This is a genomic window from Haloferax marinum (genome assembly GCF_009674625.1).
Classification (GTDB): Archaea; Halobacteriota; Halobacteria; order Halobacteriales; family Haloferacaceae; genus Haloferax; species Haloferax marinum.
Genome location: NZ_WKJQ01000003.1, coordinates 115344 through 173014 on the forward strand (window position 1 = coordinate 115344; position 57671 = coordinate 173014).

43 protein-coding genes and 1 pseudogene (2 of these 44 cut by a window edge) are annotated in these 57671 nt (G+C 56.6%); 18 read left to right on the forward strand and 26 right to left on the reverse strand.

Features of this window, described 5'->3' with window-relative positions:
* From GJR99_RS16980 to GJR99_RS17005, 6 genes are all read right to left on the reverse strand, one after another.
* Window positions 1-57, reverse strand: partial view of an adenosylcobalamin-dependent ribonucleoside-diphosphate reductase gene (locus tag GJR99_RS16980; protein WP_151114250.1) — the 5' portion only. 1674 nt of this gene lie to the left of the window's left edge; the window shows 57 of its 1731 coding nt (coding positions 1-57); the start codon lies at window positions 55-57; the stop codon falls past the left edge of the window.
* Window positions 58-64: 7 nt separating this feature from the next.
* A complete protein-coding gene (locus tag GJR99_RS16985; protein ID WP_151114251.1) occupies window positions 65-1153 on the reverse strand; it encodes a succinylglutamate desuccinylase/aspartoacylase family protein in 1089 nt (362 codons plus the stop codon).
* Complete coding sequence (locus GJR99_RS16990; RefSeq protein ID WP_151114252.1) at window positions 1150-1338, reverse strand: hypothetical protein; 189 nt, start codon at window positions 1336-1338, stop codon at window positions 1150-1152. The genes GJR99_RS16985 and GJR99_RS16990 overlap by 4 nt, the downstream gene beginning before the upstream one ends.
* Window positions 1335-3284, reverse strand: a complete 1950-nt coding sequence (locus GJR99_RS16995; RefSeq protein ID WP_151114253.1) for a heavy metal translocating P-type ATPase — start codon at window positions 3282-3284, stop codon at window positions 1335-1337. The genes GJR99_RS16990 and GJR99_RS16995 overlap by 4 nt, the downstream gene beginning before the upstream one ends.
* A gap of 500 nt (window positions 3285-3784) precedes the next feature.
* Window positions 3785-4642: an FxLYD domain-containing protein gene (locus GJR99_RS17000; protein ID WP_151114254.1), complete on the reverse strand. Its 858-nt coding sequence runs from the start codon at window positions 4640-4642 to the stop codon at window positions 3785-3787.
* A 436-nt stretch (window positions 4643-5078) separates the two neighbouring features.
* On the reverse strand, window positions 5079-6002 hold the full coding sequence (locus GJR99_RS17005; protein WP_151114255.1) for a DUF4145 domain-containing protein: 924 nt from the start codon (window positions 6000-6002) through the stop codon (window positions 5079-5081).
* 324 nt (window positions 6003-6326) lie between these two features.
* Here GJR99_RS17005 and GJR99_RS17010 point away from each other — a divergent pair, with 324 nt between their 5' ends.
* Window positions 6327-7223 carry a hypothetical protein gene (locus tag GJR99_RS17010; protein ID WP_151114256.1) on the forward strand — a complete coding sequence of 299 codons (897 nt, stop codon included), beginning with the start codon at window positions 6327-6329 and terminating at the stop codon, window positions 7221-7223.
* Window positions 7224-7803: 580 nt separating this feature from the next.
* Here the strand turns inward: GJR99_RS17010 and GJR99_RS17015 are convergent.
* Window positions 7804-8214, reverse strand: a complete 411-nt coding sequence (locus tag GJR99_RS17015) for a GlcG/HbpS family heme-binding protein (RefSeq protein ID WP_151114257.1) — start codon at window positions 8212-8214, stop codon at window positions 7804-7806.
* A gap of 410 nt (window positions 8215-8624) precedes the next feature.
* Between GJR99_RS17015 and GJR99_RS17890 the strand changes: the two are divergent.
* Together GJR99_RS17890 and GJR99_RS17030 are read left to right on the forward strand one after the other, a co-directional pair.
* Window positions 8625-9830, forward strand: a pseudogene (locus tag GJR99_RS17890) (tyrosine-type recombinase/integrase).
* 199 nt (window positions 9831-10029) lie between these two features.
* Window positions 10030-11997, forward strand: coding sequence for a pentapeptide repeat-containing protein (locus tag GJR99_RS17030; protein ID WP_191967178.1), 1968 nt, complete (start codon window positions 10030-10032; stop codon window positions 11995-11997).
* Between the two features lie 25 nt (window positions 11998-12022).
* Here the strand turns inward: GJR99_RS17030 and GJR99_RS17035 are convergent, their stop codons facing one another.
* Window positions 12023-12922: a poly-gamma-glutamate hydrolase family protein gene (locus tag GJR99_RS17035; protein WP_151114260.1), complete on the reverse strand. Its 900-nt coding sequence runs from the start codon at window positions 12920-12922 to the stop codon at window positions 12023-12025.
* A 380-nt stretch (window positions 12923-13302) separates the two neighbouring features.
* Complete coding sequence (locus tag GJR99_RS17040) at window positions 13303-13728, reverse strand: plastocyanin/azurin family copper-binding protein (RefSeq protein WP_191967179.1); 426 nt, start codon at window positions 13726-13728, stop codon at window positions 13303-13305.
* A gap of 467 nt (window positions 13729-14195) precedes the next feature.
* Here GJR99_RS17040 and GJR99_RS17045 point away from each other — a divergent pair, with 467 nt between their 5' ends.
* From GJR99_RS17045 to GJR99_RS17090, 10 genes are all read left to right on the forward strand, one after another.
* Window positions 14196-14702 (forward strand): peptidylprolyl isomerase, encoded by a 507-nt coding sequence (locus GJR99_RS17045; protein ID WP_151114314.1) that lies wholly within the window; start codon window positions 14196-14198, stop codon window positions 14700-14702.
* Window positions 14703-14863: 161 nt separating this feature from the next.
* Entirely contained in the window at window positions 14864-15190 is a 327-nt protein-coding gene (locus GJR99_RS17050) for a hypothetical protein (protein ID WP_151114262.1), read from the forward strand.
* 8 nt (window positions 15191-15198) lie between these two features.
* Window positions 15199-15594 (forward strand): hypothetical protein, encoded by a 396-nt coding sequence (locus tag GJR99_RS17055; protein WP_151114315.1) that lies wholly within the window; start codon window positions 15199-15201, stop codon window positions 15592-15594.
* A gap of 496 nt (window positions 15595-16090) precedes the next feature.
* Window positions 16091-16555: a nucleoside deaminase gene (locus GJR99_RS17060; protein WP_225317683.1), complete on the forward strand. Its 465-nt coding sequence runs from the start codon at window positions 16091-16093 to the stop codon at window positions 16553-16555.
* 262 nt (window positions 16556-16817) lie between these two features.
* Entirely contained in the window at window positions 16818-17963 is a 1146-nt protein-coding gene (locus GJR99_RS17065) for a DUF7118 family protein (protein ID WP_151114264.1), read from the forward strand.
* A gap of 69 nt (window positions 17964-18032) precedes the next feature.
* Window positions 18033-18767 (forward strand): MBL fold metallo-hydrolase, encoded by a 735-nt coding sequence (locus GJR99_RS17070; protein WP_151114265.1) that lies wholly within the window; start codon window positions 18033-18035, stop codon window positions 18765-18767.
* 223 nt (window positions 18768-18990) lie between these two features.
* A complete protein-coding gene (locus GJR99_RS17075) occupies window positions 18991-19647 on the forward strand; it encodes a lactate utilization protein (protein ID WP_151114266.1) in 657 nt (218 codons plus the stop codon).
* Between the two features lie 172 nt (window positions 19648-19819).
* Window positions 19820-20149, forward strand: a complete 330-nt coding sequence (locus tag GJR99_RS17080; protein ID WP_151114267.1) for an ASCH domain-containing protein — start codon at window positions 19820-19822, stop codon at window positions 20147-20149.
* A gap of 45 nt (window positions 20150-20194) precedes the next feature.
* On the forward strand, window positions 20195-20845 hold the full coding sequence (locus GJR99_RS17085; protein WP_151114268.1) for a ribonuclease HI family protein: 651 nt from the start codon (window positions 20195-20197) through the stop codon (window positions 20843-20845).
* A gap of 92 nt (window positions 20846-20937) precedes the next feature.
* Complete coding sequence (locus GJR99_RS17090) at window positions 20938-21813, forward strand: NAD-dependent epimerase/dehydratase family protein (RefSeq protein WP_151114269.1); 876 nt, start codon at window positions 20938-20940, stop codon at window positions 21811-21813.
* Window positions 21814-21854: 41 nt separating this feature from the next.
* Here GJR99_RS17090 and GJR99_RS17095 read toward each other — a convergent pair whose 3' ends face one another.
* The 5 genes from GJR99_RS17095 to GJR99_RS17115 form a co-directional block, all read right to left on the reverse strand.
* Entirely contained in the window at window positions 21855-22895 is a 1041-nt protein-coding gene (locus GJR99_RS17095; RefSeq protein ID WP_151114270.1) for a hypothetical protein, read from the reverse strand.
* Window positions 22892-23374, reverse strand: coding sequence for a CRISPR-associated ring nuclease (locus tag GJR99_RS17100; RefSeq protein ID WP_151114271.1), 483 nt, complete (start codon window positions 23372-23374; stop codon window positions 22892-22894). Before GJR99_RS17100 ends, GJR99_RS17095 begins: the two co-directional genes overlap by 4 nt.
* A 237-nt stretch (window positions 23375-23611) precedes the next feature.
* Window positions 23612-26338 carry a DEAD/DEAH box helicase gene (locus GJR99_RS17105; RefSeq protein WP_151114272.1) on the reverse strand — a complete coding sequence of 909 codons (2727 nt, stop codon included), beginning with the start codon at window positions 26336-26338 and terminating at the stop codon, window positions 23612-23614.
* 2 nt (window positions 26339-26340) lie between these two features.
* Window positions 26341-27864, reverse strand: a complete 1524-nt coding sequence (locus tag GJR99_RS17110; protein WP_151114273.1) for a ribonuclease H-like domain-containing protein — start codon at window positions 27862-27864, stop codon at window positions 26341-26343.
* Window positions 27865-28155: 291 nt separating this feature from the next.
* On the reverse strand, window positions 28156-29202 hold the full coding sequence (locus GJR99_RS17115) for a pyridoxal-phosphate-dependent aminotransferase family protein (RefSeq protein WP_151114274.1): 1047 nt from the start codon (window positions 29200-29202) through the stop codon (window positions 28156-28158).
* Window positions 29203-29299: 97 nt separating this feature from the next.
* Between GJR99_RS17115 and GJR99_RS17120 the strand changes: the two genes are divergently transcribed.
* Window positions 29300-30277 (forward strand): AIR synthase family protein, encoded by a 978-nt coding sequence (locus GJR99_RS17120; protein ID WP_151114275.1) that lies wholly within the window; start codon window positions 29300-29302, stop codon window positions 30275-30277.
* A 661-nt stretch (window positions 30278-30938) separates the two neighbouring features.
* The gene (locus GJR99_RS17125; RefSeq protein ID WP_154326138.1) at window positions 30939-31097 is read left to right on the forward strand and encodes a hypothetical protein; all 159 of its coding nucleotides are present in this window, start codon (window positions 30939-30941) and stop codon (window positions 31095-31097) included.
* Window positions 31098-31115: 18 nt separating this feature from the next.
* Here the strand turns inward: GJR99_RS17125 and GJR99_RS17130 are convergent, their stop codons facing one another.
* From GJR99_RS17130 to GJR99_RS17160, 7 genes are all read right to left on the reverse strand, one after another.
* The gene (locus tag GJR99_RS17130; RefSeq protein ID WP_151114276.1) at window positions 31116-32321 is read right to left on the reverse strand and encodes a hypothetical protein; all 1206 of its coding nucleotides are present in this window, start codon (window positions 32319-32321) and stop codon (window positions 31116-31118) included.
* 28 nt (window positions 32322-32349) lie between these two features.
* Window positions 32350-34638 carry an MBL fold metallo-hydrolase gene (locus GJR99_RS17135; protein WP_151114277.1) on the reverse strand — a complete coding sequence of 763 codons (2289 nt, stop codon included), beginning with the start codon at window positions 34636-34638 and terminating at the stop codon, window positions 32350-32352.
* Window positions 34635-36770 (reverse strand): vWA domain-containing protein, encoded by a 2136-nt coding sequence (locus GJR99_RS17140; protein ID WP_151114278.1) that lies wholly within the window; start codon window positions 36768-36770, stop codon window positions 34635-34637. The genes GJR99_RS17135 and GJR99_RS17140 overlap by 4 nt, the downstream gene beginning before the upstream one ends.
* 176 nt (window positions 36771-36946) lie before the next feature.
* Window positions 36947-38638, reverse strand: coding sequence for a DUF4143 domain-containing protein (locus tag GJR99_RS17145; protein WP_151114279.1), 1692 nt, complete (start codon window positions 38636-38638; stop codon window positions 36947-36949).
* Window positions 38639-38783: 145 nt separating this feature from the next.
* Window positions 38784-42512, reverse strand: a complete 3729-nt coding sequence (locus GJR99_RS17150; RefSeq protein WP_151114280.1) for a UvrD-helicase domain-containing protein — start codon at window positions 42510-42512, stop codon at window positions 38784-38786.
* A gap of 2 nt (window positions 42513-42514) precedes the next feature.
* The gene (locus GJR99_RS17155) at window positions 42515-45826 is read right to left on the reverse strand and encodes a PD-(D/E)XK nuclease family protein (protein WP_151114281.1); all 3312 of its coding nucleotides are present in this window, start codon (window positions 45824-45826) and stop codon (window positions 42515-42517) included.
* Window positions 45826-49053: a DEAD/DEAH box helicase gene (locus GJR99_RS17160; protein ID WP_151114282.1), complete on the reverse strand. Its 3228-nt coding sequence runs from the start codon at window positions 49051-49053 to the stop codon at window positions 45826-45828. Before GJR99_RS17160 ends, GJR99_RS17155 begins: the two co-directional genes overlap by 1 nt.
* A 461-nt stretch (window positions 49054-49514) precedes the next feature.
* On the opposite strand from GJR99_RS17160, the gene GJR99_RS17165 reads away from it, so the two are divergent.
* Together GJR99_RS17165 and GJR99_RS17170 are read left to right on the forward strand one after the other, a co-directional pair.
* Window positions 49515-50600 carry a transcription initiation factor IIB family protein gene (locus GJR99_RS17165; protein ID WP_151114283.1) on the forward strand — a complete coding sequence of 362 codons (1086 nt, stop codon included), beginning with the start codon at window positions 49515-49517 and terminating at the stop codon, window positions 50598-50600.
* A gap of 126 nt (window positions 50601-50726) precedes the next feature.
* Complete coding sequence (locus GJR99_RS17170; RefSeq protein ID WP_151114284.1) at window positions 50727-51890, forward strand: pyridoxal phosphate-dependent aminotransferase; 1164 nt, start codon at window positions 50727-50729, stop codon at window positions 51888-51890.
* Between the two features lie 158 nt (window positions 51891-52048).
* Here the strand turns inward: GJR99_RS17170 and GJR99_RS17175 are convergent, their stop codons facing one another.
* The 4 genes from GJR99_RS17175 to GJR99_RS17190 all read right to left on the reverse strand — a co-directional run bounded on the left by GJR99_RS17175 (window position 52049) and on the right by GJR99_RS17190 (window position 55379).
* Window positions 52049-52972 carry a metallophosphoesterase family protein gene (locus GJR99_RS17175; protein WP_191967181.1) on the reverse strand — a complete coding sequence of 308 codons (924 nt, stop codon included), beginning with the start codon at window positions 52970-52972 and terminating at the stop codon, window positions 52049-52051.
* A gap of 142 nt (window positions 52973-53114) precedes the next feature.
* Window positions 53115-53540 carry a dual specificity protein phosphatase family protein gene (locus tag GJR99_RS17180; protein WP_151114286.1) on the reverse strand — a complete coding sequence of 142 codons (426 nt, stop codon included), beginning with the start codon at window positions 53538-53540 and terminating at the stop codon, window positions 53115-53117.
* A 26-nt stretch (window positions 53541-53566) separates the two neighbouring features.
* Window positions 53567-54640 carry a hypothetical protein gene (locus GJR99_RS17185; RefSeq protein WP_151114287.1) on the reverse strand — a complete coding sequence of 358 codons (1074 nt, stop codon included), beginning with the start codon at window positions 54638-54640 and terminating at the stop codon, window positions 53567-53569.
* A gap of 100 nt (window positions 54641-54740) precedes the next feature.
* On the reverse strand, window positions 54741-55379 hold the full coding sequence (locus GJR99_RS17190; protein WP_151114288.1) for an SIMPL domain-containing protein: 639 nt from the start codon (window positions 55377-55379) through the stop codon (window positions 54741-54743).
* 98 nt (window positions 55380-55477) lie between these two features.
* Here GJR99_RS17190 and GJR99_RS17195 point away from each other — a divergent pair, with 98 nt between their 5' ends.
* Window positions 55478-56143 (forward strand): metallophosphoesterase family protein, encoded by a 666-nt coding sequence (locus GJR99_RS17195; protein WP_151114289.1) that lies wholly within the window; start codon window positions 55478-55480, stop codon window positions 56141-56143.
* An 88-nt stretch (window positions 56144-56231) separates the two neighbouring features.
* On the opposite strand, the gene GJR99_RS17200 is transcribed toward GJR99_RS17195, so the two are convergent.
* On the reverse strand, window positions 56232-57671 hold the 3' portion of the coding sequence (locus GJR99_RS17200) for a phosphoenolpyruvate carboxykinase (ATP) (RefSeq protein ID WP_151114290.1). Its footprint extends 75 nt past the window's final position; only the last 1440 of its 1515 coding nucleotides appear in the window; the start codon falls outside the window, past its right edge; its stop codon occupies window positions 56232-56234.

Below are 57671 nucleotides of genomic sequence, written 5' to 3' on the forward strand. Positions count from 1 at the left end.
CCGTTTGAGATAGCGCCGATGGAGAACCGTCGTGGCGATGGGGCCGAGTGGACGCATACTATCTCTATGGCCCCGTTCTACTATGCTGTTTTGTGTACCAGCGTGGTTCGGGCCATTGAAACCCACCCTGCCGGTAGATGTCGAAGACTCCTTGTTCGATATCGTCTCGAATGATATCGACGGTCTCCTCGTCGAGAGTCACGAAGTGACAAAGTGGGTGGCCCTGGTACGCGACAGCGTTCTCTAAGACGCCGATGACGAGACCGGTCGATGGTGCACGAACCACTTCGACGTGGTCCTTAAAGTGGTCAGAGATGGTGAACAGTGGGTCTCCCTCTTCGACGAGCGGATGCGGACCCCACTCCATCTCGACGAGCCCAGCGGTTTCGGCACGGAGCCACGTCTTTTCTCTGTCGCGGGCGACCACACGCGTCCACCCCGGCCACGAGACGGGTCGGTCGGATAGCACCTCGTGTTCGGCAAGGACGCTCGCGACACAGTGTAGAGCCCGGTCTAGATGTGCTGTCTGGAAGCGATGGGCCCGCCCCATCTCTACCGTGACAGTCGGGATACCGTCCCTGCATGCGCTCCGCCTGAGTGTCCCAACCGAACCCTCCCCATCGAGTATGACGCTCGTACCGAACGCTCGGGCGACTCGTTCGACGGCCGGGTCACGCATGTCGGCGCGGACGTGGTACATTGTCGCTCGATTTCGCGTCGACGTGTGGAAGTCGAGGCCGAGGTCACACTTCGAGATGAACTCCTCGAATATCGTGTTCGCGAGTCGCTTCGCCATCGTACCGCGTGAATTTCCGGGAAAGGACCGGTTGAGGTCCTCGTCGTAGATGGGGACGTACCGCTGTTGGGCGAGGAACCCTGGGACGTTCAAGACGTGGAGACAGACGAGCGTCCCGTTGATCGCATCGGGGGCGTACTGACTCGCCACTTCCTGAACGATTTTGACACCGTTGAGTTCGTCACCGTGGACTGCGGCGGTGAGAAAGACCCGCGGTCCGTCTGACTCACCGTTAATGACCGTAACTGGAATCTCGATGGGGTCACCGTGATACGTCTCACTGCACTTGAAGCGGAACGTTCGCTTCTCGCCCGCTTCGACGGTCCGTCCACCGATGGAAATCGAATCTGCGGTCATCGCAACGCCTCCGTAGTGAGGGAGGTGAGCACGAACGTCGCGACGCTCGTTGCGTCCACACACGCGGCCCAACTCTGTTCACGTCTGCCGATGGCTGTCGTCGAGGTCAGTCGGCCCAAGTCCTGCGCCCCATCAACTTCGGCTGTCCCGGTGAATCCGCACCCACCGACTAGCAGGGTGTTCATGCCGAAAGGTCGACCCCTCTGAGTCGTCTGGCGTTCACCGCGACGATGATGGTCGACAGCGACATGAACACCGCGCCGATCGCCGGCGACAGAAGGATGCCGATGGGTGCGAGAATCCCCGCGGCCAGCGGGAGTGCGAAGACGTTGTACCCGGTTGCCCAGACGAGGTTCTCCTGCATCTTCCGGTAGCTTGCCTTCGAGAGGCGGACGAGGCGCACCACGTCCAGTGGGTTGTTATCGACGAGGATGATATCGCCGGACTCGATAGCGACGTCCGTCCCCGACCCGATTGCGATGCCGACGTCAGCACGAGTCAGCGCTGGTGCGTCGTTGACGCCGTCGCCGACCATCGCGACCCGTTTTCCTTCAGACTGGAGCTGTGCGACTTTCGTGTCTTTTTCTTCAGGGAGGACCTCTGCGAAGTACTGGTCTATCCCGAGTTCGTCAGCGACGGCACGAGCGACGTCTTCGGAGTCACCCGTCAACATCGCTACCTCGATGCCCATTTCGTGCAGTGCATCGATGGCTCGACGACTCTCGTCGCGGATGACGTCTGCGAGCGCGAACGCTGCAACGATTTCAGACTCGCCCCTGACGAGATAGACGACGGATTGAGCATTCGCACCCGCTTCATCTGCGAAGACAGCAACATCCGCTGAGCGCTCGATACCGAGCGTCTGGATGAGGTTTGGTCCACCGAGATGAACTGTCGAACCGTCCACAGTAGCTTTGACGCCACGGCCACGGAGGTTCTCGAAGTCCGAGACGCTCGTTCGTGAGACGCCACGTTCTTCAGCAGCGGTTCTGATTGCGCGTGCAATCATGTGTTCCGAGTCACCTTCGACACCAGAGGCGACTTCGAACACTCGTCGTTCGTCCCAGTCGCCCGCAATCTCGACGCTGACGACCCCCTGTTCACCTTTGGTGAGGGTGCCAGTCTTGTCGAACATCACGATGTCTAGGTTTCGGGCTTCCTCCATGGCGATTCGGTCGCGGATGAGCATTCCATTCTGGGCAGCAGTCGACGTGTTGATGGCGACGACCAGCGGGACTGCGAGCCCGAGTGCGTGAGGGCAGGCGATGACGAGGACGGTAACTGCACGTTCGAGAACGTTGATGTCGAACCCGATCGCGACGGTCCACGCGAGAGCCGTAATTCCCGCGACTGCGAGTGCGATGTAGAAGAGCCACCCAGCGGCTTTGTCAGCGAGTAACTGCGTTCGAGACTTCGACTGTTGGGCCTCCTCGACGAGACGCATGATTCCTGCCAAGGCCGTCTCGTCACCGGTCTTCGTCACGCGGACGCGAAGACTCCCGTCTTGATTGACTGTTCCAGCGATGACCGACTCACCGGGTTGCTTGTCGACCGGGCGTGACTCACCTGTAATCATCGACTCGTCTACTGACGAGTCTCCGTCGACGACTTCGCCGTCAGCGGGGACCGATGCACCTGGTCGGACAAGGACGACATCGGTCTCAGAAAGAGTAGAGACAGGAACTTCTTCAGTCTCCCCGCTCTCGGTGATGCGCTCCGCAGTATCTGGCATGAGTTTCGCCAACTCGTCGAGTGCACCCGACGCCTGTCGAACAGAGCGCATCTCCATCCAGTGGCCCAGCAGCATGATATCGATGAGGGTGACCAGTTCCCAGAAGAACGGCGTCGTCCCTTCGATGAACAGACTGGCCAGAGAGTAGACGAACGCGACAGTGATGGCCAGTGAGATGAGCATCATCATCCCCGGTTCACGGTTTTCGAGTTCCGTCCGAGCCATCGAGAGGAACGGGAGGCCACCGTATGCGAAGATAACTACCGAAAGAACTGGAGTAATCCAGGCGCTTCCTGGGAACGTGGGCGCGGTGTACCCGAAGACACCCTGAATGAACTCGCTGAAGAAGATGACTGGAATCGAGAGGACGAGCGACACCAAGAACCGCTGCCTGAACATCTGTTCGTGTCCGGTGTGGTCAGTATGAGACCTGTTGTGGTCGTGTACGTGGTCGTCGTGTGCGTGTCTCTCCGTCGAGTTCGAATGGTGTACGTGCCCAGCACCATCTTCGTGGGATTGCTCGGCACTCTCGTGGTGGTCTTCTCGTTTTGGCTGTCGTGACCCGTTCGAGTGACCGTGGTTGGCGCCGCTCATACATTGTCTATCGTTGTCTACCCACATGGAACTATCCGAACAGAGTGTTCGAACGATGGTTCGCATCGTATCCACGTACGATTCTGCGTATGAGAGATGATTGTTGCGGTGCGTAGCGTGTGCGCAAACTCTTGCTTCGAGACACAGTCAGAATGTTCGTTGGCCTGTTTTTAGCGTGGAACCTCCAAAAGGACGAGATGAACTGCCAATGGTCGTAGACGGCGTCGTCGGTGTTCCCGACGACAGTGGCTTATTTCAGGTCCTCTGCGTTGATGATTGTGTCGACGTTACTGGTGTTTGGCACATCAGCCCCAGCGCGTTTCTACGTCGATATCGTACGAGTCGACTTCCTCAGATTTGCCACCGACGTAGGCGATCTCGAAACGGAATCTCTCGCCTGGTGGTACTCCCATGGCTATGTCCATGCCGTCTCCTATCTGTGCTCCCGTTGAATCGAGAAAACGAACACGTACCAACATAGAGACTGTGCGGTCCGAAGTGTTCTCGACGGTGCCGACCACACCGTATCTGTCATCGGAATAGTCGTACTCTTCAACGACAGTCCATTTACTGTCTAGAATCTCAACACTCGGTTCGGGTGTCGGAGTTTCTGTAGCACCGGCTTCTTCCAACAATTCGATCTCGTAGACAGTTATATCAGGAATCGTTCGTTTGCTCCCAGCGACTGTCTCGTAGGTAATCAACCCGTTGAACCTGCCCCACATTTCTACAATATCATCCTCTAGAAAGCGCTCACCACTCCAGCGAATGAGTATGTCGTCGTCCCAGATATAATCGTCCGGTGTTACGTAAACCCGGAATTGGAAACCCCTGTCTTCGTCTCCGAGTACCTGTGTGATCTTTCCCTCAGGAAAATGGACCAATCTGCCCTCATACTGCTCACTGTTCCGCATCAGGTCCCTGTATGGGTATTCTTTAGCCTCTCGTTTGACCGTCGCAATATCAGGCTCATTCGTTGGCTGGGTGTTTCTATTCTCATCAGGCGCCCGTGTACTCGTCTGCTCGACAGGAGTCGGTGAGTTGTCCTCAGTTGCGGACCTTTGTGTACTCCCCTCGTCGGCAATGCACCCAGCAATACTCGACACACTCACCGCTAGAACTCCAGTCAGTATAGCTCGTCTCTTATACTGTCTCTTCTCCATACATGTTGGACGATTAACAAATATATAAACTACAAAGCTGGCTCTCAAAACCTGAGTAAAACGTTCTAGTGCCCCCGAGATGGAATGCTGAGTGTCTGAGTTGCCTCTATCGGACGTTCTTCTCATAAGAAGCAAGGCACTCGGTTCAGTTGTGGAGTCCAGTAGTAAAGCCAAGACTCGGAAAGCGACTCCCTGAACTCGAGGTGCTGTTCACCACCTCAGAAGATGGGTTCTGTTGCGTGCCTTCTCGACGACCTCGAGCTTGAACCAAACCTAATGGTGGGTCATTTGCACTCTGACTCGGTTTCTCCGGAAACGATAGTGTCTCGGATTTCGATATCAGTGGTTAGGTGGAAATCTACATTGAAAGAAAATCATTGATGATGGGATAATAAAAAGCAAACTGCGGCATCCAATCCCTATGATTCAACTACTGCTACAATCTTCTTCCGTCAGGGTTTTCACCTGGCTGCCATGTTTGTTTCTGCTCATAGTACCACCACTCAAATTCTCGCTCAATTTTATTCTCTAGTTCATTACCATACTTTTCGCGCGAAAAATCGTATCCCAGGTGTTCTCGAAATTGAAGAGCGAGAATTTGGTTCAATATGTAGGTTGAGCACTCACTTCCATGTCTCAATATGTCAATGCTATAATTCCGATCCAGCCACATATTGTGAGCGGATACATTTCTTACTTCTCGAATGAAATGTATTAATCTTCGTGTCTGAGCAGTAATTAAATCGTCATATTTTGCCCAATTAATGACTTTTGAAAAACTAATTTGATCACGGTTGAATTGCCCTTGCAGATTTGAGTTCTCATTTATGTACTGGTCAATGTTCACTTTTTCCAGCAAGTATTGGTGAAGGAATGCGCAAGCTCTGAGAACAACGTATTGGTGGTAAGCAAAATCCATTTTTGGATTTCCATGGAAAGACTGTTCTAATTGCGGGTATTTCTCTAATAAAACTTCTATGGCCTCTGGAATCGAATGTGCAATGGTGTCAAGTAAATATATTTCTGCAGTCTCAACAAAAAGAAGAAATATCCACTTGTCATAAAACTCTGACCTTTCATTAAAGCGCCACCATAGATATTTTAATGCAGTGTATCTTCCCTCTCTCTTCTGAATTTTTTGTATTGGTAGACGAATTTCATCAGTAGACAGCTCAAGAAAGTCTTGATACGTTCTGACATCTTGAGCAGAGTCTATATCTGACCTATCAAATGACTTGAAATAGAGGTCTGGAATAATACTAAGTAGCATCTCTTCCTCTTCATTGCCGAGTTTACGGTCGTCAGACACCATCTGCTGGAAGATATTTTCCTGCTCTGGATATCCGTCAAATATGTCCATTTATAATTCATTCACGAAACATGATAATATAGCTTTCCAGTAATAGCACTAACTTGGTGTACAAACACTTATTGTTTCAAATTTATACTTGGAGTTATATTACAGTAAATGTTGAAATTCAAAACCAACCAAGTGATTTTTTCCTAACCAAATCCATTTGTCTAAAAGCCATTGACAATTTTACTGACTATCTGTGAATGGTTTTCAATTAGTACTGGGTGAGTGCACTACTCTCAAATCCCAATGTTTGTCTGATTAGGAATTTGAAGCCAATATTTTGGCAGAAATAATTATGCTTGTGGTATGAGATTATAGTTAAATAGCATGGTTTCATTGATCCCCGAAGAGTTCGCAGTCACCTATAAATTTTCGAGACTATTCATCGAAAAAGCCACTTCTGAAGGACTTTCACAAAGGGATGTCGATGTTCTCAAGAATATCTCTCAAGATATTGCCAAACCAGTCTTACGAAATGAGGACAACGCCGACAGTACAATACTTGATGCCGACGCAATTAAACTTGGAATAGATCCTAATCTTCTCAGACTCGGGGCCGGAATTTCTGCTGGCGGCGTCACTGCGAGAGAAATTGGGACCGCTATCGTGAGTTTAGGAACTGACAATCATGCACAAGCAGAACTTGTTGAGCAACTTTTCGCGAAAGAGATCGCGCGCCATGTTGACGGTGAAGTAATCAAGGGTGGTTCAGGCGTATTTACTCCTGATGGGGGCGTTGACGCCGTCATCAAGACTGCAGACGGTAGACTGAAAATTCAAGTAAAAAACTTTGCTAACGCTGTTGGTGACGCCACGCTAAAAGAATACAGAGATATAGTAGACGTGTTTGCGTCCACAAATGGCTTTAAAAACGGTGCCGAACCCGCTGCGTACGGAATGGATGCATTCACCAAAAATGACTGGTCATGGGCGTCGAAAGCTGAACTCTATGGAAACCAATTTCTCCACGGTGTCCGACAAATTTTCGTCGGTATCTACAACGCTCTTCGACCATTCGCTGGCCATGTCAGATATATTTCGGCCCACATTGTAACTAAAACGACTGCTGCAGCTAGTTGGTTCATTGCACTCTCTATAGGCAAACAATTAGCGATCATTGCCGCCGTTCTTGCTCTTGCTATCGCAGTCTATTATGTCTATAAGAAGTATCGGGGTCAAAATCGTGATGACTCATCAACTGGAGTTGGGACACCATCGGTCTGACTATTTTCAACCCTATCAACGCGAAGGTGTCGAGAAATATTTTTGAATGATAGAAACAGAAAGGATAGACTGCTCCTACTTCATCCGTGTGTTCGAATAGAAGCACTCAACACGTCTATACTGGAGGTTGTAAGTCGACCCTTGCAACAATTCAGTATAGCAGAATATAGTATATGCAATCGTTGTTGTTCCGCTACGCCATTTTACTAATCGGCGTTGTGTAGCGTCCACTCCAGCACAAGCCAAAGTAGTAACTCAATGGGAGAAAGTCGGTGAGTAATAAAAATCGGCCACTTAGAATCACCACAACACGCAGCGAGCGGGTTACTCCCCGGTAAGCAGGCGTAAATCAGGAGTCCGACTCGCGTAGGGTTTGAGCGCTGAAGAGACGTCTTCAGATGACGAGTCGAGAGAACGTCGGTACAAGTGGTCACAGATGAGTCTCGACGAACTCGTCGGCGTCTCGAGTCGGCACGACTCACCAATGGTGCCCCCCGAAACCAGTCGAATAAACGGTTGGTAAAACCACAGTAACACGTTCAGTACGGCACGATTTGGGAGGCCCGTGAACCGACGAGACCTACAAGGACTCGAACGCTTCGACGGCGGCAGAAGCTACATCTACGTCTTCTTCGGCACTCCCACCTGAGACACCGACGGCTCCCACTACCGTTCCATCGACTTCGAGTGGAATCCCCCCACCGAACGTGATGATTCGGCCGTCGTTCGTATTACCGAGCCCATACAGAGACTCACCGGGTTGTGAGACTTCCCACACTGTCTCCGTGTCTAATTTGAGGGATACTGAGCTGTAGGCTTTGTTCTGTGCAATGTCGATACTGGCGAGGAGTGCATCGTCCATCCGATGGAATGCAACGAGGTTTGCACCGTCGTCCATTACTGCGATGCACATCGGTACGTCGATCTCCTTTGCTTTCTCTTCAGCAGCGTCTATGAGCTGTTTCGCCACGGCAAGCGTTACGTCAGTCATGTTTGGTACACAGTGTCAATGACAATCTATAATGATTTAAAAATATGTGTGGTCTGTCAGGACACAGAGTCCTCTGAGGAACTGCCGCTTCGACGCCCGCACACCATCGGCACGATGAGTGACAACACGAACTTCTTCACGCCGCGTCGAAGCAGGGATTTCGGCGACTGGAATATCTCCGGCTAGCATCGAATGCTATGGATTCGCTGTCGTCTTGTCTGAGTCCCCGTCACTTTCGGAGCGCCTGTCCTTTGCGTACCATCCATATTCCACACCTGAACAAGCCATAGTATTGAATAACCGGCGTACTGATCGCAGACATGAATCACCCGTCCGACGTCAATAGCTCAGTGAGAGACCAATCGGACACAAGCGAGTCGCCGGGAGAGCGCCGCTACAAGTGGTCCCAGATGAGTCTCGACGAACTCGTCGACGTCTACTAGCAAGATATTGCCCGAAGCGATATCGCGATGGGTTCGACGACGACAGAGACGTTCCATTCTAGAACTGGCTCACCGAACACGGATACAGTGGTATCGCGTACGCGCTCCGCGAGCATCACGACCTGACGCCAATCAGTTCTTCGTCGACGTCGTCGGTCTCGAAGACAGGAAATCTGAGGAGTGGGAGTGGAACGTCGACCACGACGCGACTGTGAACGCGCTCGAAGCGTATCTCACGTCGATAGAGGCTCGTGGTGGACGGGCAGAGAGTACCGTCGAAACCCACCGGACGAGGTTAGCGAAGTGGGTTCGGACGTATCGGGAACTGCATGGGACGGACGCGTTGCTTGAACCACTGTCCGAGTTAGGCCAACAACCGCGTGAGATAGAACTCTGTCTCGCCGCCCTCGACGTGTTCGACGAGGAAATATCGGCCGATCGGTCGAAGCTCGAGTACCTGCACGTCGCCAGAGGTGGTACGCGTTCGTGAAGCGCCGAAAGTACGTGAAGTACAACCCACTCTCAGAGGCGGTGAGGAGTTCGGTTGGGAAGCCAGCGAACCAGACCCACAGACATTGTCGGCGTCGCAAGTCCGTCGAATCTACAGCGAGGTGGACTCACCTGAATCGGAGTTACTGGTTGTTGCGCTCGCTGGGTGGGGGTTACGGCCTTCTGAGGTTGCTGCGTTGCACGTCGACCAGGTGGTCTTGAATGCTAAAGATCCACATCTGTCGTTCGGTGATGGGGAGCGGAAGAACCGCCTGGGTGAGGTGACACTGTTGTATGGCGTGGACGTCGTCGCTGACAGGATTGATGCGCTTTCTGACCGTGGAGACGTGGAACGGGTATCTGTTCTCGTCTCGCTCGTCTTCGACTGGCCACGTGTCAGTTAGTACGATACGTCGTCGGTTCAAACAGCTTGCTGCCAATGCTGGCGTGGTTGTCGATGGGGATACACCCACGCCGAAGATGGGACGACGATTCTGGTACTCAGCGTATCAGGAAGCTGTTGGAGAGGTTCTTGAGGGACTGGAGGGAGTTGCTGAAGATCAGGTGAGTTCGTCGACAGAGGTCGTGTTACGGAACTATCTGTCGAGGGAACAAGAGCGGAAGGCAAGGCGTAGACGGTTGTACGAGAAGTTTGAAGCTGCTTTCGATGGTGCTCTGGGATAATCGGATCCACAATGATTTAATTTGTTGGTCCGCATCCAATTGCATCCCAGACCAATAATAACGAAATCTTCCAATTTATAGACGGTAATTCCTCTTAGCTCGTATGGAACTGTTTAGGTGTCTAACCTCCTCAAACCAACGGACTACTGTAGAAAGCTACTTTAGGACAAATGTGAAACTTGTCACGTACCTAGTCACTATGTCTGGTTGTGAATTTTTTGATTCTAACGAATGGTATGAACTCGCATGGAAGCAAGTGAAAGGATGGAGTGCTTCAAAAGCGGCTTCCGAAATTGAGGACTCCAAGATATCTAATGAATATTGTGTCGGGGCGAATCAGTCAAAAGAGCCATTGACAGTCCAGACAATCATTAACACACATCCTTCGTTGTCAAAGCGTCTTATTGTTGACTCGTGGTGTGAGGCTCATGAAGTTCCAGATTATTGCCCCCGTGAATCAAAAGCCGATGGCCTTTGTGAACTTCACCATCCATCTGACACTCAGACTAGGGAGATGTTTTCAGGACTAGAAAAGCAAGATCCTGATCACCGAGTATTTACAGGCGTTAGTATACCACACTTGAATTTTGCTTCCAAAATCGTTTCTGGACCAACGAATCAACCTATCCACTTCTGTTTTGCTAAGTTTGGACGCCTCAACCTCTCGAAGTCTAAAATACACCCACAGCTTGATTTCAGATTCTGCCAGGTCGAAGACACGTTCATAACGACTGGTGCAGACCTATCTGGGCGCCTACTTCTTAGCCACGGCCATGTTCACGGATACACTAATTTGGATCACACGAATTTCCAGGGTGGCGTCAATTTTCGTAATACTAAGTTCACAGGGAAAGTTTCTGCCAATTATTTTTCTTCGATTCGAGGTTTTGAGTGCGTCAACGCCACATTCAGTTCAGAGATCAGCATCCGCGACTGTGAATTTAACAACGGGGCAACGTTCCAAGATTCGGATTTTAATGGGGTAGCTACCTTCGAATACTGCACTTTCGATGGTGGTGCGAGATTTAAACGCGTAACCTTTGATAAAAAAGCCATTTTTAGTGGTACTACGCTCAACCGGGGAGGGACTTTCGAAGGAGCAGATTTTAACTCTGAGCTTGAATTCAAATATTCGACATTCGCAGAGGGAGGCCGTCTTTCAAATATTACTGTAGCCAATCAGTGCACATTTAAAGGAACACGTTGGATGAGGGGAGGTACATTTGCAAATTCTCATTTTGGTTGTAAGGCAGAGTTCAATGACGTTATTTTTGACCAGACTGTCAATTTTACTGATACTGAGTTTAAGAGCGCCTATTTCAAGAGGGCAGGATTCAAACGAATTTCTAGATTTAACAATACTAACTTCCATGATGTGACATTTAAGGGAGCGTCATTCTCTGATGCACGTTTTATTAACACAATAGCCGAGGAAGTCATCGATTGTTCTGATACAACACTCCAAGCGGGGCGCTTTACAGATTCATCAAGTTGTTCAGTGTACTATAATTTCTCTGAAGCTACTCTTGGCGACGTCAAACTTGGGTTTGAATCTTCTCCGTTTACTCACTGTAAATTCTCACAGACTCGATTTAACGGATTTCAGTTTTCCATCAACGAACATATCTCTGCACTCCGTGATACGTGGGAGTTACACGACACCTCTGGATCACCATTTTCGGAAGATTGCTACGAGACAGTTGAGAATACATACTTAAAAGCAAAGAATGGTGCTCTAAATCTGGGGGAGAACAAACCAGCATCGGAATTTTTCCGGCAAGAAATGAAATTCCGACGGAAGTCACACTTCAAAGGGATATTTTCCAGTCGTGGAGTCAACAGGTTACGAGCGTTCTCGCGTTGGGTGATGAACTGGGGATATAACATCTCCTGTGGCTACGGAGAACGGCCGTTGTGGACAGTCTCTCTTTCAGGTGTGACAATCTTATTCTTCGCAATGTTTTTCAAGTTAGTTGGGGTTCGAATGCCAACACACCGAGACTATCTCTTAGTGAGCGTACAGTCATTTGTCGCGTTCATCATTGGTGACCTCCCTACAAGCGATAAGGCTTTACTTCGACCCATTGCGAGTGCAGAAGCACTTCTGGGCGCATTTGCAATTGGACTATTCATTTTCGCTTTGACCAGGTCGATCTCGAGAAATTAAGAACTACTTTTTGTCCCCTGAATATTCATCTTGAAAATACATTAAGCAAAGCATTGGTGACGACTTCTGGAAATTCTGCACGAATCCATTTTGGTTGCTCAATGTGGATCCCACCATTCCGACTCAACCAATTGACGAGATTTTCCTGGCTCATTCCATTCAACGAATCCGTCTCCTGATATAGCTCAACTTCGGTGTCGAGATTATGTTCGGAAACGCACTCTTCAATCGCTGTTTTGACCTGTCTTTTTATGTGGTCATCTGCTAACCCACCAACCGAGATGCTATTGTAGATATGCCCGTGTAAGGAAACCACATACCTGTAGTCTTGTTGTTGGACTGCACTTAGTTCAGGGAACGAACGGGGATCGATATCGTTGGTCGAAATATGCCACCGCGGAAACGCACTTCCAAATCCGTATGTGATCCAAGTGTCAAAGCCTGACTTGTCAATAAATACTTCCGCCTGTTTTGATGTCCCCTTCTCAATTACACCCCCATGAGGTGCAGTAATTAATATCTCATTTCTATCCTCTTTATTAATATGGCACTGCTCGATGAACTCTTCACATTCTGCGGCTTTTTCAGGAGTTTGTATCTGTGGATGTGGTCCAAGACACTCAATTTCTGCGTTTGAATACGTGGTGGCCTTATTTCCACAATACCGCTTAAGATTCCGGTGATGATTTGGCGGTATCCAAAGGATTTTACTGGACTCACTCACTTCACGCACTCCAGCAAGGGTAAACATTGACTGGTCAGTGCGGAGAGTCTCAGTCGCTGTAGGGTGATCTTTGATAAGCCGAACACGTATTTGTTCACCAATTTCTGCTGGCAGACAGTCGAAGAGTTCTGGAGAAACGTACACAAACTTCGACTTTTTTTTGTTTGTAAGTAAGCGGAACTCCACAAGCGGATTATCCATTAGAATACTGTTACACAAGGACCCAATTAAACAGCATCGGAGACTCTATTACAAACATCTTGGAAGCAACTGCTATCGGAATACAGGCTCAATATACGGGTCTGTGTTTGCGATAAACTGAGTTCCTATGAAAGGAGTGAACGATCCTTGTATTTGACTCAGAAGCTCACCGTTGAGTCCACAGGCTACACCACTTTTCCACCTAACCGAGGGTATCCGGACAAACCCATCCATCGAATTGCGGAAGCATAGAAACAAACACTCTGTCGACCAACGACACGACGTCCTCGGCCACCGAATGATTGCCTGTCCGACGAAGGGTTCCACGACGCAACAAGCCGGACGGCACTCCACGAGTCGGTCGTGGGTCCCTCAGTGGGTCAGCGGACGTGAATCGCTCCAGCCATACCCTGCGCTCGGTGTGGTGAACAGTAGTATCTGTAGGTCCCTTCGACGGTGAATTCGTACTCGTAGACGTAACCGGTGTCTTCGATCGTACCGTGGCCCCGCCACTCGCTATTCTCAGGGCGTTCGTCGACGACGACGTTGTGGCCTCCGTCACGCCAGACCCACTTGACGGTCGTTCCGGGTACGACGGCAACATCGAACGGTCGAAACACGGTTCCGGGACCGACGTCGACCGTGACGATGCCGGACTGCGGCGTCGCTGTCCGTGTGGCCGTCGTAGACTCAACTGGGGCTTCAGTCGTCTCACTCTCTGGAGTCGGAGGCGGAGTTCTGGCCGGCGTCGTCTCTTCGCTCCCAGTCGCATCTTCTCCGAGACAACCGGTGAGAGAGACTATCACAGCGGAGGTGAGAAACATTCGTCTGTTCATGGCCCCACTATTCATCGCCGCGAGAATATCCTGATAGTCCACAGAGGTTAGTGTGAGAGTCGGTTGCAGCGTCGTATAAATGTACGTTCACCGCGCCGATGCGTTTCCGGGGCATGCGGCTGCTGCTCTCGGCGTTTACGATTGGAGTGCGGAAAGACTCATCCGCGTGGTCAGTACGTTTGGAGAGTCGATTGGTGGACGACACCACTCGGTGTGCTCCCCCTGAATCACTGCGATAGACCGCTACGTTCATCATTTCTTGTCATCAAACAGCGTCAATGGTACTACGACGACGCTCACTTCTCGCGCTGGCCGCCGCAGGAGTGGGTGGAGCCCTCGCTGGTTGTACGGCGAGTCAGGGGTCCACAGAAAGTGAGGTGCCCACCGAAAACAAGGCATCTGAACCCACCGAGTCAACTCACACGAACGGACAGACGATGGCGACGTTGCGAACGACGAAAGGTGACATCGTAGTTGAGCTCTACGGTGACCGCGCCCCTCGAACGGTCGAGAACTTTATCGGCCTCGCTACTGGTTCGAAAACGTGGGTCGACCCCCAAACCGGTGAGTCTGTCGACGGCGAACCGCTCTACGAGGATATCCTCTTTCACCGTGTCATCGACGACTTCATGATCCAGACCGGTGACCCAACCGGAACCGGCCGTGGCGGCCCAGGTTACCAATTCGACGACGAATTCCACGAGGAGCTTCGACACGACGGCCCCGGTGTGGTTTCGATGGCCAACGCCGGTCCCGATACGAACGGCTCGCAGTTCTTTATCACGCTCGACGCACAGCCGCATCTCGACGGCCGACACGCGGTCTTCGGACAAGTCATCGAAGGGATGGCTGTCGTCGAAGCGATTGGAGCGGTCGAAACCGACGGCAACGACCGGCCGGTCAACGACATGATTTTGGAGTCTGTGACAATCGAGACTGCGTGAAGCTCCTTGGGAGTTAGCTCGGACGAACCCCTCGACGGGCATAATCGGCAGAAAATGGAATTTAATCGGGAGAGAACTCGGGTTACTCCACCGAAATCCACAGTCACAGTTTCAACCCTTGATTAACCGTTGCGAACAAACCTGGCACAGAAGCACCAACGATGAAACTCCAGAAAATCACCGCAATCGCCTTCGTAGTATTGATCGCTATGGCGGGTGTGACCGTCGCTTCGCCTGGGAACCCCCCGTCCGACCCTGTGACTGATGGTCCGGATAGCGAGATGAGCAACGAGGTCCCCGATAACCAGGTGGCCGGTGAGGGCTCCCCCGAACAAGTCCCCGACCACGTTTCCCAGATTCACGACCTGATTCGACAATTCCTCGACGGAGAGCTCGATGGGTCGCTTGGTGGTGCTGTCAGTGGTGTCACCACTAGTGATGATGCGGCCGCAGAGAATGCCCCGGACGCGACTGGTCAATCAGCATGATAGAACCGATGTCCGTTGGAAAACCGTTGTTCACGGGAGGATTCGACCCGCTCGAAGGGGTCATTGTGTTCGCAGTCAGTCTACTCATCGGTGGGGCTGCGATTCACATCGCTGCGAAGCACGTCGTTTACCGCGAAAAACCGGGGGGACTCTCATACGAACACGCTGTGGTGACGGCGCTCTTCGGAGCGGTTGCGTGGGCACTACTTGCCTGGATTCCACTGATTGGCTCACTGCTGGCGCTCGTCGGATGGGTCGGCGTGATTAGATGGCGTTACCCCGGTGGATGGAAGAAAGCAGGTGTCACCGGCGCGGCAGCGTGGGCAGCCGCCGTAGTCGTCTTGGCCGCCCTCGAACTGCTCGGTATCGGAGCGGTGTCGGCAGTCGGTGTCCCTGGGACGTGAGCGGTCTCATTCGAGTTCGACGTCGACATCGCAACCAGCCCGCCGGCCACGACGAGCACCACTCCATTGCTGAGGAGGTGTCCAGGACCGATGTGTGCATACACGCTCGTGACAAGCGGCCATGGGTGAGCGCTCAACGGCGCGGTGAGAACAGACAGATTGCGACCGAAACCTGCGAACACAGACACCCACGTTGCCACCAAGACACTGACCATCAAAACGAGTGTCTGCACGACAGGGTTCCGTACAATCGCCCCCACAAGTGTTTCGTCCGCCCCCAGTGGGGTTTGTTCACGACGGAACTGTACTCGTCTGCCATCAGAGAGAGTACTGCCTAGATTTGGATAAGTGTAGCTCAGGCACACCGCAATCTCCTACTTTCATCCCGAACCGTCGACTACATCCGGCGGTCGGTGTCGTTGCCAAACGAACGCTGCATCATGTAGTTTGAAAAGCAAAGCTGATTGGTGGTCAACTCGCGTACTGCGAAACTGTCGTGACCACTGATTTCGACGACTTTGACCACGAGTCACACATGAGAGTCGCCTTCGAATTGGCTCGGGAGGCAGCCGCCCGCGGCGACGAACCATTCGGTTCCGTCCTCGTTCTCGACGACACGATCGTCATGTCTGAGTCGAACCGAATCGAGACTGAGACAGATATTCGGTACCATCCCGAGCTCCACCTTGCGTATCGTGCGTGTCGAGAGTACGATTCGAAAACACGCGCAGAGATGGTGATGTACACGAGTACAGAACCGTGTCCGATGTGCTCGGGCGGAATGCTGACTGCAGGATTCAACAGCGTCGTCTACAGCGTCAGCAGTGACGAGATTGCCCGTATTACGGGGAGAGAATTGAGCGTCAACTCTACGGACGTTCTGGGCGGCGTCACCGACGTTGTCGGCCCTCTCTTGAACGATGAGGGGAGGCAGGTTCACGAGGAGTACGGGTGGGCGTGATATTTCCTTCTGAGTCAGCGTCCGGGTGTCAATTCGGACCGACGTGCTTCATTAGCAGGTATTGAATCACCGTGGTGACTCGCCTGAGAGGAGAACTGCGTTCTCTTGGAATGAGGTACTGAACATGCAAATCGTTGTTCTTGGTCGAGCAGGTCCTCAAATTCTCCTCATCGCTGCTTCGAACATTTTTGTGTCACAAGTACACATTGTACTCCCATGACACTCGTCCTGACCGACTCGGCCACCTCTTCATGGGGTTGTGATGACTGAGACGCCCGATGTTGTGGCGTCGTTAGAATCCACGGCACACAGGCTCGACGAGACACGTGCTGAAGTCGAAGCGTTCGGCAAAGAGGATCTCCAAACACTCGCTGACGCGCTCGAAGATGTCGACCGAATTCTCGGCCAGTACGAATCACGCGCGACCGACCGAGATGACCTCGAAGGGTACATCGAATTCCGAGACACACTCTCCAACACGCTCGACGAAATCCCTGTAGACGTCCCTCACAGTGAGGCATTCATCGAAGCCAACGAGGCCCTCACCACAGGCATCACATCTACGCTGTCTGCGAGTGATTTCGAACACGCTCGCACGATACTCGAACCTGCTCGTGAGAGCGCGTTGCTACTCGAGTCCTGGCAGAGTACACGCAAGGAGTACCGGACCGCACGGCGCGCTGTCGAGCAACGAAAATCCGAAATCGATGACCGAATCGACGAACTCCAAGATATCGTCACACTAGGTGAAGCAGACCTCGACGCCCCAACGGATACACTCGCAGACCCCATCGAAGCGTACAACGAAGCAGTAACGACGGCGTTTCACCAGTATCTCGACCAGACACCCGCTTGTGAGGTGCTCGGTCAGTTGGAGGCTACACGGTATTATCCACTCGTCGAGTTACCAACGCCACCCCAGCGCTTGCAGTCGTACCTCGAGACTGTCGACGTCGGGTCCGAATCAATCTCGAGACTTGTCGAGCTCGCAGAGTTTTCGCGGTCGAAACTCGACCACTATGTCGACGACTCAGAGGCGTTTTCGTCGGTTGTCGGGACAAATCGGACGTATCTCTCGCAGTTGGCTGAGGAGGCAGAAGCGCTCACAGTACCGTGGCCTCCTGAGCCCGCTCGAGAAGTCAAATGGCGAGCCCGAGAACTGGTTGCCGTAGTCGGTCGCTTCGCAGATGAAGCCACGGTGGTGCACGCCCGCAAACTGTACAGATTTGCTTCGAACGATCAAGATGAGTTCGACCGTCTACGGGCGACTGCTGTCGCCCGCCAACGACTCACTGAAGAACAGCGAACGCGACTCAAAAGCGGTGCAATCGAGGCTGAGATCGAACAGTTACGGACGGACGCTCGCGAACTGCAAGCGAGTTTAGAGCAACACGAACCACGCCACTGACCGTTCGGGTGTGGGTTGCAGAAGGTTCGAAGTAACGCTCAACCCACTGCACTACACAGAGAACACTGTATGTCGACGAACTCCCACTCCAGTATTCGCCTCGTCCGACACGCCACGCTCCTCGTGACAGTGGGTGAGACCACGTTCCTCGTTGACCCGATGTTGGCGTCTCCCGGTGCCAACCCACCGATACAGGACACACCGAACCAACGTGACAACCCACTCGTGCCGATGCCTGACGTCGGGTTGACGTACGACGCCGTCGTGGTTACACACCGTCACACTGACCACTTCGACGAGGCTGCGAAAGCGGCGCTCGACCCCGACGTTCCGTTGTTTTGTCAACCAGCGGACGAGGGGGCGTTCGTCGAAGACGGCTTTACAGATGTCCGTCCAATCGACGACGGAGCGGTATTCGACGGTATCACCATCCATCGAACGCCAGGCCGGCACGGACATGGCGAACTCGCCGAGAAGATGGCACCCGTTTCGGGATTCGTCTTCGAAGGTGACGAGACACTCTACATCGCAGGCGACACCATCTGGTACGACGAGATTGCAGAGACACTCGAACGCTTCGACCCCGATACTGTCGTCCTCAACGCCGGGGAAGCACGATTCGATTACGGCGAACCGATTACGATGGGAGTGGCAGACGTCACTGCGGTTCGGGAAGCGACAGACGCCCGAGTCGTCGCCGTCCACATGGAGGCCATCAATCACTGTTTGCTCACCCGCGACGAGTTACGAGCGAACACCGAGAACGTCCGCATCCCTGAAGACGGCGAACTAATTACGCTATAGAACGGCTGACGCACCAGATTAGCTTCGTCCCCACGCCTGGAGTCGTCTGAGGGGACGAGAACGTCCGTTCCTCGAACGTGGAAACACCGATTCGAAACTGGCGGTGACCCATGCCTCTCAGAGAGAGGTGTCACGGAGGTAACCACCTGACATCGCCGTCAGCGAGCGTTTAACACCCGGAACTCACTATTCACAAGTACCGCAACGACCCCACAAACCACACATGTCTCAACAAAAATCCGACTACATAGACGACGCCGAGATCGACGCTGACCTCGACCAAGTACCCGGTGACGAGGAAGTCGAAACAACCGTCGAAAATCTTGAAGCGAACGGGTTCGACGTCGTCGTCGTCGATACCGCGGACGAAGCACTCGAAACACTGCAATCACACATCCCAAGCGGCGTCTCCGTCATGAACGGGCACTCGACGACGCTGGAAGAGATTGGATTCGTAGAACACCTGAGTGAGGGGGATCACGACTGGGAGAGTCTGCCGGACCAGATCTGGAGCATCGACGACGACGCAGCGCGTCAGGCTGCCCGCCGCGAGTCCCAGACGGCCGATTATTTCCTCGGTGGAATCAACGCCATCGCGCAGACGGGTGAACTTGTCGCAGCAGACCTCTCAGGTAGTCGCATCGGTGCGTACCCCTTCGCTGCAAGCAACGTCGTCATCGTCAGCGGTATCAATAAAATCGTCCCAACGCTCGGCGACGCGCTCGACCGACTCGAATCAGTCGCGTATCCACTGGAAAACGAACGAGCGAAAGAAGCCTACGGCGTCGAATCCACGATTGCCAAGCAACTGATTTTCCGACGAGAAGTCGAAGAAGGTCGTACGACCGTCGTCCTCATCCGCGACCAATTGGGCTACTAATATCCTGAGCACGCTTCGAAGCGACTCTTTGAGAACCGCTTCGAAGCCCCCGAAGCATACGAACGGGTCGGCTCCCTCCTTCGTCGTTCCCAGGACGAAGCAACACCAGTCGACGTCGCCGAGTGGCTAACTCCAGAGAAGTTTTTCAGCAGTCGTCCCATACTGCTCTCTAATGGCTCACATCGACGTCGACGACCTCCTCCCTAATGACCGCGTGAAGCAATCTGTGTCTGCTAGAGAGGTGACACAGCTCACTCGTGGCGCGTCGAACCGCTACGCCGACGAAGGCGACACCTTCGAACTCGACGGTGAGACCTTCGAGATAGTCGGCGTTACGAAGCGGACACTCGGTGACTTTACCGACGCCGACGCCCGTAGAGAGGGGTCACCGTCGCTCGAAGCCTACAAACAGCGGATGGAGCGCGTCCATCCCGGACCGTTCGAATGGGACGACAGCGACGAAGTCATCACCTACAGATTCGAGCGGGACCAGCACCCGTGAACGAGGGCATGGACTTCGACAGAGAAGCGCGAAGAGGTTGGTACCGTGATAAGTGAACCACTCCCCGTCGAATACCTCTCACCACTCGCCACGCTCGTCGACGGGGTACTCGCACGCGTCGGGTACGAGATGACCGCTGCCACCGAAGTCATCGACGACGCTGTCCCCGGTTACGGCGGCCTGTTCGACCCTTCGACCACGTCGACAGAGTTGCGGGAAGCGCTCGAAGCCCTCTTGGCATCGGACCTCGCTCGACCGCCCATCCTCGAACCGGCAGGTGATTCGTTCGTCCTCTACGTCGACGGGAGTTCTCGCGGTAATCCCGGCCCTGCGGGTGCGGGTGCTGTTATCATGGACGCAGAGGAAAACGAACTCGCCCGTCTCGGTCGCCCCGTCGGTTCTCGGACGGGAAACAACACGGCCGAGTACGTCGCGCTCCAACTCGGCCTGTCGGAACTGCTCACTCGTTACGAAGCTCGCGAGTTAGAGGTGCGTATCGACTCGATGACCGTCATCCGCGACGTCTGGAAGGGTAACGACCCGACGGAATCGGGCGTCGAGACGTATAGCGAGGCTATCGCAACGGCACTGTCGACCTTTCCAGAACACCGGTACACGCACCTGGCAGACAGTGACCCGAATCCTGCCGACGCATTGGCGACAGTCGGCGCCGACATCGCAGCTTTCGGCCCCTAGGATGTGCTCGCGCAAGGAGAGACGAACACGGCGTATCATCTCACATCGACCAAATCCGCCGATGTTTTCACTCGCGTCGAGAACCGTCTACTATGGAGATTGTAGTCACGGGTGGGCGTGGACAGACAGGTCGGTGGGTCGTCGACCGACTCACCAAAGACCACACCGTCACCTGCCTCGACCTCGAACATCCAGGCAACAACGGACACCCAGAGGTCGAGTATCGGGCGGTAGACCTCACGGACTACGGAAGCGTCTTCGACGCTCTCACCACCCTCGAACCAGACGCTGTCGTCCACTGGGCGGCGATTCCGGCCGCAGGAATCAAACCAGGAGTCGACACCTACCGAAACAACACACTGTCCGCACACAGTGTCCTGACTGCCGCCGGGCGTGTCGGAGCGCGTGTCGTCCAAGCGTCCTCAGACGGCGCGTACGGGTTCTTCTTCGCCGACGAGACACCGGTTCCGGACGAACTCCCGATACCCGAGACTCACGCACTTCGACCGGAAGACGACTACGGCCTCTCGAAAGTCGTGACCGAAGAGATCGGAAAGACGATTGCGCGACGTGACGACGTCTCGGTAGCGTCGATTCGTCCGTCGTGGATTCAAATCCCCGGTGAGTACCCGTGCCGTGACGACGCGTACACCTCGAACCTCGACGCCGGCGCAGGAAACTACTGGTCGTACGTCGACGTCCGCGACGTCGCCGACCTCGTGGACGCCGCGCTGACGAGTGACTTGACTGGGCACGAAGCGTTCAATTGTGTCGCTCAGGACAACGCACTCGGTCGGCCACTCCGCGAACTGATGACCGAACACTACGGGGCGCTCCCAGAGAACTGTTCTGTCGAAGGAGACGCGTCCGCCTACGATACCACGAAAGCCACCAGGCTCCTCGGTTGGGAACCGACACGCTCGTGGCGAACTGCCGCCTCCGAGACGATTCCGACGCCGCAAATCTGAGACCGCCACCGAGCGTGGTCTGTGCGTTAGTTGTCGAACGGTTAGTTGTCGAACGCGTCGACGATTTTCTGGTCGCGCTGCAACGCCGCTTCGACTTTTGGGCTTCGTGGCTCGACGACGAGCTCTTCGTGCTGCCAGTGTCGGCCATCTTTCCCGTTCCAGACGCCGTACAGTGTCGCACCGGGCAGTTTGAGCACGCCGAATCGGATAGTCAGGTAGTAGACGAGGTCCGCGATGTCGTCCCACGACGCCGTCGTCTTTCGAGGGAGTGTTCGCGGGAAGTCGACGTGTTGTGCAGGTACAGCAGCGTCAGACGCGAGGTCGATGAACCCGAAGTCGTTACTGAACAACACCACGTCCTTCCGGCTTTCCGACGCGAACGCTCGGTAGGCCTCGACGATGTTTTCGTCGCCCGTCTCACAGTCTACCAAATCCACGTTCCGGTCGGCCATGAGTCGTCGGAACTCGTACAGACCGAGGAATCCTTCTCGGTTGTTCCCTGCCGGTTGATTGTCGACTCGTTCGAACTCTTCGCCGAACGCGTTCACGAGTGAGGCCGTCTGATACTGATTGTAGTGCCAGTCGAGTTCCTCTTTGACGCCGGTCGCGAGTGCGTATCCGTTCGTCGGTGACCTGTCAGCGTCGTCGGTTCCTCCGGTCACGTGGTCGATTCCGAGTACCGAACCCATATCCCACGGCATGATGTTCGCGTCGATTCCGGCGATGACCGGTGGATGTCCCGCTTCTAAATCTCGGTAGCCGTGGCGGTGTACGAACTCGGTTACTTCGTCACGATTCGAAATATCCAGCACACCGCTGGCCACGAGTGACCGAACGTACGCGCTGTCGTCCGGTAAGTCGTCGTGAGCGTCCGGTCCGTACTCTCGTTGAATCACGCCGCGTGTGTCTACGTACTCAGAGAGTGATTGTGTGAACCGAACCGTACTCTCGAACGGGTCTGCGAGTCGAACACGAAGCAGTTCGCCGACGTCGCCACACGGGTGTTTCACCGTGATTCGGTGCTTTCCAGTTTCGTGCAGCGCGTTCAACAGGAGCGTCACGTGCCGCCGAGCAAGAATCATGCAAACACCTCAGCGAAGTCGTACAGCGTCGTCCCGGTTCGTGGCACGTCGGCGTATATTCGGCCGAACAAACTGGCAGAATCGACGTACAAGTACGACACGCGGTCGGCACCGAACCGAATCCCTGCTTGGAACGCAATCGCGGACATAAACTTTCGACCTGGTGTGATGTCGACGACGACTTCTCCGTCATCGGCACGAGCGGCCTCGATTGCGGCCTCGAAATGCCCGACGATAGCGCGGAACTCCGTCTCACTATCTAACTCCGTGTACTCGATATTTGGTGTCTCCCCGCCGTAGGCCTCTACGATTACTTCTATCAACTCCGTAATGCGGTCGAACTGGTCTGCGACCCCTGGGTTCCCGAGCAGGTACACGTGGTCAGGAACGAATCCCCACTCCGAACACGCCGCTGCAAGTGGATTTACCACTGCTTCGGGATTCGTGCTTCCAGTCGTCACCCAATAGTTTGCTGTCACCGTCGCCACCACACACTCTCGTGGCGGGAGTTCGCACGTCGACCCATCAGAATAGACGTGGACGCCGAATCACGCACCCGACCAGGAACGTCTGTGAGACCGTACATACAAACACCGACAATGTCAGTCCAGAATTAGTTTTCCCCGAGACGTATCTAAACAGTACCGCCAACCGCTCCGAGGTAGTCGTCGTCGAACGGCGAGAAACTCAGAAACGGAGTTCCAAACTGTCCCTCGTCACGAGTAGAAGACGACGGGCCGGCGGTCGCCGCCGTAGTCTTCGTCGGGCAGATACTCGCGGAGGGCGTCGTGGTTGTCTTCGCCGAGAAGTTGGTCGAGAACGTCGATAGCGGACGCTCGAAGGAGGGGCATGTTGTCGTTCCCGCAGTTTTCGTCGAAGGTACAGGCGGGACAGCCGTTTGGTTGGCCGCATCGACAGTCACGGAGTTGGTCACGGGCGCGTTCGGCGAGGGCTTCGAAGTTGTCGTAAATCGCGTGGGCGAAGCCGAGTCCGCCATCGATACCGTCGTAGATGAACCAGCCAGAGGAAGTACGGCCAGTGAGTTCGTGAGTGCGCTGTTGCAGAGCGTGTGTGGCGGCTTCGAACGAGTCGGATATCGAGTCGGCGATGTCGTCGTACTCAGGGTGAGAGTAGTGGGTGTCCATGACGAGCGTCGCGAGTCCCCCGAGGTCGTTTTTGTCGACCCGGAGTTCGAGCGGTGCGGTCTGAATCGTGGCGTGTTCGGCGGCGTGCAACCCCGCGACGTAGCCGAGATGTGCGATGTCGGCATCTTCTGGGTCGACACCGGTTTCGACACCGTACTCGCTGTATTTCCGGACGAGCGCGTCTTCGACCACCTCGGGAACTTCGACCCAACACAACTGCGTGTCCATGAGAATCGGCGGTAAGCCCGTCGGGATTGCTTGGCGCTTCGGGTCGCCATTACCGATGTACAGCTGGTCGTACGCGTGATAGTGGACGAGGACCGTCCCACGGCCAAAGTGCAGCGTGAACCCGTTGACTTCGCGGGATTTTTCGGACACTGCGTCGAGGACGTTGACCTTGCTTTGGGTCCGGGTGTAGTAGTTGCAATCGACCGGTTTGAGTTCGACGATGGGTTGTGGGCGGTCTTCGTCGACGGATACGACTTCGAACTGCTGGCCTTCGTGGAGTCTGACTGCACCTTCGTGGTAGTCACGGTACGCCCGCGTGCGGTCGATTGGTTCGACGTCGAGGCCGTCTGACAGTCCCCACTTGTCGCGGTCGACGTCGGAAGCGAGCGTGAGTCGATACTCGGTGTCGTCCGTGCCGTAGAGGTTGATGCGTGTCTGCGGTCGACTAGGGCCGGCGTAGTGGGTTGCGGCGTCGAGGTAGCCGTCGATGAATCCTGCTTCACGCCACATTTTCACGGCGGCTCTGAGGCGGTCTTCCTCTGCGAACGTCCCGACGTCCGTTTCGTCGAGTGCGATTTCGTCCGACGCGGCCAAGACGTGCATGGCGAAGACGGCGTTGTTCGACGTGTCGACGACCGCGTCTTCGACGTCGTTTTCCAGAAGGTACTCAGGATGGTCGATGACGTACTGGTCGAGCGTTCGGTGGTCGCCGACGAGGACAGCGAGGCTTCGGCTTGCTTCGCGGCCGGCCCGGCCGATACGTTGCCAGAAGGATTGCCGTTGCCCTGGGTATCCCATGAGGACGGTCGCGTCCAAACTCCCGATATCGATGCCGAGTTCGAGGGCAGAAGTCGTGGCGAGTCCGGTCAACAACCCGGTCTTGAACCGGTGTTCACGAGAGTGACGAGTGGTGCGGCCGAGTCCAGCGTTGTACGCTTCTCGGTCGGTGGTGGTCGTCCTCCCGTACGCTCGCGGGTTGTTCCGGCGGTGTTCGTCTGCGCGTTGAATACTGAGTTCGGTGAGTTTCCGACTATCGCAGAACAGTAACGTCCGGATATCGTTCGACGTCAGGTGGTCGAACACCTTCGGGGCTTCGACGCTCGCCGGGACACGTTCGGAGATGCGCTCGCCGTCGGTGTCCGGGGACGCTCCCTCGATGTCGTCTTCGATGTCGAACGACGCTTCGCCTGGGGTCGGGTCGTTGGTTCTGTCTCGCGGCGGTGGGTTCCAGAGGACGACGTCACGGGGGCCGTGTGGTGAGCCATCGTCGTCGATAACCGTCACCGGTTCGTCGATGAGTTCTTCAGAGTGGCTCTTCGGATTTCCGATGGTCGCAGACGTGAGGACGTACTGTGGGTCACCGCCCCAGTAGTCGACGACACGCTTCAGTCGGCGAAGAATCCACGCGACGTGCATGCCTTCGATACCGGTGTAGGTGTGTGATTCGTCGATGGCGACGAGGTCTAACGCGCTGTAGAACCGACTCCACTTGTCGTGGTGTTCGAGGTATATGTTGAGGCCAGCAAAGTTCGTGAGGATGACGTCGGCACGTTCCCGAATCTCGCGTCGGTTTCCGGTCGTATCGCCGTCGTAAATCTGTACGCGGATGTCGAGACCGAGGTCGTCGTACAGAGTGGTCAGTGACTCGTGCTGGTCTTTCGTCAACGCCTTCATCGGGTATACGCACAGTGTGGTCGACGTCTCGTTTTGCTCGGTCGCACGGGTTCCGTCAGGGTTGAGGACGCCTGCGTCGAGGAGGTTCCGTGCGATTTGCAGTCCGTAAATGTGCGTCTTCCCGCTCGACGTAGACGTCGTGACGGCGACGTTGTCTCCGGCTTTCAGTGCGGTGAGCGCCTCGGCTTGGTGACTGAACAAGTCGAACGGATACGGGTCGGCCAGCGTCGGGCGAAGGACGTCGCTCGTCGAGACGGTCTTCGCCGCCCGTGCGGGAAGTTCGATAGTTTCGATGTAGTCCGAGTTTCGAGAGACGTCAGGCCGAGGGAACGAGTCGATGATACTGTCTGTGTCGATGTCGACGTTCGTGTCGGGTGGGGTTGGATTTTCACTCATCGTTAGAAGTCGGTGAGACCGGCTTGCTGGCCTGCTGCACCACCGCTACCGCTGTCAGTCGTATCTCTCCGAGGCGCGTCGGTGATGGCTTCGTAGACGTGCCAGAGGGCACGGCAGTCGTCTTCACAGTACGCTTCGTGACGGTCCCACTCAGGTTCGCTGTGTGGCCTGTCTGGATTCCGCATGAACTCTTGATACGCCGCCGCAGTTTGTGCACCAGTTAGCCCAGTTCCTGCGGATTCGTACCCGAGCGCGCGAGCAACGTGGTCCAGTTTGTTCGTCCGTCCAGGAAGCAAGGCGTTTCCATCGCGGACGGCCCACTTGTACAGGTCGTAGGTCCAGATATCGTCCCACGCAGTCGTGTACTCGGGGAGATACTGTTCGAGGAACTCCGTGATGTACAGATAGTCGAACCCGTACCCGTTCCACGTGATGACGGTTCTGTCACTGTGGTTGGCGACGAGCCACGTGATGAACGCTTCGAGAACTGGCTTTGGGTTCTTCGGATGTCGCTTTTCGACGAACGCTTGGTACTGGTCTGTCGCTGGGTCGTAGACACCGAACTGCCAGATAATCGTGGGTGAGAGGCCGTCGGTTTCGATGTCGAGACACAGCGGCGGGCGGTCGTCCCGAGTTTTGACCGGGGTCTTGTTCGTGAGGACGAGTGGGTCACCGGACTCGACGACATCGGCGTGGGCGTGAATCTTCTCGGCGGTCGACCGCCCGATTCCAGGTAACTGAGCCAGTTCGGTGACGGCGAGGTTACGAACGTCGTCCATGGTTCGACAGCCACGTTTTTGGAGTCGCTTCGCGGTTGCTCTTCCGACGCCGTTCAGCGCTCTGAGACCGAACTGGCTCGGGGAAACAGCTTGTGCGGCAACGTCTCCTTGTGACGTGCACGTGTACTGTGCGAACTGTGAGTCGCCGCGTTCGGTCGCACCCAACCCTGCGATTGGGACGCGAACCGTGGTGTGTTTGTACGGGAGTTCCCACTCGTGATGGTAGTCTGCAGGTTGGCCACCCGCGAAGACTGTGACCGGTTCGGGGAGGGTCACACTGATTGCTGCCAGCTCTTCTCCGCTGGGGAGCGTGGTAGTGAGATTCGTCGGGTCCCACTCGACGGAGACAGACGGGATGACGAGAAACGTCGCCGCCCCGCTCCCCGTCTGTCGTTCTCCCGTGGTCAATTCCGAGTGAAGTTGTGGGAGGACGTCCCGACTCTGTACTGCCACGATGTCGATCGTCTCGGCAGGTGGAGCGACGTTTGGCGCTTCGTGTACACCTGCGTCGGCAGCGTATCGGTAGTGCTGAACACGGTCAGCGTCTTGTCCAAGCTGCGGGTGGACGACTGGAGTGGCCGGTGCGGCGTCACGGACTGCTGCGTGAGCTCTTGCATTGCGAGGACCTGGGACCGTGACGATATCCGGCGCGAAGTACTGAATCACGTCGGAGACAGCGGACTGAGGGACGCGCTCTAGCGTAGTTGCTGGCAACGTAACCATCCCAACAGAGTCGTCTGCCGCCATTACTGAGTACTCGTTCTTGGTCGATCCGTATAAAAATGTCTCAGGCTCGGTGAAAGTGAAGCCGGTGTCGACAGTGTTGTTGGATGTTGGGTGTCGGGTATTGGCTGGTGGGTGTTGGGTGTCGGATAGTGGGCAGTAGATGTTGAGCGCTGGACGAGAGGGTGAGAGGTGTACTCCCAAACTCGACTGCACTGAACGAGTGTCTGTTCTCGCCGTGCCCGTGAGTGTGAGTTCCGAGTCGAAACTCAGTTGAGTTCGTCTACCGCCGACTGGATGGTCTCTCCGGTACTCTCAGACCACTTTCGCCAGTGCGTCCATCACGCGGTCGACTTTCTGAATATCTGCATTGTAGCCCATGTGACCCACACGGAGAATATCGTCGGCAAGGTCAGCGAGCCCGGTCGAGAGGACGATGTCGTGTTCTTCTTCGAGTTCTCGCTGGACCGCCTTCGCCTGGCCAGGCAGGTGGAACGCCGTCACCGTCGGGGCACTCCGTTCAGCGTCGGGATACAGGTCTATACCCAACTCAGCGCCGCGTTCTCGGCAGTGTGCAGCGGCCTCTTCGTGACGTTCGTAGACAGCGTCCAACCCCTCGTCGAGAACCATCGACAGTGACTCGTCGAGCGCGGCGATGTTAGCCACGAGATGCGTGTACGGGAACATCTCACTCGTATCTCTCCACGGAAGGAGGTTCGTGTAGAGTGATTTGGGGTCTCGCTCTTCTGCAACGTCCCAGGCACGGTCACTGACAGCAACCGTCGTCAGTCCCGGTGGGGAACTGAACGCTTTCTGCGACGCACCGAGGTTGATGTCGATGTACTCGCTGGGGACAGGGGTGCCACCGAGCGACGAGACAGCGTCGACGACGGTCAACACGTCGTGGTCGTGGAGCAGTTCGAGGATCGGTGCGATGTCGTTGAGTGTTCCAGTCGGGGTCTCACAGTGGACCATCGTCGCAACTTTGTAGTCACTGCTGTCGAGTGCTGCTTCGATTCTCTCAACGTCGAGTGGTTCAGAGTAATCGCCACTGACGAGCGTCGGGTTACCACCGTAGTTTTCGACAAAGTCGGCGAATCCGTCACCGTAGAGTCCGTTCGAGAGACAGAGTACCTCGTCACCTGGGGCGACAGTCGAGGCGATGGCCGCTTCGAGGCCGAGAATTCCCTCACCTCCCATGACGATGACGTCGTCTTCGGTGTCGTAGACGCGCTGGAGTTTCGAACAAACGTCGTCGTACATGTCGAAGAACGATTGCTCGACGTCGGGGTTCGGCATCGAGTCGCTCATTCGGTTGCGGACCCGCGGTGGAACCGCCGTCGGGCCTGGAGTCATCTGCATAGACGTCCGTTACGAGGGAACGAATTTAGCCATATGGGGTTCGGTCGAGGCGCTTCCGAACGGGAAGACACAAGAGCGAACCGACAGAGGTGAGGACATGAGCAAACTCTCGCCCGCGGACCTCGACCGCTACATCTTCTCGCGGACGGGTGCGGCTAACGACGGCCTGCTCGTCGGCGCTGGCTACGGCGAAGACGCCGCTGCCATCGCAACCGAAGACGGAACGATGGTCGTCAGTAGCGACCCCATCTCACTCGCTGCCGAACGAATCGGTACCCTCGGAGTCGCGATCGCGAGCAACGACGTCGCCGCCTGTGGTGGCATGCCCGAATGGCTCGTGAGTACCATCCTGCTCCCTGAAGCGGACGTCGAACTACTCGACGAAATCACCGCACAACTCGACGCCGAAGCGAACCGATTAGGAATTACTATCGTCGGTGGTCACACGGAGACGGTCGCGGGGCTTTCTCGACCGCTTCTTTCGCTCACGTGCATGGGGCCGGCAGACCGATACGTCCCGACGTCGGGGGCAGAACCCGGTGACGAAGTGATTCTCACGAAAGGAGCAGGCATCGAAGGAACCGCCGTTCTCGCGACGGATTTCACCACAGACCTCGACGCGGCCGGCGTCGATACCGAGACAGTTGGCCGTGCCGTCGGCTACTTCGACGATATCAGCGTTCTTCCCGAGTCGGTCGTCCTCTCACCCGTCGCTACCGCGATGCACGACCCGACTGAAGGGGGTGTCCTCAACGGACTGGTCGAACTTGCGTGTGCGTCAGACGTCCACATCGACGTATCTGAAGGAGATGTCCCGGTTCGTCCCGAGACGAACACGCTCTGCGCGGCGATGGGTGTCGACCCACTCCGAATTCTTGGGTCGGGTGCGCTGCTCGCGACAGTCCCCCGTGATGAGGTCGCGTCGACACTCGAAGCACTCGACGCAGAAAATATCGACTCGACAGTCGTCGCGACTGTCGAAGAAGCAACTGACGAGGACGACGTTGGTGTCGTCTACGAGGGTGGACACTACACTGACGGCGTCGAAGACGACATGTACGACCTCTGGGACTGAATCGGTGACTATCGTGAGAGGTGGGTTTCGCAGCGTTTCGACCGAGTAAGCTGTGCTGAGAGGATTTCTGAGTATGCCGATTGGTGGGTCTCCACTGCATATGTAAAATACACAATCATTCTGCATACGTCGTTGTCCGTGGGAGACAACGAGGATTAGTAGATATTGACAGTTCTGTCGGCGATGCGCGATATATCGCATTTCGCTATATCAATAATCAGAGCTTGGTCCGCCACAACCTCGGAGGATGGAACTGTTGCGTGCCTTCTATTCAAGCACAACAACGGAGAAATAGGTGCAGTCTATCGGTTTTGATTTCATATCACTCAGAAAACCTTTCCACGCTTTCTCACCGTGACGAACTCGGAAATCACGAGACGAGGGCCTAATCAAACACAAACCATGTGAAAATAAGACACGCAACAGTTCCATCCTCCGAAGTTGTGACGAACTTCCGGAACCACGCGAACCCCTGCCGATACCTGACGAAGATGAACTCGAAATCGGAGAGCCCTACTCTGGGCCAAGAAACGGATATCAGTTCAGTGTCGACCACGAAGGGTCTCCGTTCGAAAAGACTAGTGGTGGACGGAAGTTCATCACGACAGACTCGGTCCGGCAGGTTGCCAAGTTCGTCTCTGAACTCAAAGGGGGAGGTGCTGTGACAGTCAACGAAGCACACCACGCAATCGCGTACGAAGATGGCAACCCAATCTTCGCAGGTGTCGTCGACGAACCGAGTTTGTGGGAGTACAAAGAGAACGACGGAGAGGGAAGTCTCGTGAGCGACCCTGACGATTACGAAGACCTATTCGGATAATCACCCAGGGGCGTTGATTCAGGCTTGTGTGCCTGGACCGGATTTACTCATCTCTCCGACGATGTTGTTCAACCGCGTCGTCACCTCACCCTGAATATCGTCGAGACTTTCCTCGATACCATTTGCACTCTTCCTGATGCTGCTACACTTCCGTTTCACGTTCGTGAACTTGCTGACCGAGTCTTCGATCTCTTCGACCTGTGTTCTCACGAACTCGGGGTCGACGTCGTCGCCAGCGTCGAGGTGAGACTGGACGGCTCGCATCTCTGCCCAATTGAACCCGATATTGAGGAGCCGAGAGTCGACATCGTCGTCTTCGTCGGCGCTCAGAGCGACAGAGAGGAATTCACCATCGAACTCTCGGAAGTAGCCCACCTTGTTTGGAACGTAGCTTTCGCACTCGCTGACGAAGATTCCGTAGTCTGCATCGCGGTTCTCGATGGCTTCTCGCATCTCTTCTTTGATGCGTGGTTGCGTGTAGTTCTGCTCACTTTTTGCCTCGACGACGATCCGCTGATTAGTCGGACCGAGAGTCACGACGAAGTCGCCGACCTTGCTCTCTGCGAGTTCTCCGACGGCCTCACCAGTTCGGTCGAACGAGTGACTGGATCCGTACACGAGGTCAGTCAGGAACTGAGCGACAGTATCTTCGAAGACGTGACCCTTCTCAGTCGTTCGTTGTCGGACCTCTTTTCTCCCTTTTTCGACTTGGAGTTGCTTCGAAAGTTCGCGTATCTCCCCACGGAGGGCTTCACGAAGTCGGTTCGTCGGTGTTCCCTCCCTATCAGGGTCGAGTGCGTCCTGAATTCGTTCGCCATCCTCTCCGAGCTCTTCGTCGAGTCGTCTCGCGAAGAGTCCTTCCTCACCGAAGACGTCGTCGAGTTCTCGGTTGAGCCTACCCTCGGGACCGAGGTGCCGATCGAGAATCGAAGAGACTTCTCCGTCGTCACCGAACCGGCGGTCGAGTTCCTCTCTGACGTCATCGATTTCGGCTTCGAAGCCCGAACGCATCTGCTCGAACTCGTGTTTCACGTGTTCGACCTGCTTCGACGTTTCTGCGAGCGAGAGTGTCGCAGTGCCGATTCGCAATGCCTGATGGAAGGCCTCCTCACGGTTTGCAGCGTCGTGTTCTCCGAGGTACTCGGCTAGCTCGTGATCTTCGATCGTAAGGTCGTCGATCCGAACGGTACCGTCCTGTTCATCGAGGTGTATCTTTGATGTCATGGTTGTTGGAGAGTTGGCTTATCGGTGGCTAGTTCTCTTCGTCACTGAGTGCCCAGAGGATCGCCGCGTCGGCGAAGTCACCGCGAGTATCGAAGCCGTACCTGTCGTTGGCGACCGCCGCTTCGATCAGTCGCTCGTCGACCTGATGGTCGGAAAGGGAGACTTCGGTCCCAGCAGTGGCACCAAGTAGGTCTGTGAGCGCTGTCCGAACGAACGACGACAGTGAGTCGTGTCCGTCGTCTTCGACGACGCTGTCGAGCGCATTCGTTAGCCGAGTACCTGCCGTCACGTCGAATCCGAGACTCCCGACCGTCCCCGCTGGTGGTTCTCCTGTCCGGAGCAATGCTTCGAGGTACGCTTGAATGGATTCAGCGACGAAAGCGTCGGTGGAACCGACACCACCCTCACGTTCGACCAGCGCGAGGAGAAGCGGGTCGATTTCGAGACTGAATTGTTCAGCGTCGACGTTCTGTTCCTTTTCAACGGACCGGTTCTCGTCGACTGTGTCGGTTGTCACTCGTGTGTCCGCTTCGGGAGTTGTGTCGGTATCGCGAGTCGTGGCGGGTTCTTCGACGTCTGCGTCCTCGGTCTCGGTCTCGGTCTCGGTGGTTGACGCCGAATCGCTCTCTGTTGTTTGGCTCTTCTGGTCGTGAGCTTCGGGCTCTGAGCCCTCTTGATGCGTCTCTGTGTCAGAACTCTGTGCGGCCTCTTGGGCGCTAAGTCCATTCCAGGCTCGCGCCGATACGAGGCTCTTCGGTGTGATAGAATCGGTCGAAAGCGTATCCTGTCGTTCGACGTCTGCACCGACGGTCTTGAACAGTTTTTGTTCGGAGCGATTCGTCTGATCGGGCGTCTCTGATTCGTCAGTCATTTGCTTGGATGTCGTATTCTGTGTCGGCTCGTGGTCGTCTCTGTGACCAAGGTGCAACCGTTCGCGAAGCTGTTCGATGTCGATACCTTCCTCTTCGAGGTCGATCGTCGCGGTCCGGTCGAGCGACACGAGCGGGAGGTCACCGATATCTTTCCCGGCCAGAAACCCGAGGTCCATCGGGCGGTCAGGAACTCGAGCAAACCGAGAGTGCATCCATGGTGGTGTCAGCCATCGACCATCATCGAAGAGGGTCAGTTCCACGTCAGAGCCATCGGACCAGACGCACGGTTTCCAGTCGTTGTATCGGCCTCCTGCACCACCGTGTTCGTGAACGGTTACGACTTCGACAGGGTCGATTTCGTCGACGACACTGTCGAGAACGTCTCTCGAAGGGTGTGCAGTGGCGGCAAAGGCGAACGTCGCACACGGTCCACCACCGGATATTGGGGTCTTTCCAGACGAGACAAACTGAACGAGACACGCGTTCGGGTCGTCCGAGAGTGCGTCGTAGAGTCGTCCGGAACTCCCTTCGGTTGGAACGTCTGGCCCAGCGATGGCGATGGCACCACTATCGAGGCACTCGGTCGTGTGACCGAACTCCGGGATGGTGCGGACAGCTTCGAACTCGTATTCGAGGTCCTCGTAGAGTTTTGCCGCTTGTCCGGCGATACGTATCGGAACGTCGAGGGCTAATTCGGTGGACGCACTGGTGAGGAGCGTCGCGAGGTGTACAGCATCGAGCCCCCCAGCGGTGACGAGGACGCTTGCACCTCCGTGTGCCCGTTCCAACGCCGTCGCGATTCCAGCGGTCAACTCGTCGCTCGACGACTCTGCCGTCGCGACGGTGAGGAATAGTGCTTCCACGTCTGGAGCGACGTCAGGGTCGAAACCGGGGTACCCTCCTGCAGACTCATAGGTGAAGTCGCCAGTGAAGAGGATGTCGTGAGCCCCACCGTCGTCACGGAATCGAATTACGTAACCGACCGCACCGGGTGCGTGGCCCGAAGGAATTGGATGGATTCGGACTCCTGGAGCGACGTCTGTCCACGTGTCGACTGGTTTCACAGACTCACAAACGCGGGCCGTGTCGGTCACGAACCCACGGTCTGCAGCGGACGCGAGTACCGTCTCGAGTATCTCGGCCGTCGAGGGAGACGCGAGTACCGGGACGTCGCTCCGAACCACGTTCTCGAGTGACTGGTAATGGTCGGCGTGGGCGTGTGTGAGGCAGACCGCAACGAGCGAATCACTCGGGCGGAGATATGGGTCGAGTTCTACCCCTTCTCCCGCGTCGACGAGTATACACGATGCCTGCTTTCGGTTTTCGTACTCGAACCGGAGGAGAACCGACTCGTTACCGGCGTCGACGTTGACGTGGTGGTACGAGACACGGGAAACGGCGTGTTCAGTGGCGGCATCGGAATCGTCTACGAGGTCGGCACTCATCGCGTCCGACTCTCCTCTTCGGCGTGTGTGAGTAGACTGTCGAGAACCTCGACCTCGCGAGCGAGTGTCTCGTCGTCGATTTCTGTGGACTCGGAGACGACGTATGCGCGAAGGTCGCGGAAGACCGCAGCGTAGGAGTCGGAGATTCGTATCGGAACCGAACCACGTTCGTGTTCGTTCCGACTCGTTCGGACACCGGCCCAGTCGTCGACCACGCCTGTTCGGTCAGCGGTTTCCGTAGACTGTGCCCACGACGCCCACTCACGGAGGACCCGCCCGTATCGACTCAAGACCACGGCCTTTCGGATTCCGGAGCCGTCGAAGTGTTTCCCGCTCGGGACGTCAACGGCGACACGAGTCCCCCGTGTGACACCGTCACCTTCGTCCCACGAGAGGTCGAGTTCGACGCTTGTGTCCTCGGTATCGGTTCGGTGGAACCGCACGAGGATGACGCCTCCGCGAGATTCACCATCGGTCGTCGGTGAAGGGAAGAGAGTGGTGACGTCCAGTACGCGACCATCCTCGATATCGGCGTTCGGAACACCGTAGACGCCGTCGACTTCGTAGCCCTCGGTGTCGACCGACAACGAGAGGTCGAAGACGAGCGGAGAGACCATGTAGTCGAACTCTTCTCCCAGTCGACGTTCGAACTCAGCAGCCGAGTGGACGAAGTAGTGATTCGCCCCACGGACTGCAGAGAGGTCACTCGCCAACTCGGCGTTTTCGTCGAGGCCCATACCGACGAACGTGGTATGTGTTCCCTCGGTCGCTGCGTCGGCAACCATGTCGACGAGTTGATCCGACTGCGTCGTGCCTGTGTTTGGCATCGCGTCGGTCATGAAGACGATACGTTGCTCCCGGTCAGGTTCCATCTCTGCGAGCATCTGACGGGCTGCGTCGAACCCCTCGCCCATGTTCGTTCCACCACCCGAACGAACGTCGCGAATGTGGCCTCGGATGGCGTCCATGTCGGTCGATTGGACGTCTCGAAGCGGTTTTGCGACGTGGGCACGACTGTCGAAGAGGACGACCCCTAACTGGTCGTCGGGAGCGAGTTGCTCAGTGAGGGCACACAGCGACGCCGCTGCGGCTTCCATCTTGGTGTCGGGACTCTTTTCGTCGTCTTCGACTTCCCGGCGAGCCCCTGCAGAGTCGTAGTAGTACTCGTCGAACGGTGACGACATCGAACCTGAAGTGTCGAGGACAGCGACGACGTCGAGTGGCGGCCGTTCGAACTCGGACGAACTGAGCGACGAGTCGAGTCCGACCGAGAGATACATCTCTCGTTCCCCAGTCACTGGGTTCTGTCCAGAGGCACGTTCGAACGTCGGAGTGAACAGAGCCTCTTCTGTGTGCTCAGATTCTCTCGTGGGGAACTGGTAGTCGTAGAACAGTCCTTCGTACGCGAGGGCGTCAGGTTGGGGGACGTAGCCCTCGTGGATGTTCTCGCGGAAGTTCGTGGCGTCACGAGAACCACCGACCGCGAGTCCGAGTGACTCGCTGGCTGGTGCAGCACACGCATCCATCATCAGCACGGGTTCTCCACCGTGTTCTCGTGTGAGGTCGTAGTCTGAAACGTCGGACCCACAGTCGACGCACACATACCGGCCCCTCGGAATCGGTCTGCTCTGTCGTTCCCTCGGTATCCAGTCGTCAGTCTTCTCGTTCGAATCCCGTACAACTCGTCGAATCTCGTCACACACGACGAAGTGGTCGCCGACGTTCAGTGAGGTGACTGCGGCCGCGAGGTCTTCAGTGTCGTCGACTACACCCTGATGTCGGAGGACGCCGCCACAGTCCGGACACGAGGACCCGTGGCGCGGCAAGGCAGTTGGTGACGTTGCTACTTTCCCCGTAATGGTGTACTGCGCCCCCGTCACGAGGTCCAACCGTTCTTCGGAGTCACAGGGAGTGAGCACCACGTCAACGAGTGTGTCCTCGTCGATTCGGACCGAGAACCGGCATGCAACTACACCGGCTTTCCGCGTTGTGTGCTGTGTTACGAACTCGCCAGCGAGAGAGACCCTCGTTCCCTCCGAGACCTGTTCGCCCGCCACCGCCTCGTCCCACGCGTCTTCCCCTTCGGCTGTGACTTCCCAAAATTCCGATTTCCGATTGTCCCTAATCCCCATATACACTTGTCAATTGTTTATCCAAGAATATAAACCTGCCTACAACCACAACACGATGTGTCTAAATTATCTTTTGGTGGTTGCAGTAGTCTCAATTGGAGAGTTCGGAGACTGTACGACTCGAACACCCAACGCACGAGACCGACAGCAGAAGAGGTCGCTAGAAGTCGTCGTTCTTAGGCGAGTAACAAGAACAGCCAGTACGGGAGATAACAAACCTTCGTACCGCTGTGGTCGACGACCAGTGAGGACGACTGCTCCACTTCTCGGGGGAGTGCATCGGTCACGACAAATCGATACGGTGCCTCGTAGGTTAACTCTCGAAGCTCCTCACCAGACTCGTCGAAGTGAGCTCCCGTCGACGGGTCGAACTCGAGGACGGTCGATAGGGTACCGTCAGCGAACGGTTGGTACGAGAGAACGAACGGGAGCACGAGACCGTCACCGTGGAGGACGTAGTCTACCGTTCCACTCTCTGTCTCAGCGTACTCGACCGATAGCCGTTGGTCACTCTCTCCGGGGAGCGACCATGCGAGTCGTTTCGCGTGGTCGAATCCGGCCGTCCGGGCGAGGGCGTGTTCGAACTCGGCGTTCAGCACGCCCGTATCGGTGTACGTTTCGAACCCGTGATGCTCTCTCCGCTGAGAGAGGAGCACGACGTGTCGGGGGTCACGAAGATAGAGTCGAGTCCGGCGATATCGCTGCAGTGCGAAGTCGTGTGACTGACCGACAGCCAACCCACCTTCGAGGATCGAGAGGTACGAATCGACGGTCCGTCTATCGACGCCGAGTTGCTCGCTCAGCGTCGTATATTTGAGTTCTTCTCCGGCTTTACTCGCAGCGAGTGAACCCAATCGATGGAGGTTCTCGGGACGTTGAACACTGTGGTACCGCGCGAGTTCCTTGTAGAGATACAAGAGGAAGTGCGACTTGACGAGGTCGTTTCGAACAGTGTCTCTCTCCACAGAGTGGAACGACCCACCTCGTCGAAGGTACGCTCTCGCGGCCTCGTGAAGAGTATCGTGGTCGGACGTGTCGAGTTCGTCGAAAAATAGCGTCGAGAGTGCATCTACCATCCCGGCAATGTTCCTACTGCTCAGTTCCTCCTTCCGCGCACGATGAATGAGCCCATCGACCTGATGGTGTTCGAGTGTCTCCGACAGCTTCCGTGCGTGCTCGTCTTCGAAGTCGACGACGTGCCCCTGTTTCACCGCGTCGATGAACTTCGTGGGCAACATGGGGAACGACCCAGTCACCTGGTCGACCGTCTCTTTCCACGAGTCCGTGTCGACGTCGACTTGCGGGCTGACGATACCGGTGATGAAGAGGTAGGTTCTGTCGTCGACGAGCTCCTGCAGTCGTTCGGGGCCGTCGTCTTCACCAAAAGAGAGCGCTCCGATATCGTCTAAGATGACGAACTTCGTTCCACGTCGTGGGGCGACGTGGGAGTCGAAGTAATCGACGACGTTCTGGAGTCGGTCGAACGCGATCTCTGGTGGTTCGAGGTGGTAAAGCGACTCCTCCAGTGGGATGTAGAGGACTTGCCGAGGTGCGACAGACCCGACGAGTGTACGCTCACGGTTACCTGGTGCGTAGGATACGGCATCGTCGTCGATGAGCGCAGCGACGAGTTGTCGGAGCATCGTGGTTTTTCCAATACCCGTCTGTCCATACATCGCGTGGACGAGACTGTCGACACCATCGTCGTGTGCGATCTCGAGACTGTCGAGTAACCGATGGAGATCTGATCGTTCTTTCCACTCTGAGACGGAATGGAGCTCCTCGAGCCCGCCAGTGCCGCTCCACCACGGATTGTGGTACTCGGCATCGGCGATGAAATCTTCCGCCGTCGTCGAGGAATCAATCATAGTAACAATCCAGCGTGCAACGCTATTAAGTATTGTACAATCTCGTTCCGCTAATCGTGTTTTTGCGACATCTGGACGACAATCCGTATCGAATACTGGAACTGAGGATGTGACCCGGTTCGACGACGACGGACATTCTCGGGGTTTACTCCCACGTGATGTCCAGTCGAGCTTCTACGACAGACCTAATCCGCTCGTCGAGCGACGTCTGTAGTGCGGAGAGTGAATCCGGACCCTCACCAGCAGTGAACGACTGTTCGGAGACGGCGTCGAGTTCGCTGAAATACAACTGCGTTTCTACCGGGCGGTCGGGGTCGAACTCGTGTGCCATGAGAGCGTACGCTTCGAGTTGTGGACCGTACTGAGTTGCCCTGTTCTCGACCGACCGTTCGGTCACACGTCCCGTCTTGTAGTCGACGATAGTCAAGGTCCCGTCGACGACGAGACAGTCGATGAGGCCCGAGATGGTTCCGTGAGCGAGGTCCACCGACGCTGGGAACTCTCGGTAGACCGACCCGGTGTCTCCAGAGACGTCGTCGACGTGGGCGATACAACGTCGCGCGTGGCGTGCCACGCGTGCCCGGTCTTCTGTTGTGATCTCGTGGTCGTACTCCTGGGTTCGCAGTGCGTCGTCGATTATCTCGTCCCACCGGTCTTCTGGAAGGCGAAGTTCTGCGATTCGGTGGACTGCCTCCCCAAAGGGCATCCCCGAGAGGGTATCACGAGTCGGTTCGTCGTCGAACTCGTCTCGTCCCCGCCACTCACCGGTCTCCTCGGACCCCGTCTCGTCGTCCGGCCGCCGGTAGTAAACCGTCCGGTCTCGGTCGTCGTAGGCCAACTCCCCGGTAGGGTTCTCTTTGAGTATGTCCGCTACCTGAAACGGCGACAGGCGGTACGTGAGTGGTTTCTCTGGTGGGGTGTCGACGTCGAGTGCGGTGGGTGCATCCGCGACTGCGTCTGTTCTTTCAGTGACCTCCATTGGAGGACGAGGGAGTGAGACACGGAACGTCGGAGGCTCCTGTTCGCTGTCGAGGGGGTCGTGTGCCAACCGGCCTTCGAACGTCCCTTCAGTGCCAAGTGTCGCGAGGAGGTCGTCGTGACCGAGGAGCGGTTGCTGTACGAAGTCACGCCAACTCTTCGGGTCCTCGGGGTCTGGCTCGTCCAACTGCCCATCAGAACCCCCGTGAGTACCGGCGAGGACGAGGTGGTCTCGTGCGCGTGTACACGCGACGTACAAGGTTCGCTTCTCCTCTGCAACGAGTCGCTGTCGCCGCAGTCGTCGGATTCCCTGTTTCGCAACCGTGTCGATGGTCTCGAAGGGGTCCGCTGGGTCGGGAACCGACAAGCCGAGTGCGGGTCTGTCGTCGATTCGTTCGAACTCGGTGCCGCCTGCGACGGGTGCTGAGATGTTGAACGCGTCACTGATTCCCGGAACGACGACGATTGGATACTCTTCACCTTTGGCTGCGTGGACCGTGAGGACGCTCACCCCGTCTGCGCCGTCAGGAATCGACGCTTCGGGGTCGTGTGTCGATAGCTCTTGACGCTCTTCGAGACGCTCGACGATCTCCCCGACGCTCTGTGCACTTCCGACACCTTCTCTGAGCAACTCACGGAACCGCTCGACGTTCGCTGCCGCTTGACTGGGTCGGTTGTCTGCAGAGATCGACGAGAGGTATCCTGTCGCATCGAGTGCAGCGTCGAGTGCTTCAGTCCACGAATCCACCTGCGGACCGGCAGCGTCGTCGGTCGAACCAACCAAGTGGCGAAGGTCTTCGACGAGTTCGCGCACCTTCGCGAACTCGCCTGTCGTGACGCCTTCGAGGGACTGCCAGATGTTGCCGCCGACAGAACCGGGTGCGAGTTCGTCGTCTGTGAACCCGAACATCGGAGAGCGAAGTAATCCATACAACGCGATGTCGTCTTCAGGGTCGGCGAGGACCCGAAAGAGGTTGAGAAGCGTTCGGACTTCTGGGGTGTCGAAGTACCCTTCGCCGTTGACGACAGTGTAGGGGATACTCGTCTCGTCGAACGCCCGTTTGAACGCGCCGAGGTGGGTTCGTTTGCGGATGATGACCGCCACGTCGTCGTAGCTCGCCAGTCTGTCGTGAGGTGGCTCTACCCCGTCGTCCGGGTCTGGCTCGTACACGTTCGTCTCACCTTCCACGAGGTGTGTGATTCGCGAGGCAACCGCTCGAGCCTCGTTCCACCGTCGCTCGTCTCCACTATCCTCTCGGAACGGGTGTCCCTCCGGTAAGAGGTCGACAGCGAGTTCGTCGTCTGGAACGAGGAGATACTCGACGACTGGGTCGACGTCTCCGTCGTGGTCTCGATTGGGTGCGAGAGCCTGTGGTTCTGCTTCGAAGTCGGCGTCGGGGCCACGTTGGAACACCTCATCGAAGAGGGCGTTCGTAAATCGAAGGACAGGGTCGAGCGACCGGAAGTTATCTTGAAGCTCGTACCGACCTTCAGTGGACATCTCGTCGGTGTCATTAGCCTCGGTAAGACGCCGACGTGCCGCTTCGAAAACAGAGACGTCTGCGTTTCTGAATCGGTAGATGGACTGCTTTTCGTCACCGACGACGAAGACGTTCCGACCACCATACGGAGTCTCGTCTGCGAGGGTCGTGAGTGACTGGACGATGTCCCACTGACTGGGGTCTGTATCCTGAACCTCGTCGATCATGACGTAGTCGAACTGTTCTCGCAACGAGATACGAACGTCCTCGACGCCAGCCTCTCTGTCGAGAAGCCTGCTCGTTCGGTCGACTAACCCCGCGTAGTCGGTTGCATTCCGTTCTCGAAGTCGTAAACGGTACTCTCGTGCGACCTCATTCAACAACCGGGCGAGGGCGAAGACGTACTGCGCTGTCTCACGGTCGACGCTCGTATCGATGTCGGCTTCGGTGAGTTCCGGAACACCGAGCGCCCGCAGTATCGACTCCACGAGTTCGCCGACGCGTTCCTGTCCCACGTCGTCGCCGGTCCAATCTCCGTTCGTCGGTGTGTAGTTTGCTCGAAGGCCACCGCTAGACGTGGTGAGGGTATCGCAGACGTCGAGCACGCGTTCGTACGCTTCGTCGTCTGCGAGTCCCGCCAGTTCGTCGAACAGGTCGCGAAGCATGACTGCATATCTCGTTCGCTTTCCACTCGGTGACGACGAGAGGTTGCCCAGCAGTTCTCGAAGCTCCGAAGCGTCTTCGCGAAGCTCTTCGTCGTCGAGTCGGGAGACGACTTCGTGCACTGGGAACGGATGAAGGACGCTCTCGACGTACTCGACGTACTCGTCAGTCGTTCGCTCAGGCGCACTCCAGTACGACGCCCACTGTTCAGATAAGGGGCGCTTCCCGAGTAGGTCGAGCAGTGCCTCGCGAAGCGTGTACTCGGAGAAAGCTGGTAGTGCTTGTTCGACAGAAGGCGGCCGGTCTGAGAGGATGTCGTCGACGACGTCACTTTGCAGACGCGTCGCCTCAACGTCGTCGAGCGTGTCGAATCCTGGGTCCAGACCATCGACTGCAGTCGCGTGTTCGGAGAGAACGCGCTGACAGAACGCGTGGAGTGTGTGGATGTACGCGTCTTCCAGTCCGATGAGTACGTCCCGCCATCGTTCGTAGTCAGTTGCTGAATCCGCCTCCGCGAGTCGACTGAGGACTCGTTCCCGAACTTTCGCGGTGAGTTCACGCGCTGCACGCCGCGTGAACGTCGTCACGAGAATATTCTCCGGGAGGAGCTCTTCGTTCTGTTCGAGGAGTTCGAGATACCGGAACGACAACGTCGTCGTCTTTCCAGTCCCCGCACCCGCGGTCAGTGGGTAGTTCTCGTCGATCGTCTGTACCGCCTGCTTCTGTTGGTCTGTAAGTTCGTCTCGTTCCATCGTTACTCGTCACGCTCCACAGTCGGTTCCCACTCGACACCGCGCGCCATCGGTGGAACGTAGGCGTCCCGTTCCGCCGATTCGAGATTCGCTACGAGGTCGCGCCGTCTGTGGTGTCGAACGTCGCAAGCGTCTCGGAACGCACACGACGAACACCCCGCCGCATCTTCCTCGTTGGGTGTCGGATGAAAGAGGCCTGACTCGATACCGTCCACGACCTGTGAGAGTCGGTCGGGAACGACCTCGTCGAGCAACTCCCGGAACCCATCTCTCGTCTCTATCGCCGGTGTTCGACCACGGACAGTCGGTGTCCCCCCGTGTCCATACCATGCAGCAACGTCGTCGAAGGTCACCTGTCCCGCGTTGGATGAGACGTCGCCCGGCTTACGGAGTCGGTAGTACGTCCCGCCAACTACTTCGACGTCTTCCGTTTGCTCGAGTAGCTTCGCGTACACGGGGAGTTGGAATTTGATGCCATCCAGTGTGTCTCGTTCCGACGGTGTTTTTCCGGTCTTGTAGTCCCTGATGACGGCGAGACCACCACCACTCCGGTCCTGCCGGTCGAGATACCCGAACATCTCGACGGAGTCCACCGAGCCAGACAACCGCTGTTCGAATCGATACGGTGCAACCGTGACAGGACCATCTCGAAGGTCGTCATCCGGGTCGACGTGGAATCGGACCTCTTCGTCGAGGAATCGCACAAAGATGCCAGACGCTTCCGCCTCTATTCCAGGGAGCGTGTAGTACGGGTTCGAGCTATCGGTTCCCAGTCCTGCGAGGTGCCGATACCGCCACTCGTCGTCGAGCGCGTCACGTTCTGTCTCGTCTGCTGCACGGAGCCTCGATAGTGCGGCTTCGAGAAGTTCTCCTTCGAGTTCGGACCGAGAGAACGAGCCCAGCGGTACCGGACGTCCCTCCTGTTCAGCGAGGCGCTCGTAAAACGCCTCGAGTATATCGTGGACAACCGACCCCCGAGCCATCGGAACAGTCGTCTCGTCGTCGTCGTCCAGTTCGAGAACTCGCCTGGCGTAGTACTTGAACGGACATGCTGCATAGTCCTCGGCCGCAGTGGGTGAGAGTGGTTTGGGCTCGAGTGAGAGGACTGTTGCCTTCGCTTCGGAAAGCCACCCATTCCGACCGTCGAGTTGTGCTCGGTCGCGAGAGGACGCAGTCCGAACACCGCTCCGACTGCAAGGTGATTGTGGCCGAGCGAGCGCGTCGTTCGCACCGGGTGCCGTCTCGAATACACCCGCAGCCTCTGCCGTCTCGACCGCGTCCGCAACCGCGGTTTTGCCACCGGATACACCGACGAGACCAAGCGCACGGTGAAGGTCTCCTCGGGAACCCACGACGTCTCGATGTGCGACAGTCGAGTCGAACAGGTTCTCGAACTCGTCTCTGACTGTCGTCTTCGTGTCAGTAACCCGTCGAAGTTCAGCGAGAATGGATGCGTCGACGTATTTCGTCCCATCGAGTTGCTTCGATGGGCGTGAGAACACGACCGAGGTCGACGAACCGAGTAACCCGGCGATGCGGTACTCGGCACGGCGAGCGTGGTCTGCCTCCTCGAAATCTTCGTGGGCGTCTGTGACGCGCTGATACAGTGCTAATCGGCCGTTTCCGCCGGGGAAGTGAGAGGCGGTGAGGCCAACGACGAAGACGTAGTCGTAGGCTCTCGAACCGACCGAACCCGCGTCGATGATGTCGACGCGGTCGTCCCACCCTCTGGGAGTATCCGTCACAGATGCCCCAGACAGTGCGTGTCGTGCACGTTCGAGCACGCCGCCACGGTCGGCAGCGGTTCGGTCGACTGCGTCGAGGACACGCCGAACACCACTTCGGACGACGCGTTGTGACCCGGTCGTCGCCCGGTTCTCGACAGTCTCGTCGAGGCCGAGGTCCGCGATAAACGCTCGAAAATCGGTGAGCGGTGCGTCCGAAATCTGAATTGAAGACGCCTGCGCCCGAACGTCTGAAACGAACTGCTCGACTTCGTCACTGGACTGCGAAATCTCGTCGTCGAAGTCGTCGGATTCGACGGCTTCGGTGATCACATCGTGGACTTCTCGACGTGACTGCCCAGACGGCCACCACTCGCCGAACGTAACGACTGGATTGTCGACGAGCTTCGCGAGTGCATCTGGGTCGTCGTCCATTACGAGGTCGAGTGCCGCGATGAGTGCTGTCCCAGTCGCGGTCTCGTCGACACCGTACTGCTTGTTCGCGGCGTAGCGGATTCGGCGACTCTCGAACTCGGCGGCGAGTGCCGGCACGTACGCCTGTGACGAGGTCGGAACGACGGCGATGTCGTCGAGGTCGACACCTTCTCCGACGAGCTTCTGGACCTGCCGACCGACGAAACGGACCTCGGCTTCGAGAGACGACGGGACTACGAATTCAGCAGTAAGTTCTCTGTTGTCGATAGTCGGCCCCTCACGGCGGAAGAGCGATGCCGCGAGCTTTGCGTTCTCACGTGGAAGGTCAGTTCGTGGGGGGACCTGCTGTGCTTCGAACTCGAGGTCGTCGTCGAAGAACGACCATGCAGGGTCGGCAGCGACGTCGACACCCACAGGTTCGTCGGTGTCGGTGAGTCGGACGACTGTCCCAGCCGTCGGCCACGTGTCTGCAATCGTTGCGACGACCCGCTCGGCGAGTACCGAGAACCGGTCGAATCCGGCGACGATGACGGCGTCGACGTGTTCGAAGACCGAAGACGGGTCGATGCGTTCGACGTGCTGGTACCGTTCGGCCTGGAGAACAGTACCAGAGCCGTCTTCGATGTCGTCTCGTCCACCGTAGAATTCGACTGCGACACGACCGAGTTCGTCGGCGAGGTTCGAGAGACCTTCGTCACGGAGTCGCTGTTGCAACGTGTCGACATCCAGTACACCGGCGAATTCGAGTAAGCTGAAGAGGTCTTCCAATTCACCAGTCAAGCCTGTCGACGGAAGCCCGTCTCTGTCGCTGTGGAGCGGCGACTCTTCGGGAAGCGATTCGACCGCTCGTTCCATCAAGCGTTGACGGGTTGGTTGGTCGATTCGTGTCGACGGGCCACCGATCGCTGTCCGGTCGTAGCAGCGGTCGACGAAGTCGTCCAGACTCATCGCGACGAGCTCGGCGGGTCTGCCGACTTCCTGCCACTGTGTCTCTACGACCGTCTCTCTGTGGGGCTGGTTCGTGAGGTACAGGACACTCTCTGGGAGTCCAGACGAGTGCGTGTGTGCCCACTGAAACGCTGCGTCGTCGAGAGCTTCTGCATCGGGGCCGTGAAACAACACGGACTGGGAAGCTTGCTGAGTCACGTCGTTCATCACCACTTCTGAAGCTCCTGTTCGAGCGCGCTCGCCAGCGCAGCCTCGAGGTCGACGTCGTTTTGTCTTGCCAGCGCAGCGAGGTCTGCCGAAACCTCGGTGGTCACGGTTTCTGTCGCCCCCGGTTCGATGCCGAGTGCGGACCGTATCGCAGTCTCGACGAGCACGTCGGGGTCGGTGAACGGACTGCTCTCATTCTCACAACTCGCCTGGACGAACGAGAGGATGTCGTCAGAAAGCTCGACTGGGGTCGTCTGCTCACCAATTTCGACGTCACCGGCGAAAGCCGGCAGTTCCCCACTGAGCGAGCCAACGATAAGGTCGCGAGTCCACGCCTCTATCGTCTGGTCAATGGACGATTTCGTCTCGGCGTCGAGACGACCGCGTGCAACTTCGACCACCGGTGTCGACACCCGAACCACGTTCGGTGAGCCTCCGTCGTCCGTGGTCTCAGTCGGGTCGTACACCCTGTCGACCGCGAGTCGCCGTCCATCTGGGAGTGGGAGTTCGTAGAGTTCGCCATCTTCGCGAGCGAAGAACAGTGGGTCATCTTCTGAGTAGTCCGTACCGATGGCTGCAGCGATTCCTTCGTCGACCATCGCTGCAGTCGATTTCGGTGGTGCAGGCCACTCTGCGCGGTATTGTGGAAGTGACCCTTTCTCGCCGGCTTCACCGTTCACCACTGCCTTGATGCGGCGGTACTCGTCGAGTGCCTCTTCGAGATGTTCGTGGAACTCAGACCCACTGTACTCCGAGGGCAGGTACACGACGTACGAGCCATTCTCACGATGGAACTCGTAATCGATTCCCAGTAGGTGCTCTGCGACGCCCTTCGCGGCACGGTACCTGTCGAGTGCAAGCCGATATCGTTCGTACGTTTCGTTCCGTGTTGGGAAGAGACCCTCACCCTGTGGCTCTTCACCACCGACTTCAGTTCCAGAGCCAGACGGTCCGGTATCGTCGTCAGTGGTTTTGGGTGGCCAGTGACGAGCGACGACCGGCTCAGTGTGCTCTCCATCGCCGGACTCGTCCGCCTGGACTGCAGCACGAAGTTCTCTGAGAGCGTCGGCGGCGGCGTCAGTATCGACGAGTTCCCCGATGTGACTGTCGGGTCGGTTGGAGAGCGTCTCTTCCCCTGCAACTTCGAGGGCAGAGACGGTCACTCCGACGTTTTCAGTCGCAATGGAGAACCCTGGGGCCTCTTTGAACGTCTCTCCAAGTGCAGAGAACTCGGCCGCTCGGCGGAGAAGCTGTTGACCGTCCTCGTGTGGGTCGATTGCGTGTTCGTGGACTGCAGTCGGGACGACGTGGTAGAATCGAGCCTCCTTGTCGCCTTTTGGGTTCCGAAGGACCCGACCGATCCGCTGGACGAGAGACGCGTTCACACCACCGCTGGCGACGTTGACTGCGACTTCGGCATCGGGCATGTTCACACCCGTTCCCAGTAGTTTGCCAGACCCGAGGAGCACGCCGCCGGCTGCGTCTTTGAACCGGCCAATTTTCTCGGCGCGGTCGTCGTCGCCGCTCTCGAGTGCGATGACGCTCTCGTCGGAGAACCCCTCGTCCTCGACAAGTCGCGTCCGAAGCCGAGATGCGTCATCGTAGTTCTGGACGAGAACCACGGTTTTCTTCGCTGGAGCGTGTCGCTTGATGAGTTCGACGATTGCGTCGTCTTGTGGTGAGAGATTCCAGCGAACTGGGCGGCGTGTGAACAGCGCAGTCGCAAGGAGGTCGAACTCTTCTGATTGCTCACGGAGGTCGTTTCCGGCGTTCGACTGTGCGAAAGACTGTAAGTCTGCATACGACCCGACCTGTGCCGGGAGGTCGTCGGGGTCGACACCCAAGTTCTCTGCATCGAGTTCTCCAGTAAGCGAGTCGAGGCTCTTCCCGATTATTTGCGTCTGCTCTGCGAGTTTCGTTTCGTCTTCTTCGGTCGCTGCAGCGTAGTGAACTTCCCAACTAAAGTCTGCGATGACACCGTGGTTACGCGCCATCGGAATGGTAAATCGGTAACACCTATCGAGATGGTCGTTGAGGGCGTTCTCCGCGGCGTCGTCACCTTTCCAGCCACCGTCTACGGACCCAGACATCGCCAAGATTGCGTCACTCCCATCGACTAGTTCCTCGAAGACGTCACCCCAACCTCGTTCGTCGCCTCGTTTCCGTCGTGAGTACTGGTGTGCCTCGTCCAAGATGACGAGGTCGTATCCACGGAGCGATGGTGTGGTAAGTAGCGACTGCGCTGTTCTGAATTCGATGGTCCCCCATCCAAGTTCGATGTCTTTTCCGCCGTCTCCATCGACGGGAACTGTCCTGTCTTTCGGGATATCGAGGTGTTCGTCTAACTCTTCGCGCCACTGTGACAGCAGAAGGTTGTTCCCGGCGACGACCAGAATTCGTGGGTCTGGTCCACCGGTTTCGTAGTCCTCTGCGATGCGAGCATCGACCGGGTGGAGAGCACCGTATCTGGCAGCGATGGTCGCGAGACCGAGAACGGTCTTCCCCGTCGCTGTCGCCATGTTCACGTAGCCCTTCTGGTCACTCTCGAACCACTTTCGGAGAGCCTGCTTCTGATGCGTCCACAGCGGGGTCGTCATCCGGGCTTCGTCTAATCGAGCGAGCAGTCCGCTCGTCGTGGTCGATCGGTCCGAAACAGTCCCGATGAGAGCGTCTGCGTACGCTTCGACGCTCGGGTCAGAGAACAGTTTCATCACGAGGTCAGACGCAGAACTGGAATCTCGGAGTTGTCGGAGTCCAGCACCGTCGTTCGCATCGACGCGAACACTGTCCTCGATAGCCTTGGTGGCTGCCTTTTCGACGAGTGCTTCCACCGCCCTGTCGACGTCCATCTGACCATCTCCGTGCTCCGAGAGCTCCTTTCGGAACTTGTTGAGGTGGAAGGCCAACTCCCCGACCGCTTCGGAATCGTACCGTCTCAGTGCTCGGTCGAGGTCAGACCCGGAACCACCGAGATTTCTAAGTCCGTCGACGTAGAACCTCCCGGTTGCCTCCGAGAAGTTTACTTGGTCGATGACTCCCCCGATATCACCCGCGCCCGCTCCTCCACCAATTGCGACACCGTAGAGGAGGTCTGTCGCTGCGCGGTCGATCTGTGCGGGCCACTGAGTTTCACTCAGCCCACGACCATCGAGGCGCGATTCCCGGAATACTTCGTCGACCTGTTTGCTGTTGTTGCCGAACTGCTTCTCGAACGGATCAAATCCCATCTATGTGCCCCAACTGTCTCGTGTCCAGGACGAACTTCGAGTCGAATCAACCGGAACGCCCCAAGCCGGTTCGTTTGGTAGTGTATTCGACAGGCGTACTGACAGATACATAAATCACGTATACAGTCACATTCCCTGTCGTGTATGCTTTCGGAGATAGATACATTGCAATGGAGTAAATAGTTTTCTACCGTCTTCCAGATGGAGTATTAGGAATACTTTTACGACCCTTGATCGTATCCTCACGATAACCGATGACGAACGTTCCGAGCGGGGGTCGAATGAACCGTGTCGCTGAGGAACTCGAGGTGTCGAGTGATTCACTCCAAACCGCAGAGATGCTTGCTCGTCAAGCTTCGGTAGAAGGCATCACGGCTAAACATGGGGACGATACCGTCGCTGCAGCGGCACTCCTTCTCGCAGTCAATCAGTCCGGCGGGTGGTACACCGCCAAAGACATCGTGAACGCTTGGCGTGAGGGAGGGGCGTCCAGTGGTCTCGACGAAAATTTCAGCCTGAACAGTGTCCTCCGAGCAGAGAAGGTGCTTGCAAGGGAGATCAGCATCGAAAACGAGCCTACGAAGCCTGAAGATATCGTCGAACGATACGGGGAAGAGTTGGGGACGTCAGATGAAATCGTCGAACAGACGAAACAGTTACTCACCGACGTCCGGACAGAGGACCCCTCAGTAATAGACAGGTGGCGCTCTCCTGCTGATATCGCCGCATCTGCGCTCTATCTCGTCGTCTATCTCAACGACCTCCGTCTTGAGTACACCCAAGGAGACATCGCAGAGACCGTTGGTGTGACCGAGGTCACGATACGAAACGCCTACCAAGATATCGCGAACGCCCTCGGGGGCAAACAGTCTCTCGCCAGTTCTGGGAAGTACGCTGTCGAATCAGAAGAGAATGGAGAGGAGACGAACACTCAGGATACCGCAGAGCAAGTCGTCGACAACGGGCAGAACGATGAAGTCGAGAAGGAAGCCAGCAAAGCTGACCCATCTACTCCAAACTCCAGTAGTGAACACGCGAGAGAAGATTCGTCCACGTCCACAGTCCAGTTACCTCGCCCGTTAGTAGATACAATCGGCGTGTTGATCGACCAGGGAGATTTGGATGCGACCTCAAAATCAACCTTCGTGGAGGATTGTGTGAGAGATGTGGTGACAGAACACCTCAGGTCGGATAAACGGTCGTTGTCACCCGTCGAGAAGCCATCGTCAGAGGACTTAGTCTCACTCACTATCGATTCGATGCTGGCGGACATGATCGATGCCCTCACTAGCCAGTACGAAGTGTTCGAAAACAGGTCTGAGCTCGTAGAGTCTATACTTCGACCTCGTGTGGAATCGGTTGCAGAACCGATGTCCGTCTCGGTCACTTTTCCGTCAGATGTCAGTTTGGAGCTGAAGAGACGTGTACAGAATGAAGACGCGTACAAAGACGAATCAGAGTTAGTGCGCAATCTCGTTATCGAGTCGGTCCGAACTGCTTTGCTCGCCGAAGCGAGCGAAGACGAAGCACGCGACTCCGAGCAGTAACCCCTGCTGAGGAATCTCTTATCGTGCTATTTTGGTCCACCTATTAGCAAATTTTCTGACGTAGAGTGGTCGACGACTCGTTTGAGTTCCACCAAGATTCATGTGTGAGTCACACCCAGCCAACGTATGCCAAACCCGTCTCCGTTCTCGAGGTCTATCGGGAGCGAACGCGTCGATGGAATGCGAGAATCGGTCATTCGGGAGATGACGCGTGAGGCGCACAGACACGACGCAATCAACCTCTCCCAAGGCATTCCAGACGAAGACGAGACACCACCACAGGTGAAACGAGCCGCAAAGGATGCCATCGACACGTCGAGTCAGTACACCATCACGTGGGGATTACCGGAGTTACGCGAAGCAATCTCTGAACGATACGCCGACTGGAAAGGTGTCGCCTACGACCCAGAGACAGCAGTCACAGTCACCACCGGGACGAGCGAGGCTGTAGTCTCTACCCTCCTCGCACTGTGCAACCCCGGTGATGGAGTAATCTACTTCGAACCGACGTACGAGAGCTACATTCCCGCCGTCCAGTTCGCGGGGGGTCGGCTGATTCCACTGGACATCACCGACAACCTCGAAATCGACCCAGACGAGCTTCGAGACGCCGCCAAAGATGCCTCCATCCTCATCCTCAACCATCCGCACAACCCAACGGGGAACGTCTTCACACCGAGTGAGCTCGAACGCATCGCAGACGTCGCAGCCGAAGAAGACCTCATCGTCGTCACCGACGAAATCTACGAACACATCGTCTACACGGACGACTACGTCAGTCCCGTCGAAGTCGGAGACCTCGCCGAACGTACCGTCGTCTGTACCGGAATGTCGAAGACGTATTCTGTGACCGGGTGGCGTGTCGGATTTGCACTTGCGCCCGAACCGCTCTCTGCCGAGCTTCGAAAAGTCCACGACTACACGAGCATCTGCGCTCCTACGCCGTTCCAAAAAGCAGGTGTCGAAGCCCTCGCTCTCCCCGAAGAGTACTACGCTGACCTCGCTTCGTCGTACGAACGTCGTCGTGACATGCTCTACGATGGGCTTCGAACTGTCGGGTTGGAGCCTGTCAAACCCGACGGAGCCTATTACATGCTGACCCGGTATCCGAAAGACGTAGACGATACAGAGTTCGCACTCCAGCTCATCCGTGAGGCCGGTGTGGCTGTCGTCCCCGGCAGTAGTTTCTACACAGAAGGAACTGCAGACTGGGTTCGGTTCACGTTCTCTCGAAACGAGGAAACGATCGAGGAAGCACTCTACCGTCTCGACGAGAATCGATTCTGGTGAGCGCTTCTGTGGGGGCCACTCTAATCAGGCTGAATAGAGAACTCTGTGGCTTCGTATTCGCTAACCCGATGGAAATACTCGGATAGTGTTCTCCAATTCTCTACTGTACGTGGGCCGTCCAGGTTGAACAGTCAGCGTCTCGATAGCGTCTCAGAGATTCAGTACGCCTCGAACGAAAACGACCGCTTCTCAGCGTCGACATCGAGGCGAACGACTCCTCGAACTCCCGGATTGTACACGTGCGTCCCACCACCGTTTCCGTCCACGTAGTGGTACCCTCTGTAGTGTGAGTGCCCACAAAGGTGTACGAGGGGGGTCTGGTCTTCGATAGCGAGCCGTAGAGCTATCGAACCACCCGCAAGCCCGTCCCGGTCTTCCTCACGTGTCCCGATGGAGTGGTGGATATCGATTGCTGTTGCGAACGCAGGGACGTGAGTCAGAAAAATCGTCGGTCTATCAGTCGACGACAGGAGACGACTGACCTGTTCGTATTCGTCTCGAAGATGTTCGAGTTGTGATTGCGCAGTTCCCCAGTGAGCGCGTTGGATTCCCAGCGTCGAAAGCACGTCTCGGGGAGAACACTCACCGTGGACGAATGGTCGAAGCGCCGTTAGCAGCGTCTCGGTCATTCGTTCCATCGACCGTTGGCGGGGTTCGTCGCGCCCACGCGGGTCAGTCGAAGGAAACGTCTCGTACTCGAACTCCGGGCTGAAATCGAACTGGTCGCACCCCCAACCAACGATGGCCGGTTGGCTCTCGCTTTCGTCGGTGGCGTTCTCGGCGCTGTCGAGCCTAACGACTCTCCGATGCGCAGTTTCGACCGGTGGGGGAAGCAACTGGTCGATGTAGGGAGCAGGGTCGTGGTTCCCAGGAACCGTCACGACGGGAATGTCGTGAGAAGCGAGTTGTGTGAGAAATTCGCGACCTGCGTCGAGGCTTTCTGGGTCAGAGCGGTGGGTCAAATCACCATTGACGAGGATAACGTCGACGTCGGGTGGAAAACTGATTTTCTCGTAGTCGATTGCCTTCCCTGTCGGCTTGATGTGGGCGTCACCAAAGAGAATGTACGTGTGTTCAGTCATAACCTCGAAATCAGGTAACCTCGCTGTCACCTTTGCCATTTCGGTGAACTACCAATCGGGGTTGCTGAGAGATACCACACGAGCAGTAACCCGAGTCACCGTCTCATCGGAAGGGAGTCGGGGGTCACCGTCTCGGTACGGCTTACGCTCTCCGCTCGCTCAACGCCGACTTCGCTCGTCGTCGAAGCGCGTCGTGTGGGTCGGCAACCGCTCTGGCGTCCGAAACCACTTCGAACGCTCGTTCGATATCACAGTCTTCTACGAGCGCAACGACGACAGCTGCAACACCTACACTTCGTGACGCACCGGCCGAGCAGTGGACGAGTACCCGTTCGCCTGCCTGAACGCTCTCGAACGCTGCAGTAACTGCCCCGTCGAATTCCTCAGGGTCGTTCCGAGGACCGTCCATCATCGGGAACGTTTGGAGTTCGATGTCCTGTGAAACGGTGCCATCGGGGTCTGCGTAGGTCAACGAGACGATGGTGTCGATGTCGTGCGCTCGTAACATCGACTGGTTTCCAGCGTCTTCGATCGTTCCGACGTAGAGGTTTCGAACGATTTCGTCCATCGAGAAGAAGACAGACACATGTCGTGTTAACTCCTTCTCACGAAAGAGACCGAGTCGATGTCGACACCAGAGAACAACAGTGTGAGTCGACAGTGCTCACCGAACCCCCGAGTGACCATCCCACCGAGTTGGCAGATTGCGTCTTCGTGTGTCGGTCGGTAGTTAGAGTCGAGGTAGTCTTCCACCGTTTGGAACTCACCTAGCGTGAACGGCGCACCAAACCGGAACAGACCGAGTACACCGTCTGCTGTGCTTGTGTCGCCACTACTCAGTCGGTGTTCTTCGGCGTCCTCCACGAGTTCTCCAGGGACGTCGTCACGGGTCCCCAACCCCCGGTGTACGAGTGTTACGCCACCCGAGTCGAGGAGCGACCGTACTTTCACGATGTTGGGGGGCGCTTCTATTGGCACGTGGAACAACTCGAAGATGTCTCTCGTCAGGTCGGTGAGGGTGGAAACGATGAGTGTCTGGTCGTTCGAATCAGACGAATCTGCTGTATCACTTTTTCCTCCGAATATTGGGCGGATACGAGACCATTCGAGTGGTATCGTCGAATCCACTGACGTGACTAATCGGCGGAACGCCGACGTTTCCATCTGAGAGAGGACGTCAGAAAACACGAGTGGGACACCGATAGTGAGCGTATCATCTGTGAGAGTTCGGCAGACACGTTCCATCAGAACCGTGTCCCCGGCACGAGAGGCGTTCCCCAACACGACGACTACGTCGAATTTTTCGAACGTCTCGAACGTCTTCGAACCGTCTTCGAACGACAACCTGGACTCGTTCACGGGGTCCCCCGACGCACCCAGAGACGAGACAGAGATTACTTCGTCGACATCGCTCGCTGCCGAGACAACAGCTGGAGAGCCAACAGCAATCGTCGTCGTGTCGAAGTCGATTTGTGTGTCGAACATCCCTACTCGGGGTCGAAATTTGAACCCGTCTGACAGCCACGAGATTCCGTCCTCACCACATCCGAGTACCGCGAATGTTAGCTCTCCAAACTCGTCGGTGGACCCGTCTGGCAGGTCAGTATCTTCATCGACATCGTGTTCGCCCCCACGGTCGTTCAGGGCTGCTTCGACGATGTCTTTCATGTCGTCACCACAGGACTCGTTTGGGAAGATGGGCCACTCAGTGAGGGATGGCTGAAAGACCGACAGATGCCGACTACTCGTGTGAAATTACGCATGGCGGTTAGTCGTCGGCAGTCGATTGTAACTGATATCGAGCCCTGACACCTGCAGTGACGACGATTCGTCCGGGGTCGAGTTCACGACTGGAGTCGAACCCAAGCGACTCCTCGACGATGTCTTGCATCCCACTCGACGTCGTATCCACTTCTTCAGTCGTTACCGACCGTACTGCACCGAGTTCGCAGTCCGCTGCCTGAGCAATCGAATCGGCGCGAGAGCGACTCTTGTCCATCGCGTCTCCTAATGCACGGGATTTCAACCGCTCGCGTCGCTCTTCAGAGAATCCGTACTCCACGAACTCGACGTACGCCCCTGCATCGACCAGCGTGACGACGGTGTCACTCGCTTTTTCGAGGTCACACCTCACGACGAACGTCTCTTTGGCTTCGTAATCGTACTCCAGCGGTTCGTCGAACGCTCCACGGTTATCTTTCACCTGAACGTTTACTTGGCGAATGGACGATTCGTCGAGGCCACTGGTGAGCAGTGCATCGATTACCGACGCAGACTGGTCCGTTACATCGTCTCGAGCTTCTGTCGCTGAATCGGCCTCAGAACGCATTCGCACGGAGATTCTCGCATTCTCAGGTTTAGCGCGCACCCGACCAGTCGCAGTCGTCGTCACAGTCCCCTCTTGCATACACCCTCCATCCCATGACTGCACCAAAAAACATTGTCAGACAATTATCACGAGGTTGCGAGGATTCAAGTGTTCATAATCCCGACAGTACGAGACCGATGCGAATCGCACTCCTCTCGGACGTTCACGGAAACCTTCCGGCGCTCGAAGCAGTCTTAGACGACCTTCCGGCGGTAGACGCAGTCGTCTGTGCAGGGGACGTAGTTGGATACAATCCGTGGCCATCGGAGTGTGTCGAACGGATTCGAGCGGTCTCCGACGTCGTCGTTCGAGGGAACCACGACGCAGCAGTCGAGACGCCGTCGACGTTCGAAGCAAATCAGATGGCGAAAGCAGGTATCGAGTTCGCAGCAGAGAACCTCTCTGCGGAGCAACGGACGTGGCTTCGCGAGTTACCGGAGTCCGAAACGTTCGCCGACGATTCGTTCCTCCTCGTCCACAGTCACCCGACGATTCGTGGGAAGTACGTCTTTCCCTCCGAGTTCCCCACCCTTCGGAGACACCTCGACGACTACCGAGGCATCGTCGTCGGGCACACACACATCCAACACTCGGCACTGATCGATGGAAGATTGATACTCAATCCGGGGAGCGTCGGCCAACCACGAGACTCTGACGCGCGGGCGGCGTACGCGGTGTTGGATACGGAGGCGCACGACGTCGACTGCCGGCGTGTCGAATACGACATCAACCGAGTCATCGACAAGGTCGAAGACGTCGGGTTACCAGCGAAGATTGGGACACGACTCCTGGATGGGTCGTGAGCCAACGCGTGAACCGGTCGCAACAGAGGGGGCGGGTGGTCTACGACGGACCTCCGAGGCGGCCACCGAATTGTTCTATCGACTCAGCTCAGTACACTGAATCGACGATGTCACCGTCGAGCTCGTCGAACTGAGACAGATACGACTGCCGTTCCCGGCGGAGTTCGCCGTGCATCGAATCGAAGTCTTCGACGTGGTCAGCGACGACGAACTGGCCGATGTCGATGCCAGGAACGTTCGACGGGACCGTCAGACCGAGTGTCTCGTCGTCGGTCCAGTCGAGACTCCCACGAGCAACGCCTTCGAGGATAGCGACCGTCTCTTCGACACCGACGTCTACCGGGTCGGTGGTCCCGACGGCACCGGTGTTGATGACGAAGCAGTCGACGTCGAGGTCGGCGATGAGGTCGCGGAATCTGTTCCCTTCTTCACCCGCTGACCCGATGATGAATGGGTTCGTCCCGACGACTCGAATCGGTTCACCGATACGCGACGGGTCACCAGCACTCGTCTCGACAGACTCGCCGAGCATGAACGCGACAGCGGCCTGTGCCTCGTCGAGTTTGGCAATCGGCGGCATCAGTGGGTTTCGCGTGATGAAGAACACCTGGTCGACTCGGTCGAGGTCTATGTCAGAGGCAGAGCTTTCGAGACAATCGCGTTGAATCACGGCACGCGCATTCCGGCCGAACTCTGGTTCGTCGAAGTCGACGTGCCCATCAGCGGTGACCGAGACGTTCTCCAGGACAGCACTCTCGTTGGTCGCGGCACCGTGAAGTTCGGGTTGTTGGTCAGCGTCTAAGCCGAGTGTTTTGATGTAGAGTCCGCCACCTTCGCTCCCGGCGACAGTCCCCGACGGAAGCAGCGCACAAACGTCGTCTTGGAGCATCTCTGCACCTTCTGCGCCCTCGAGCCAGAGACCGTGGCTCGTCAACGTCGATTTCCCCGTACCCGAAAGTCCTAAGTAGAGTTGACCTACGTCGCGGCGGCCGTCCTCGTCGTCGAGTGTGACTCGTTTGCTCCCGGCGTGAAGTCCGAGTCCGCCTGCCTGTTTCGCTCGGTACATGAACAGTCTGAGGAACGACTTCTTCGCCTCACCGGTGTAGTCGCTCCCGAGGACTGTCGTGAGTCCTTCCTCGGGGAGAACCCGGATGCACGGTTCGGCTGTCGCATCTGGGAGTTGGACCGTGACGAAGTCAGGTTCGACGCCCTCGACCGGTTCGAGGAGCTTCGCCCACGCGAGTGCGATGCGGCCGTACTCCTTCGGGAGGAACAGTCGGCAGACTGCCGAAACATCCCCGTGTCGGCCGACGACTCTATCCACACAGAGCACGTCGTTCGACGGATCGTTCACCCACTCGGTGCTTCGTTCGAACACCGCGAAGTCGTCGTCGTCGAACGCATCGTCGACGGCGGTCGCGGTTTGTGCTGCACTCCGAGAGCGGAAGTCACTGACGTACGAAGGTGCCCCGAAATCGGTGGTCGTTTCGAGGTGTGCAGAGAATTCACGGAGGTCTGCTTCTGATGG

Bases quoted from the DNA above. Each gene is read 5' to 3' on its own strand.
- GJR99_RS17045 (WP_151114314.1), top strand. From the start codon at position 14,196: ATGGCGACGTTGCGAACGACGAAAGGTGACATCGTAGTTGAGCTCTAC.
- GJR99_RS17195 (WP_151114289.1), top strand. From the start codon at position 55,478: ATGCGAATCGCACTCCTCTCGGACGTTCACGGAAACCTTCCGGCGCTC.
- GJR99_RS17115 (WP_151114274.1), bottom strand. From the start codon at position 29,202: ATGCAGATGACTCCAGGCCCGACGGCGGTTCCACCGCGGGTCCGCAAC.
- GJR99_RS17160 (WP_151114282.1), bottom strand. From the start codon at position 49,053: ATGGGATTTGATCCGTTCGAGAAGCAGTTCGGCAACAACAGCAAACAG.
- GJR99_RS17130 (WP_151114276.1), bottom strand. From the start codon at position 32,321: ATGACATCAAAGATACACCTCGATGAACAGGACGGTACCGTTCGGATC.
- GJR99_RS17180 (WP_151114286.1), bottom strand. From the start codon at position 53,540: ATGGACGAAATCGTTCGAAACCTCTACGTCGGAACGATCGAAGACGCT.
- GJR99_RS17095 (WP_151114270.1), bottom strand. From the start codon at position 22,895: ATGATTCTTGCTCGGCGGCACGTGACGCTCCTGTTGAACGCGCTGCAC.
- GJR99_RS17050 (WP_151114262.1), top strand. From the start codon at position 14,864: ATGAAACTCCAGAAAATCACCGCAATCGCCTTCGTAGTATTGATCGCT.
- GJR99_RS17110 (WP_151114273.1), bottom strand. From the start codon at position 27,864: ATGGCGGCAGACGACTCTGTTGGGATGGTTACGTTGCCAGCAACTACG.
- GJR99_RS17070 (WP_151114265.1), top strand. From the start codon at position 18,033: ATGTCGACGAACTCCCACTCCAGTATTCGCCTCGTCCGACACGCCACG.
- GJR99_RS17105 (WP_151114272.1), bottom strand. From the start codon at position 26,338: ATGAGTGAAAATCCAACCCCACCCGACACGAACGTCGACATCGACACA.
- GJR99_RS17145 (WP_151114279.1), bottom strand. From the start codon at position 38,638: ATGATTGATTCCTCGACGACGGCGGAAGATTTCATCGCCGATGCCGAG.
- GJR99_RS17065 (WP_151114264.1), top strand. From the start codon at position 16,818: ATGACTGAGACGCCCGATGTTGTGGCGTCGTTAGAATCCACGGCACAC.
- GJR99_RS17080 (WP_151114267.1), top strand. From the start codon at position 19,820: ATGGCTCACATCGACGTCGACGACCTCCTCCCTAATGACCGCGTGAAG.
- GJR99_RS17185 (WP_151114287.1), bottom strand. From the start codon at position 54,640: ATGAAAGACATCGTCGAAGCAGCCCTGAACGACCGTGGGGGCGAACAC.
- GJR99_RS17120 (WP_151114275.1), top strand. From the start codon at position 29,300: ATGAGCAAACTCTCGCCCGCGGACCTCGACCGCTACATCTTCTCGCGG.
- GJR99_RS17005 (WP_151114255.1), bottom strand. From the start codon at position 6,002: ATGGACATATTTGACGGATATCCAGAGCAGGAAAATATCTTCCAGCAG.
- GJR99_RS17150 (WP_151114280.1), bottom strand. From the start codon at position 42,512: ATGGAACGAGACGAACTTACAGACCAACAGAAGCAGGCGGTACAGACG.
- GJR99_RS17015 (WP_151114257.1), bottom strand. From the start codon at position 8,214: ATGACTGACGTAACGCTTGCCGTGGCGAAACAGCTCATAGACGCTGCT.
- GJR99_RS17190 (WP_151114288.1), bottom strand. From the start codon at position 55,379: ATGCAAGAGGGGACTGTGACGACGACTGCGACTGGTCGGGTGCGCGCT.
- GJR99_RS17170 (WP_151114284.1), top strand. From the start codon at position 50,727: ATGCCAAACCCGTCTCCGTTCTCGAGGTCTATCGGGAGCGAACGCGTC.
- GJR99_RS17175 (WP_191967181.1), bottom strand. From the start codon at position 52,972: ATGACTGAACACACGTACATTCTCTTTGGTGACGCCCACATCAAGCCG.
- GJR99_RS17010 (WP_151114256.1), top strand. From the start codon at position 6,327: ATGGTTTCATTGATCCCCGAAGAGTTCGCAGTCACCTATAAATTTTCG.
- GJR99_RS16990 (WP_151114252.1), bottom strand. From the start codon at position 1,338: ATGAACACCCTGCTAGTCGGTGGGTGCGGATTCACCGGGACAGCCGAA.
- GJR99_RS17090 (WP_151114269.1), top strand. From the start codon at position 20,938: ATGGAGATTGTAGTCACGGGTGGGCGTGGACAGACAGGTCGGTGGGTC.
- GJR99_RS17055 (WP_151114315.1), top strand. From the start codon at position 15,199: ATGTCCGTTGGAAAACCGTTGTTCACGGGAGGATTCGACCCGCTCGAA.
- GJR99_RS17030 (WP_191967178.1), top strand. From the start codon at position 10,030: ATGTCTGGTTGTGAATTTTTTGATTCTAACGAATGGTATGAACTCGCA.
- GJR99_RS16985 (WP_151114251.1), bottom strand. From the start codon at position 1,153: ATGACCGCAGATTCGATTTCCATCGGTGGACGGACCGTCGAAGCGGGC.
- GJR99_RS16995 (WP_151114253.1), bottom strand. From the start codon at position 3,284: ATGTTCAGGCAGCGGTTCTTGGTGTCGCTCGTCCTCTCGATTCCAGTC.
- GJR99_RS17000 (WP_151114254.1), bottom strand. From the start codon at position 4,642: ATGGAGAAGAGACAGTATAAGAGACGAGCTATACTGACTGGAGTTCTA.
- GJR99_RS17035 (WP_151114260.1), bottom strand. From the start codon at position 12,922: ATGGATAATCCGCTTGTGGAGTTCCGCTTACTTACAAACAAAAAAAAG.
- GJR99_RS17075 (WP_151114266.1), top strand. From the start codon at position 18,991: ATGTCTCAACAAAAATCCGACTACATAGACGACGCCGAGATCGACGCT.
- GJR99_RS17135 (WP_151114277.1), bottom strand. From the start codon at position 34,638: ATGAGTGCCGACCTCGTAGACGATTCCGATGCCGCCACTGAACACGCC.
- GJR99_RS17155 (WP_151114281.1), bottom strand. From the start codon at position 45,826: ATGAACGACGTGACTCAGCAAGCTTCCCAGTCCGTGTTGTTTCACGGC.
- GJR99_RS17140 (WP_151114278.1), bottom strand. From the start codon at position 36,770: ATGGGGATTAGGGACAATCGGAAATCGGAATTTTGGGAAGTCACAGCC.